The 56203-nt window shown below is 60.0% G+C and carries 54 protein-coding genes, 1 other RNA gene and 1 pseudogene (1 of these 56 cut by a window edge); 21 read left to right on the top strand and 35 right to left on the bottom strand.

The window, feature by feature from the left end; all coding sequences use genetic code 11:
* The 3 genes from NQF87_RS06740 to NQF87_RS06730 all read left to right on the top strand — a co-directional run.
* On the top strand, positions 1-268 hold the final stretch of the coding sequence (locus NQF87_RS06740; protein ID WP_266127662.1) for a hypothetical protein. 950 nt of this gene lie to the left of the window's left edge; the window shows 268 of its 1218 coding nt (coding positions 951-1218); the start codon falls outside the window, past its left edge; the stop codon is at positions 266-268.
* Positions 265-1701, top strand: a complete 1437-nt coding sequence (locus NQF87_RS06735) for an NADH-quinone oxidoreductase subunit D-related protein (RefSeq protein ID WP_266127661.1) — start codon at positions 265-267, stop codon at positions 1699-1701. Before NQF87_RS06740 ends, NQF87_RS06735 begins: the two co-directional genes overlap by 4 nt.
* Positions 1702-1796: 95 nt before the next feature.
* A complete protein-coding gene (locus NQF87_RS06730; protein ID WP_266127660.1) occupies positions 1797-4667 on the top strand; it encodes a TonB-dependent receptor domain-containing protein in 2871 nt (956 codons plus the stop codon).
* Here NQF87_RS06730 and NQF87_RS08850 read toward each other — a convergent pair.
* On the bottom strand, positions 4591-5109 hold the full coding sequence (locus tag NQF87_RS08850) for a diacylglycerol/lipid kinase family protein (RefSeq protein WP_407652023.1): 519 nt from the start codon (positions 5107-5109) through the stop codon (positions 4591-4593). The genes NQF87_RS06730 and NQF87_RS08850 overlap by 77 nt on opposite strands.
* The gene (locus tag NQF87_RS06725) at positions 5009-5572 is read right to left on the bottom strand and encodes a diacylglycerol/lipid kinase family protein (protein WP_266127659.1); all 564 of its coding nucleotides are present in this window, start codon (positions 5570-5572) and stop codon (positions 5009-5011) included. The genes NQF87_RS08850 and NQF87_RS06725 overlap by 101 nt, the downstream gene beginning before the upstream one ends.
* A gap of 48 nt (positions 5573-5620) precedes the next feature.
* On the opposite strand from NQF87_RS06725, the gene NQF87_RS06720 reads away from it, so the two are divergent.
* Positions 5621-6139, top strand: coding sequence for an NADH-quinone oxidoreductase subunit B family protein (locus NQF87_RS06720; protein ID WP_266127658.1), 519 nt, complete (start codon positions 5621-5623; stop codon positions 6137-6139).
* On the opposite strand, the gene NQF87_RS06715 is transcribed toward NQF87_RS06720, so the two are convergent.
* Both NQF87_RS06715 and NQF87_RS06710 read right to left on the bottom strand, forming a co-directional pair.
* Positions 6055-6921 carry a CDP-alcohol phosphatidyltransferase family protein gene (locus tag NQF87_RS06715; RefSeq protein ID WP_266127657.1) on the bottom strand — a complete coding sequence of 289 codons (867 nt, stop codon included), beginning with the start codon at positions 6919-6921 and terminating at the stop codon, positions 6055-6057. The two genes, NQF87_RS06720 and NQF87_RS06715, sit on opposite strands and share 85 nt — an antisense overlap.
* A gap of 11 nt (positions 6922-6932) precedes the next feature.
* Positions 6933-7610: a phosphatidylserine decarboxylase gene (locus NQF87_RS06710; RefSeq protein ID WP_266127656.1), complete on the bottom strand. Its 678-nt coding sequence runs from the start codon at positions 7608-7610 to the stop codon at positions 6933-6935.
* A gap of 152 nt (positions 7611-7762) precedes the next feature.
* Between NQF87_RS06710 and gloB the strand changes: the two genes are divergently transcribed.
* Complete coding sequence (gloB, locus tag NQF87_RS06705; protein WP_266127655.1) at positions 7763-8470, top strand: hydroxyacylglutathione hydrolase; 708 nt, start codon at positions 7763-7765, stop codon at positions 8468-8470.
* 5 nt (positions 8471-8475) lie between these two features.
* Here gloB and nadC read toward each other — a convergent pair whose 3' ends face one another.
* The 11 genes from nadC to NQF87_RS06650 form a co-directional block, all read right to left on the bottom strand.
* Positions 8476-9345, bottom strand: a complete 870-nt coding sequence (gene nadC, locus NQF87_RS06700; RefSeq protein ID WP_266127654.1) for a carboxylating nicotinate-nucleotide diphosphorylase — start codon at positions 9343-9345, stop codon at positions 8476-8478.
* A 32-nt stretch (positions 9346-9377) separates the two neighbouring features.
* Positions 9378-10841 (bottom strand): L-aspartate oxidase, encoded by a 1464-nt coding sequence (locus tag NQF87_RS06695; protein WP_266127653.1) that lies wholly within the window; start codon positions 10839-10841, stop codon positions 9378-9380.
* An 11-nt stretch (positions 10842-10852) separates the two neighbouring features.
* Positions 10853-11839: a quinolinate synthase NadA gene (gene nadA / locus NQF87_RS06690; RefSeq protein ID WP_266127776.1), complete on the bottom strand. Its 987-nt coding sequence runs from the start codon at positions 11837-11839 to the stop codon at positions 10853-10855.
* A 915-nt stretch (positions 11840-12754) separates the two neighbouring features.
* Positions 12755-13240, bottom strand: a complete 486-nt coding sequence (locus NQF87_RS06685; protein WP_266127652.1) for an RNA-dependent RNA polymerase family protein — start codon at positions 13238-13240, stop codon at positions 12755-12757.
* 254 nt (positions 13241-13494) lie between these two features.
* Entirely contained in the window at positions 13495-14319 is an 825-nt protein-coding gene (locus NQF87_RS06680) for an NUDIX hydrolase (RefSeq protein ID WP_266127651.1), read from the bottom strand.
* A 41-nt stretch (positions 14320-14360) separates the two neighbouring features.
* Positions 14361-15548 (bottom strand): hypothetical protein, encoded by a 1188-nt coding sequence (locus tag NQF87_RS06675; protein WP_266127650.1) that lies wholly within the window; start codon positions 15546-15548, stop codon positions 14361-14363.
* 228 nt (positions 15549-15776) lie between these two features.
* On the bottom strand, positions 15777-16532 hold the full coding sequence (locus NQF87_RS06670; RefSeq protein ID WP_266127775.1) for a lysophospholipid acyltransferase family protein: 756 nt from the start codon (positions 16530-16532) through the stop codon (positions 15777-15779).
* Between the two features lie 69 nt (positions 16533-16601).
* Positions 16602-17273 (bottom strand): YdcF family protein, encoded by a 672-nt coding sequence (locus NQF87_RS06665; protein ID WP_266127649.1) that lies wholly within the window; start codon positions 17271-17273, stop codon positions 16602-16604.
* Positions 17270-18148 (bottom strand): hypothetical protein, encoded by an 879-nt coding sequence (locus tag NQF87_RS06660; protein ID WP_266127648.1) that lies wholly within the window; start codon positions 18146-18148, stop codon positions 17270-17272. Before NQF87_RS06660 ends, NQF87_RS06665 begins: the two co-directional genes overlap by 4 nt.
* On the bottom strand, positions 18145-18882 hold the full coding sequence (locus NQF87_RS06655) for an ATP-binding cassette domain-containing protein (protein ID WP_266127647.1): 738 nt from the start codon (positions 18880-18882) through the stop codon (positions 18145-18147). The genes NQF87_RS06660 and NQF87_RS06655 overlap by 4 nt, the downstream gene beginning before the upstream one ends.
* Before the next feature lie 27 nt (positions 18883-18909).
* Complete coding sequence (locus NQF87_RS06650; RefSeq protein WP_266127646.1) at positions 18910-19350, bottom strand: hypothetical protein; 441 nt, start codon at positions 19348-19350, stop codon at positions 18910-18912.
* 126 nt (positions 19351-19476) lie between these two features.
* Between NQF87_RS06650 and NQF87_RS06645 the strand changes: the two genes are divergently transcribed.
* From NQF87_RS06645 to NQF87_RS06635, 3 genes are all read left to right on the top strand, one after another.
* Complete coding sequence (locus tag NQF87_RS06645) at positions 19477-21441, top strand: hybrid sensor histidine kinase/response regulator (RefSeq protein ID WP_266127645.1); 1965 nt, start codon at positions 19477-19479, stop codon at positions 21439-21441.
* On the top strand, positions 21389-22888 hold the full coding sequence (locus tag NQF87_RS06640; RefSeq protein ID WP_266127644.1) for an ATP-binding response regulator: 1500 nt from the start codon (positions 21389-21391) through the stop codon (positions 22886-22888). Before NQF87_RS06645 ends, NQF87_RS06640 begins: the two co-directional genes overlap by 53 nt.
* A 93-nt stretch (positions 22889-22981) precedes the next feature.
* Positions 22982-23425, top strand: coding sequence for a SufE family protein (locus NQF87_RS06635; protein WP_266127643.1), 444 nt, complete (start codon positions 22982-22984; stop codon positions 23423-23425).
* A gap of 104 nt (positions 23426-23529) precedes the next feature.
* Here NQF87_RS06635 and NQF87_RS06630 read toward each other — a convergent pair whose 3' ends face one another.
* Both NQF87_RS06630 and NQF87_RS06625 read right to left on the bottom strand, forming a co-directional pair.
* A complete protein-coding gene (locus NQF87_RS06630; protein WP_266127642.1) occupies positions 23530-23838 on the bottom strand; it encodes a hypothetical protein in 309 nt (102 codons plus the stop codon).
* 225 nt (positions 23839-24063) lie between these two features.
* Complete coding sequence (locus NQF87_RS06625) at positions 24064-26511, bottom strand: membrane-bound PQQ-dependent dehydrogenase, glucose/quinate/shikimate family (RefSeq protein WP_266127641.1); 2448 nt, start codon at positions 26509-26511, stop codon at positions 24064-24066.
* Between the two features lie 374 nt (positions 26512-26885).
* Here NQF87_RS06625 and rpmI point away from each other — a divergent pair, with 374 nt between their 5' ends.
* The 5 genes from rpmI (at position 26886) to lpxB (ending at position 32458) form a co-directional block, all read left to right on the top strand.
* Positions 26886-27089 (top strand): 50S ribosomal protein L35, encoded by a 204-nt coding sequence (rpmI, locus tag NQF87_RS06620; protein WP_043557923.1) that lies wholly within the window; start codon positions 26886-26888, stop codon positions 27087-27089.
* 14 nt (positions 27090-27103) lie between these two features.
* Positions 27104-27457: a 50S ribosomal protein L20 gene (gene rplT / locus NQF87_RS06615; protein WP_043557924.1), complete on the top strand. Its 354-nt coding sequence runs from the start codon at positions 27104-27106 to the stop codon at positions 27455-27457.
* A gap of 203 nt (positions 27458-27660) precedes the next feature.
* The gene (gene pheS / locus NQF87_RS06610; protein ID WP_266127640.1) at positions 27661-28731 is read left to right on the top strand and encodes a phenylalanine--tRNA ligase subunit alpha; all 1071 of its coding nucleotides are present in this window, start codon (positions 27661-27663) and stop codon (positions 28729-28731) included.
* 1 nt (position 28732) lies between these two features.
* Entirely contained in the window at positions 28733-31201 is a 2469-nt protein-coding gene (gene pheT / locus NQF87_RS06605; protein ID WP_266127639.1) for a phenylalanine--tRNA ligase subunit beta, read from the top strand.
* A gap of 36 nt (positions 31202-31237) precedes the next feature.
* Positions 31238-32458 (top strand): lipid-A-disaccharide synthase, encoded by a 1221-nt coding sequence (gene lpxB, locus NQF87_RS06600; RefSeq protein WP_266127638.1) that lies wholly within the window; start codon positions 31238-31240, stop codon positions 32456-32458.
* A 60-nt stretch (positions 32459-32518) separates the two neighbouring features.
* Here lpxB and trpS read toward each other — a convergent pair whose 3' ends face one another.
* From trpS to NQF87_RS06520, 16 genes and pseudogenes are all read right to left on the bottom strand, one after another.
* The gene (trpS, locus tag NQF87_RS06595) at positions 32519-33508 is read right to left on the bottom strand and encodes a tryptophan--tRNA ligase (RefSeq protein ID WP_266127637.1); all 990 of its coding nucleotides are present in this window, start codon (positions 33506-33508) and stop codon (positions 32519-32521) included.
* Positions 33509-33611: 103 nt separating this feature from the next.
* A complete protein-coding gene (locus NQF87_RS06590) occupies positions 33612-34115 on the bottom strand; it encodes an FKBP-type peptidyl-prolyl cis-trans isomerase (protein WP_266127636.1) in 504 nt (167 codons plus the stop codon).
* Between the two features lie 80 nt (positions 34116-34195).
* Complete coding sequence (locus tag NQF87_RS06585; RefSeq protein ID WP_266127635.1) at positions 34196-35428, bottom strand: argininosuccinate synthase; 1233 nt, start codon at positions 35426-35428, stop codon at positions 34196-34198.
* 112 nt (positions 35429-35540) lie between these two features.
* Entirely contained in the window at positions 35541-36752 is a 1212-nt protein-coding gene (gene rlmN / locus NQF87_RS06580; RefSeq protein WP_407652022.1) for a 23S rRNA (adenine(2503)-C(2))-methyltransferase RlmN, read from the bottom strand.
* Between the two features lie 76 nt (positions 36753-36828).
* The gene (locus NQF87_RS06575) at positions 36829-37581 is read right to left on the bottom strand and encodes a TlyA family RNA methyltransferase (protein ID WP_266127633.1); all 753 of its coding nucleotides are present in this window, start codon (positions 37579-37581) and stop codon (positions 36829-36831) included.
* Positions 37581-39539 carry a 1-deoxy-D-xylulose-5-phosphate synthase gene (gene dxs / locus NQF87_RS06570; RefSeq protein ID WP_266127632.1) on the bottom strand — a complete coding sequence of 653 codons (1959 nt, stop codon included), beginning with the start codon at positions 39537-39539 and terminating at the stop codon, positions 37581-37583. The genes NQF87_RS06575 and dxs overlap by 1 nt, the downstream gene beginning before the upstream one ends.
* A gap of 6 nt (positions 39540-39545) precedes the next feature.
* Positions 39546-40454 carry a polyprenyl synthetase family protein gene (locus NQF87_RS06565; protein WP_266127631.1) on the bottom strand — a complete coding sequence of 303 codons (909 nt, stop codon included), beginning with the start codon at positions 40452-40454 and terminating at the stop codon, positions 39546-39548.
* A 161-nt stretch (positions 40455-40615) separates the two neighbouring features.
* Positions 40616-40879, bottom strand: a pseudogene (locus NQF87_RS06560) (exodeoxyribonuclease VII small subunit); the annotation flags it as partial.
* Between the two features lie 286 nt (positions 40880-41165).
* Positions 41166-42560: a glycosyltransferase family 2 protein gene (locus tag NQF87_RS06555; protein WP_266127630.1), complete on the bottom strand. Its 1395-nt coding sequence runs from the start codon at positions 42558-42560 to the stop codon at positions 41166-41168.
* A 3-nt stretch (positions 42561-42563) separates the two neighbouring features.
* Positions 42564-44366 carry a translation elongation factor 4 gene (gene lepA, locus NQF87_RS06550; protein WP_266127629.1) on the bottom strand — a complete coding sequence of 601 codons (1803 nt, stop codon included), beginning with the start codon at positions 44364-44366 and terminating at the stop codon, positions 42564-42566.
* Positions 44367-44447: 81 nt separating this feature from the next.
* Positions 44448-45416 carry a peptidoglycan -binding protein gene (locus NQF87_RS06545; protein ID WP_266127628.1) on the bottom strand — a complete coding sequence of 323 codons (969 nt, stop codon included), beginning with the start codon at positions 45414-45416 and terminating at the stop codon, positions 44448-44450.
* A 2-nt stretch (positions 45417-45418) separates the two neighbouring features.
* Entirely contained in the window at positions 45419-47062 is a 1644-nt protein-coding gene (locus tag NQF87_RS06540) for a MotA/TolQ/ExbB proton channel family protein (protein ID WP_266127627.1), read from the bottom strand.
* Positions 47059-47784 (bottom strand): OmpA family protein, encoded by a 726-nt coding sequence (locus tag NQF87_RS06535; RefSeq protein ID WP_266127626.1) that lies wholly within the window; start codon positions 47782-47784, stop codon positions 47059-47061. The genes NQF87_RS06540 and NQF87_RS06535 overlap by 4 nt, the downstream gene beginning before the upstream one ends.
* Positions 47785-47896: 112 nt before the next feature.
* Entirely contained in the window at positions 47897-48724 is an 828-nt protein-coding gene (locus NQF87_RS06530) for an inositol monophosphatase family protein (RefSeq protein ID WP_266127625.1), read from the bottom strand.
* A 2-nt stretch (positions 48725-48726) separates the two neighbouring features.
* Positions 48727-49293: an elongation factor P gene (efp, locus tag NQF87_RS06525; RefSeq protein ID WP_266127624.1), complete on the bottom strand. Its 567-nt coding sequence runs from the start codon at positions 49291-49293 to the stop codon at positions 48727-48729.
* Between the two features lie 130 nt (positions 49294-49423).
* Positions 49424-50488 carry a lysine-2,3-aminomutase-like protein gene (locus tag NQF87_RS06520; protein WP_266127623.1) on the bottom strand — a complete coding sequence of 355 codons (1065 nt, stop codon included), beginning with the start codon at positions 50486-50488 and terminating at the stop codon, positions 49424-49426.
* 129 nt (positions 50489-50617) lie between these two features.
* Between NQF87_RS06520 and epmA the strand changes: the two genes are divergently transcribed.
* From epmA to NQF87_RS06505, 3 genes are all read left to right on the top strand, one after another.
* Positions 50618-51604: an EF-P lysine aminoacylase EpmA gene (gene epmA, locus NQF87_RS06515; protein WP_266127622.1), complete on the top strand. Its 987-nt coding sequence runs from the start codon at positions 50618-50620 to the stop codon at positions 51602-51604.
* Between the two features lie 54 nt (positions 51605-51658).
* Positions 51659-52054: a hypothetical protein gene (locus tag NQF87_RS06510; RefSeq protein WP_266127621.1), complete on the top strand. Its 396-nt coding sequence runs from the start codon at positions 51659-51661 to the stop codon at positions 52052-52054.
* Positions 52055-52293: 239 nt separating this feature from the next.
* Positions 52294-52755 (top strand): hypothetical protein, encoded by a 462-nt coding sequence (locus NQF87_RS06505; RefSeq protein WP_266127620.1) that lies wholly within the window; start codon positions 52294-52296, stop codon positions 52753-52755.
* A gap of 27 nt (positions 52756-52782) precedes the next feature.
* On the opposite strand, the gene NQF87_RS06500 is transcribed toward NQF87_RS06505, so the two are convergent.
* Positions 52783-53364, bottom strand: coding sequence for a thiamine phosphate synthase (locus tag NQF87_RS06500; protein WP_266127619.1), 582 nt, complete (start codon positions 53362-53364; stop codon positions 52783-52785).
* 40 nt (positions 53365-53404) lie between these two features.
* Positions 53405-53776, bottom strand: coding sequence for a hypothetical protein (locus NQF87_RS06495; RefSeq protein WP_266127618.1), 372 nt, complete (start codon positions 53774-53776; stop codon positions 53405-53407).
* A gap of 122 nt (positions 53777-53898) precedes the next feature.
* Here NQF87_RS06495 and NQF87_RS06490 point away from each other — a divergent pair, with 122 nt between their 5' ends.
* The 5 genes from NQF87_RS06490 to NQF87_RS06470 form a co-directional block, all read left to right on the top strand.
* Positions 53899-54138 (top strand): hypothetical protein, encoded by a 240-nt coding sequence (locus tag NQF87_RS06490; protein WP_266127617.1) that lies wholly within the window; start codon positions 53899-53901, stop codon positions 54136-54138.
* A 5-nt stretch (positions 54139-54143) separates the two neighbouring features.
* Positions 54144-54536 carry a cell division protein ZapA gene (locus tag NQF87_RS06485; protein ID WP_266127616.1) on the top strand — a complete coding sequence of 131 codons (393 nt, stop codon included), beginning with the start codon at positions 54144-54146 and terminating at the stop codon, positions 54534-54536.
* A gap of 101 nt (positions 54537-54637) precedes the next feature.
* Positions 54638-54797, top strand: a non-coding RNA gene (gene ssrS / locus NQF87_RS06480) — 6S RNA.
* A gap of 12 nt (positions 54798-54809) precedes the next feature.
* A complete protein-coding gene (locus NQF87_RS06475) occupies positions 54810-55379 on the top strand; it encodes a 5-formyltetrahydrofolate cyclo-ligase (RefSeq protein WP_266127615.1) in 570 nt (189 codons plus the stop codon).
* A 10-nt stretch (positions 55380-55389) separates the two neighbouring features.
* Positions 55390-56203: TIGR00282 family metallophosphoesterase (locus tag NQF87_RS06470; RefSeq protein ID WP_266127614.1), on the top strand; the 814-nt coding region annotated here is incomplete at its 3' end.

Here is a 56203-nt window from a genome sequence, read left to right as displayed (position 1 = left end):
CATACAGATGGTCCTGCCGGTCATCATGGTGGTGCTGGCCGTTCTGGCCCCTCTGCTTGGCTGGGGTGCGCTGGTCAGTCTGCTGGCCTGCATGGTGCTGGGCTTCTGGCATCTCGGGCTTGAGACCCTGCCGCAGAGTCTTTTGGTTGTCTGGCAGCGGGGGGGACGAGTGATGCGGTCCATCCTGTTCTGTCTCGGTCTGCTGGCCTGTCTGGCCGTGATCCTGCTGGTTTATGCGTCGCCTCTACTGAAAGGACATGCGGCATGATGAACGGACCTGCCCTCTCCGAGGGGGAACGTGTCGGGCTGTTTCATTACCGTGTGACGGCGGAAGGCTGGCAGCGTCTTCTGCAGCAGAATGCCCGGATGATGACGTTGCTGGCTTTCTGGGCAGATGGAGACTGGGCCACGGCCCTGTTCCTGCTGGAAGGAGAACAGCCCCTGCTGCTGAGTACGGCTGTGGAGCAGGGGCATTATCAGGCGGTTTCGCCCTATTTCCCGGCGGCACAGTGGGGGGAGCGCATCGCCCGTGACCTCTGGGGTGTGGAGGCGTGGTCTGCGCTGGATGACAGCCCCGCCGTGGATGATGGCAGCTGGTCGCTCACGGCTCCCCTGTCGGCCACGCCCCTGCCTGTGGGGGATGGTGGGGGACAGCCGCTGCCACGCTGCCGGATTGAAGCATCACGTACGCCTGTACCGGGGCTGCTCGGCATTGATTATGTGCTGTCCGATGGCGTGATGCAGCAGGTCGAGGTGCAGATTGCCGCCGGGCATCGGGGGGTGCTGTCCCGTCTGATCGGGCTGACCCCGCAGGAAGCCATGCCTCTGGTGGCCCGTATTTCCGCCAGCGGGTTCGTGTCCCATCCGCTGGCGTTCGTCCGTGCCCTGGAGCAGGCCGGGAGCCGCCGGATAGACCCACGGGAGCGGGACAGGCGGCTGCTCCTGCTGGAGGCCGAGCGGATAGGGCTGCACCTGTTCGATCTGGCCCAGACGGCCCATCAGGCCGGGGCGGGTCTTCTGGCCAGCCTGTGTGACCATGCACGGGAGTATTTTGCTGATCTCTGCATGGAGCATGGCCTGTCACGCCGCCTGACGGACAGCATCAGGCTGGAGGAGCCGAGTGGGGTCGAGGCCATGATTCCATTTACCCAGGCCGTGTGTCAGGCGATGGCTCCCCGGCTGGAGCAGATCAGGCAGCTTACCCGTCTGTTTGATGGACGGCTGAAAGCCGTGGCACCTGTACCGACGGAAATGGCATGGGACTATGCGCTGGGTGGTGCAGCCGGTCGTGCCAGCGGGCGGTATCTGGACATGCGGTACATGGATGAAGGGGTCCGCCCGCAGGCCATGGGGGGAGCGGGCCGTCATGAGGGCGATGCATGGGCACGCAACCGGCAGCGTCTGGCAGAGATTGAGGAATCCCTGCGGATTTTTGACCGCATGACGACCGATTATGGGCAGGAAAATGAATGGCAGCCTCTGCCCCGCACGGATGAAGGGCTGGGCGTGGCCGAAGGGGCACGGGGGGATGTCTGGTACCATGTCGTGCTGGAAGAAGGGCGGCTGGCCCGCATACAGATACGGGACCCGATGCTGCCGCTTCTGGCCGTGCTGGGGGCCGTGCTGGAAGGGCATGAGCCGGAACAGCTTGGGCTGGTTCTGGCCTCGCTGGGCGTGTCTCCGGCAGGTGTGGCCCTGTAACGGGCTGCTGCGCAAAAAGACTGGCTTGCATCCGAATGTTATATTATAACATCTAAAATAGAATTTAATCTTCGTCATGCGCTGTGTGAGGGGTTGTGCGGCTAATCAGACGGGGCATTGCCCTCATACTGGGTGGGGGGCTGATCTGTCCGGCTCTGACGGTGTCTCCGCTTCGGGCAGAACCGGGGACACAGCAGACGCCAGCGAAGGCAGTTCTGGCCACGCATGACAGGAAACCCCATAAAACATCTGTGGACAGGCGATCCCTTCAGGCAGTTCATGCCAGTTCTCCACCTGTCGAGCAGCTGACGGTTACGGGGTCCTTTCTCCAGGGAGAGCGGAAGAATTCGCCCAATGCCGTGCAGACCATCACGGGGAAGGACATACAGCGCAGTGCCGTGACGTCTCTGGGGGATTATCTGCAACGGATGCCTTCCATCGGGTCATCCGGCTCGCCCAACAGTATGACCAACGGCGGCAAGGGAGCCTCCTGCACGGACCTGCGAAATCTGGGGCAGGGGCGGGTGCTTGTGCTGATTGACGGGCATCGGGCACCGCTCAATGCAGGGTCCGAATGTGTGGACCTCAACACCATTCCGTTGCAGCAGATCGAGAAGGTGGAAATCCTCAAGGATGGTGGGTCCGGCCTCTATGGGGCGGACGCCGTGGCGGGTGTCATCAACATCCATCTGCGGCATGACCTGACGGGAAGCAACATCATCATGCGGGGGACCATCACGCAGGTGGGTGATGCCCGGGGTGGGGAGATTTCCGCCTATCATGGCATGAATTTTGATGACGGGCGGGGCAATGTCACGCTGGCGGGCAGTTACAGCACGACCGGCCCCATCTATAACCGGGACCGGAGCTGGGCAGCCCTGCCACAGAATGACAATCCGGCCACGGGCAGCCCCAGTTACGGCTCATCCATCATTCCATCTGGTGTTCTCATAAACCCGCAGACGGGGCAGAAGATGGTGCCGGATGGGCAGGGAGGCTTCCGCCGCTTCACGAGTGGAGACCTCTATAATTTCGCCCGTTACTCCACGATCATGAACCGTCATGATGACGGGACGGTCTCTCTTGATGCGCATGAACGCTTTTCCCGTTTCGTGACACTCTATGGCACCATGCGTTACAGCCATACGCTTGTGAGCCGTACCCAGTCGCCAGCCCCGATACAGGGGAGTGTCCCGCCTTCCACCTTGCCGTCATCATGGATACTGCCTGCTGCCAGTCCCTATAATCCGTGGGGCATAGATGCTTCCGTCATCAAGAGGGCGGAGGATGTCGGGCCACGGCGGAATAACATCAACACGGATACATGGACCTTCCTGCCGGGGCTGAAGGGGCAGCTGGGGGCTGGCTGGGATTATGATGCCTCCTATACCTATGGGCGGAGCCATCTGTCTTCCCATACGCAGGACATGATCAATTACCGTAACCTGCTGGAAACGACTGGGACGAGGCAGCTTGATGGAAGCAATCCTCGCAGTGCCGTGGCCTATGATCCGGGCATCTGTCAGGCGGCGCAGGGCTGCGTGCTGCAGAATCCCTTTGCGCCCTACAGTCAGCAGGCGAAGGGTTATGTCCGCTTCACCCAGAAGGACCGGGCGACCTATCAGCTGCGGGACACGATGCTGCGCCTGCGGAACCCGCATCTTTTCGCCCTGCCGTGGCGTCATGCCGGGCCGGTCGGGCTGGCGGTTGGGATGGAGCATAGGGGTGAACAGCTGAGCTATCATCCCGATGCCCTCGTGGCGCAAGGTGCCTCCACAGGGGCGGCGGGGGCCTATACAGGGGGTGGCTTTACCGTCTCGGAAGGGTATGGGGAAATCCAGCTTCCCCTGCTGCGGCGTGCCCTGCTGGCACGGGACCTGACGGTTGATCTTCAGGGGCGTGTTTCTTCGTACAGCCATTACGGAACCCCGCTGAACTGGAAGACCGGCCTGCACTGGGCACCGGTTCAGGATGTGGCCTTCCGGGGAACGCTGGGTACGTCGTTCCGGCAGCCGGGCCTGTATGATGTTTATGGTGGTCAGACACTGAGCTATGCGTCCGCGTCTGATCCCTGCGCTCATGTCAGCAGCTATGGCAGCAATGCGGGGGCGGTGCGGGCACGGTGCCAGAAGGAGGGGATCAACCCGGCCAGTTTCACGTCTTCTCTGGTGGGGCAGCTGCCGACCCTCTCCGGTGGCAATCCCCGGCTGGGGCCGGAATATGGGCGTACGGCAACGGTGGGAATGGACATTACGCCCCGAACTCTCAGGTCATTGCAGCTTTCCGTGGATTACTGGCATTACAGCCTGCGGGACATGATTTCGACCCTCAGCACCCAGACGCTTCTGGACGGGTGTTATACAGGGAGTGAGCCTGATTTCTGTAGTGCCATTCTGTCCCGCTCCAGTAGCGGGCAGATCACGGCCATTGAGGCCCTGCCGCAGAATATCGGTGCCCTGAAGACGGATGGTCTGGATTTCAGCCTGCGTTATAGCCTGCCCCTGAGTGATCGGGACCAGCTGAGTTTCTACGAAAATACTCAGTATCTCCTGAGCTACAGGCAGAAGCTGACCCGCAACGGCAACTGGCAGGATTATACGGGCCGTCTGCTTTATCTGAATGGCAGCGGGCGGCCACGGGAGCAGCATTACATCAGCACAACATGGCGGCATGACCATGTCAGCCTGATCTGGATGACCCGTATCATCAGTGGCATGAGGATGAATGACGGTCATCGGGACCTTGACCCGGCCACATCCGGGCGGACCCGTGTTGGCGGAACGATCCTGCATGATGTGACGGTGACGGGAAAGTGGCATCAGTTCCAGCTGATGGGGGGCATCAGCAACCTTTTTAACCGCCGCCCGCCATTCGTGCCGGATGGGACCTTCAATACCGCCTTTTCCCAATATTCAGGCTATATCGCCGGAAGAAGTTTCTTCCTTCAAATGGGGGCGGATTTCTAGGCGGGCAGATGATCTGCAAAGGAGTGGGTGCGCTGGCGATGCGGCATGGTGTCGTGCCACGAAAATCGCCATCACTCTGCACGGGTACAGGCCTGTTGCCAGAGCAGGTAATGGTCTGGCCTTTGATGTAAGAGACGGCAGGATCAGGGCATGGCTTATGGCTGGCGAAGGCTAGGAGCTGCCTGAGCAGGGCCAGAGGATTCAGCCGGTGCAGCATGAGGATGGAAAAAAACGGCTCTTCATGATGGTTGTGCGGGAACAGCCTGAAAGGCCCGCCATAGAGCCGTCCCTTGGAGATGATGGTGAGACGGGCCTGACAGGTCCTGCCATCTACGCAGGTTTCAAAAGTAGGGAAACGGTGGGCAACGGGTAGACGTAGGGCAGTGAGAAGATAGGCCAGCCGCCCGACACGTTTCTTGAGGGCGGAGGAAAGCTGCTGCACTACCCATCCATCCGGCCCAGAGGGTCCGGGACTGCCCGCTGGCGATCAGGGCGGCGTTACGGGCATCATGGAAAGGAATTTCCAGTTCCAGTGCCAGCACGTTGGCGGATCCGACAGGCCAGAGGGCAAGAGGACAGGAGCTGTCCATCATGGCCTGAGCGATCTCGGCAATCGTTCCATCACCGCCTCCGGCAATGATGAGATCCGTCCGTGTCAGATGATCCTGCACGATCCGTGTGGCGTGTCCCCGATGACGGGTTTTCATGACCTGCACGTCCAGTCCTGCCTTTTCCAGATGCCGCACGAACTCTGCAAGTCGCTGATCGGAATAATGTCCCGCAGTCGGATTGACGATGAGCAGGGCCCTGGTATGGAGGCAGGGGGATGGTGAGATCATGAGGTGAGACAGTACTTCACTCTGGGCGGGAACGGGGCGGAGTTCTATAGTGCCGCTTCCGGACATTCTGTCACGGCTTTTATCATGTCCCTGTTTCCGTGAGGATCACCCATCATGCAGCCTGCTCCCCTGACCATGATGCTCGCTCTGCTGGATGTGCAGAAATGGCGGCCCCGCCCCATGAGACGGCATGGTCCGCGCATCCGGTTTTTCACGCTGGAAGCAGGCAGCTGTGAGGGCTGTGCAATGGAGCTGGTTTCCCTGGGCAGCAGTGCCTACCCGCTTGAGGGAAGCGGTTTCCAGCGGGTCCAGCATCCGGAGGATGCGGACTGGCTGCTGGTCACCGGGTCCGTGACACGGTCCAGTGCCAGTGCGCTGGCCAGCGCGTGGGAGGCCATGCCCGCCGGACGGAGCCTCGTGGCCGTGGGGAACTGCGCTTATGATGGCGGGCTGTGGAAGAACAACTATGCCACGCTGGGCGGCATTCACACGCTTACCCGGGTCTACAGTTCCATCCCCGGATGCCCGCCATCGCCTTCAGCCATTCTTCAGGCGTTGGTGGAGCTGGCGGAAGGCGTGTCTTCTTCAACAGGTTCCCAGGCCTCTTCGGCTTCACGGCGCAGCCGCCAGTAGGAGCGGCGGGAAAGCGGAATCATGATGAGGTAGAGCAGCCCGGCTGCTGCCAGAGCACCCCACGGTTCCGCAATGAGAATGGCCGTGTAGGCTCCCGTCCCGACCAGCATGGGCAGGATATACCGGGACGGTACCTTGAAGTTCTTGAAGGACCAGATCGGCAGGGTGGAGACCAGAAGCAGGGCCGTGACGATCAGGCAGCCTGCTGCCAGCCACGGGGAATGGGCGAAATTTTCCAGACCCGTCAAATGGTTGCGCTTGGCTTCCAGCCCGAGAAAGACCGGGAAGAGGGCCAGACCCGCTCCCGCCGGTGCGGGCACGCCGGAGAAGAAGTTGGCGGCATATTCCGGGGCCGTGTCGTCATCCAGTGCGGAATTGAAGCGGGCCAGACGCAACGCCATGCAGACGGTGAAGAAAATGAAGGGAATGAAGGCCAGACGCTGCGTGGCGGGCAATGCCCACAGCATGAGGATGAACGGTGGCACCACGCCGAAGCAGACAAAGTCTGAGAGGCTGTCAAATTCAGCTCCGAAGCGGGACGTACCCTTCAGCAGGCGGGCAATGCGGCCATCCAGCCCATCCATGCAGGCGGCCAGCAGCAGGGCCGCCGCCGCATGGGTGAAGTGACCTGTCATGGAGAACTTGATGGCACTCAGCCCGGCACAGAGGCCAAGCATCGTCAGGATGTTAGGGACAAGCCGGTTGAAGGAAAGCCCGTGGACCCGGCGTCGCCTGCGCCGGTATCTGTGCATGATGGTCGTGCCGGGGGATGGCTTCTGCATGTTGATGACCCTCAGAGCTTCGCCAGAACCGTCTCGCCTCCGATCATCGTCTGCCCTTCCAGAACATCGGGGGTGACACCCGGCGGCAGATAGATATCCGTGCGGGACCCGAAGCGGATGAGACCGAAAAGGTCGCCAGCCTGTACCTGCTCGCCTTCCTTCACGTCACAGAGGATGCGACGGGCCACCAGCCCGGCAATCTGCACGACGGCCACCTGACGGCCATCTTTCAGTGTTACACGCAGTTCGTTGCGTTCATTCTGTTCCGAGGCCTTGTCCAGGCTGGCATTGAGGAACGTGCCTGCATGATAGGCGATCTTTGTGACCGTTCCGCTGACGGGCATGCGGTTCACATGCACATCCAGTACGGAAAGGAAGGTAGAAATGCGCCAGACCGGCTCGCTGCCCATCTCCAGTGCGGCTGGTGGCGGGACCATGGCAATGCCTGTCACACGGCCATCGGCACTGGAGAGAACGAGGTTGTCACCCTGCGGGGACGTCCGCCGCGGGTTGCGGAAGAAGTACAGGCAGAAGCCGGTGAAGGCGAAGCCTGCCGTACCCAGTGCCCGTGTCAGCCGCCACGGCGTGGCCCGCCCCAGCACACCGGCCAGCAGGCCAATGCCAAGGAACGGTGTTGCCGCACGATGCGGCGGAGCAAGGACGAGTTTGAAAGATTTGATCAGTGACATGGGATTACTCATACGTCACCTGCCGGATGGGTCAAGTATTTCGTTTCAGAGGCCCTGAGGTTGCGGCAGTGAGGGAGAGGCCCCATCTTGACGGGATTGATGTCCGTCATCCCGCCATCTTCTGCGGGATTCCCTGTAGAAGGAGATATGTCATGAGCGTGGATATCAGGCCGGTTCCTGCCTTTCAGGACAATTATGTCTGGTTTGTCCGCAGGGAGGGTGGCCCCTGGGTGGTGATCGATCCCGGCGAGGCGGCCCCGGCGGAACAGGTGCTGGGGACCGAGGCTCCTGCGGCCATTCTGCTGACTCACCATCATGGGGACCATGTCGGTGGCGTTGCCACGTTGAAGAAGCGGTATGACGTGCCTGTCTACGGGCCATCCGACGTGGCGGGGGTTGATCATCCGCTGAAGGATGGTGGCGTGGTCTCCCTTGCGGGGCTGACATTCCGTGTCATGGCCACTCCGGGTCATACTCTGGATCATCTCTGCTATGCGCTGGAAGGGGAGACGCCAGCCCTGTTCAGTGGCGATACGCTGTTCAGCGGAGGGAGTGGCCGTCTGTTCGAAGGGAGTGCCGGGCAGCTTTTCACTAGCTTCCGCCAGTTTGATGACCTGTCTGATGAGACCCTGCTGTGCCCCGGCCATGAATACACGCAGGGGAACCTGAAATTCATCGCCTCGCTGGGAGAGAAGACACCAGCCCTTGAGGCCCGCATGGTAGAGGTTGCGAAACTTCGGGCGGCAGGGCGGCCTTCCGTACCCGTTCCGCTGGGTGTGGAGCGGCAGACCAACCCCTTTCTGATGGCCCGGACGCCGGAAGAACTGGCCCGTCTGCGGAAGCAGAAAGACCAGTTCTGAGCTGGTCAGGCCGTGCGGATGTCCAGTCCGATGTCCAGAGCCGTCACGCTGTGAGTCAGCCAGCCGAGAGAGAGGATGTCCACGCCGCTTTCCGCAATGCTGCGGGCGGTGGCGGGCGTGATGCCGCCGGAAGCTTCGGCAATGGCACGGCCTTCAATCATGTTCACGGCTTCCCGCAGCATGGCGGGTGTCATGTTGTCCAGCAGGTAGGCATCCGGCCCATCAGGGCATTGCAGGGCTTCGGCAAGCTGGGCGAGGGAGTCCACTTCCAGCTCGATTTTCATGAGGTGCCCGGCCCGCTGGCGGGCAGCCGCCAGAGCGGCAGGGATGTTGCTGCCAAACAGGGCCAGATGATTGTCCTTGAGCATGATGGCATCATCTAGCCGGTGGCGGTGATTGCTGCCACCACCGGCCCGGACGGCATATTTCTGCAGGGCACGCAGGCCGGGGAGTGTCTTGCGGGTACAGCAGATGCTCACCCCCGCACCTTCCACGGAGTCCACGATCTGGCCCGTTGTGGTGGCGATCCCGCTGAGATGGGACAGAAGATTGAGGGCCACACGTTCCCCACCAAGAACCGCACTGGCAGGGCCTTCCACTTCGGCCAGAATGTCTCCACGGGTGATGCGGTTACCATCCTGCCTGAAGGCCGTAAAGCGTGTGCTGCCATCCAGCAGGGTGAAGGCCAGACGGGCACCGGGCAGTCCGGCCAGCCGTCCCTCCTGCCGGGCGACGAAGGAGGCTTTCAGTGTGGGTCTGCCCTGCATGAGTGCCTGTGTGGTGACATCCCCGCCCGTGCCGAAATCCTCCCGCAGGGCATTGGTGATGACCGGTTCCCAGAGCAGGTCGGGCAGGAAAAGCGTATCAAGGGCCATGATGGTGGTATCCTGATGATGTGTGGCAGGTGTTACAGGGGCAGATCGTTCATCTGCAGGTCAAGATGACGGGGGGACTGCAGGCCGGGTGCGTCTTCCCGCCAGTGTGCTCCCCTCTGTTCCGGGCGGTTCAGGGCGGCCCAGCCGATGAAGGAGGCCGTCAGGGCGCAGAGATTCTGGCGGGCCTGTGGCAGGGCGCGCTCCAGAAAGTTTTCCAGCTCCGTGCGGGTACGGAGAATGCCCAGATGCTGCTGCATCTCTGCCCGGAATGGCCAGTCTGTCGTAAAGGTGGGGCGTTCCGGTGCGGTGGTATTGAGAGGACCGGCTGCATCGCGATGGGCGTTGACATCCTGTCCTGCCCATTGCCCGCCGACCAGGGCTTCCAGCAGGGAATTGCTGGCCAGCCTGTTGGCCCCATGAAGGCCGGTACAGGCGACTTCTCCGCAGGCCCATAGCCCCTTCAGGGTCGTGCGTCCTGTCTGGTCCACTTTCAGGCCACCCATATGGTAATGCATGGCGGGCTGAACGGGCAGCAGCTGGGTGTCCGGATCGAAACCGGCCTTCCGGCAGGCCTGTGTGATGCCGGGAAAGCGTGTGCTGAAAGGCGCATCCGGCAGGGAACGTCCATCCAGAAAGACGGTGCGCCCTTCCCGAAGCTGGGCGGCAATGGCCCGGCTGACGACATCACGGGGGGCCAGTTCTTCCGTAAAGCGGTGGCCATCGTCCAGACGCAGAACGGCTCCGGTTCCCCGCACGGCTTCACTGATGAGAGAAAGACGGTTCGTCTGGTCCGGTGTGACGAGAGCCGTGGGATGGAACTGCGTGAACTCCATGTCCCGCACGGTGGCTCCTGCCCATGCGGCCAGAGCGAGCGTCACGCCCCGATTGGAGAGCGGGCTGGTCGTATGCTGATATAGTCCGCCGCAGCCTCCACTGGCCAGAATGCAGTGCCGTGTGGGGATGAATCCGACAGATGACCATATGCCCTGCAAGACACCATCAGGCGCATGGAAGCCTTCCAGCGTGGCCTGCAGCCAGTGGATATTAGCCTTTCTGCGGGCCTGCTGGAGAATATGCTGAAGAATGACCTGCCCGCTCCGGTCGCCACCGGCAAAGACAATCCGGTTATGACTGTGAGCAGCTTCCAGATGGAGGGCAAGCTGGCCGTTTTCATCACGGGCCAGTGGAACACCGAGCCGCAGGAGGGTTTCAACGGCACTGGGTCCTGCCTCGGTGATGCGCTGCACGATGGCCGGATCGCACAACCCGGCTCCAGCCTGGAGCGTATCCTTGGCATGGTTGGCCGGGCTGTCACCGGGGCCGACGGCAGCGGCCATGCCGCCCTGGGCCAGGGTGCTGGATGTTCCTTCTCCCGTAAAGGAAGGAGCAAGCAGCACACAGGGGCCGTCCATCTCCAGAGCCGCCATCAGCCCGGCCAGTCCAGCCCCGATGATGACAGGCAACCCTGCGTAGCGGGAAAGGGTGTGTCCCTGCATGGGACGATCCTTCACTTGATGGCCAGCATCCGCTCGACAGAGCGGCGGGCCGGTTCCTGAAGGTCAGCCGGGATGGTGACTTCGGTACTCATGGTTTCCAGAGCCTGCCGGATGTTCTTCAGGGTGATGCGCTTCATGTGCGGGCAGAGGTTGCAGGGGCGGATGAAGTCGGTCTGTGGATGCATGGCGGCGAGGTTGTCGCTCATGGAACATTCGGTGATGAGCATGACCTTTTCAGGTTTATGCTGGGCGATATAGTCCATCATGCTGGCTGTGGACCCGGCATGGTCGGCTTCTGCCACGACATCGGGCGAGCATTCCGGATGGGCAATGATATGCAGCGGACCATGCATACGCCGGTACTGACGGATTTCCTGCGGGGTAAACCGCTCATGGACCTCACAGCGGGCAGACCATGTGTGCATCTTGATGCCGGTTTCCCGCTCGATGTTCCGGGCGAGGAATTCATCGGGGATCATGATGACCTCTGGCACACCAAGGCTTTCCACGACACGGCGGGCATTGCCGGATGTGCAGCAGACATCCGTTTCAGCCTTTACGGCAGCGGAGCTGTTCACATAGGTGACGATCGGCACGCCGGGGTGACGTTCCCGCAGGGTGCGGACATTCTCTGCGGTGATGCCTTCAGCCAGAGAGCAGCCTGCCAGAGCATCGGGGATGAGGACGGTTTTGGTGGGGTTCAGCAGCTTGACCGTTTCGGCCATGAAATGGACGCCCGCCATGATGATGACATCCTGCTCCAGATTCTGGGCTTCACGGGCCAGAGCCAGACTGTCCCCCCGGATGTCCGACACACAGTGGAAGATTTCCGGTGTCTGATAGTTATGGGCGAGGATGACAGCGTTATGCTTGCGCTTCAGCTCGAGAATGGCCTCGATGTCATCTGCAAAAAGCCGTTCCCAGTCCTGCCGGGCCATGAGGGAGGCCACGGGGCTGTAAAGTGCAGCGCGGGACGGGGAGGTGGCGATGCCCTGCATCATGGAGAGGTCCTTCATCAAGGTTTATACTCACTATGAGCATAATATAGACCCTACTGAGGGGCGTGCCAAGCGATTATGTTTTATTTTGGGATGTGGTGTGAATAAAAATACGGTGTCCAAGTCTGAATTGATGGAATCGGTTTCGTTGGGAGGAATATTGTCATCATGTTTTGAATACGTTATTTATTTCTTTTCTCCATATCTGATTCAACCATGTCATATGGTGTCTGAACTGTTTTCTTATTTCAGGTTACCTTATTATTTTACCTGCTCTATAAGCCTATTTTAGGAAGTTTTTCTTCTACCGAGATGTGTATAATGGCTCAGTGGTTCACGTTTAAATATTTCCTTTCTCGGGTTATTTTTATTGCGTATTTTTGCATGTACGCTGTGTGGAGTCGCGGATCAGAATTTTTTCTCCATCAAATGTAAATCCAAGATATTGTATGAATGGGTGCGAGGAGTCTTCCTGAGTTCTACCGTGCTGGAATGTGGCTTTTTTCTGTTTTTGATATGGAAAGATGTACGTCTTTCAGAAGTGTTTTCATCTTAAGAAAAATATCTTCCCTTGATACGGACGTGGGGAAAACTGGGACGATATCATCAGAGTATCTTCTGTATGAGCTATTTCTCTTTGAAGTACCTTAATACACCAAGATCAAATGATTTCAGGGAGATGTTGGCGTATAATCTTTGTACGGGTATTCTTTGAGGTATCCTGAAAGTTTCTTTATGATTCTTGATAATCTTATTATGTTTCCCTCGCACATAAGAGATAAACTCTTCTTTTGTGCATATTTTATATTAGATCTCATATGTTTTTGCAATATTACGATTTTTATTATTGTGTTATTATTCTGTTATTTTAAGAAATTCGCCTTTATCGACATAGGAATATTTTGTTGCGTTTATCTATACTGTATAATGGTGCCCACTTAATGTACTTTTATTGGTCAGGATTTTTATTGCGTTCCTTAGAATAATATGGTTAACTTTATTAAAGAAATTTTTTGTATCTAAGGCAAGAAAAGGACATTTTTTCTTTTGACTGATTTCACAAAAAAAAGACCTAGCATGGTGTGCGCTGTTGTCTATTTCCTTTCTGTGGGTTAGAGCGCACTCTGTTAAATATTTCTCATAGTATAGATTTAGATATTCTGCATAGGCTTGGAGATAAAGTGCATCTGAACGGCTGACAAAGCGAATGGAGCGTGTCTTCTTGACCTGTTTCTTTTGTTCAGTAGAAAAATCAAAAAATCGATTTTTCTTTGACGGCAGAGGAAGGTCGAAATGTTTATACTTCCTCACCTCAGGACATAAAGTAATTTTTGAAGAAAATCTCTTATTACCACGATGACTGTCAATGGTACTGTGTGGTGAGTAAGGCCCGGGCACCATGTGTATCCGTTCTGCTAATACCCGAGCTTTTTAGCCCCATTTCGTGGTGGTATAACTGTCACACACGGCATACGATATTGTCTGGTATGTTATTAGTACCGTGATGATAGGTGAGGAAGAACATAGCCCTATTGTGGTCTGGCATCATTACGTTTGGCAACTGTGATCGTCAACACCACTTATCTTGATCATTTGTATAAGAGCATTCATCTTATTGCAAGAGTTTGTGATAATATTAGACTGTCCATGCAGAATTAATACATGATCAGCCATGAGGGTGTTTCCAGCGGCAGGAAGGCGGCACCCAGATAGCAGGAGGCCATGGCCGCTGGTCGAAAACGGTAGAGCCGGGCAGGGCGTCCCGCAGCGGCCCGTTCATAGGTGCCGGTTTCTTCCACGAGCTGCTGATGCAGTACAAGGCGGCGGAAGTTCGGTTTGTGCATGAAACGGCCGGACAGTGTTTCCATTGCCTGCTGTAGCTGTAGAAGAGTAAAGGCCTTCGGAAGCAGATCGAATACGGCCGGACTGTAGCGGATGCGGGCACGCAGGCGAGAGAGAGCCGTGGCCAGAAGGCGGCGGTCATCCTCTTCTGTCGCTTCAGGGGAGGGCGCAGAACGGGGTACGAGGCCGGATTCCCACAAAAGCTCATAGCGTTCCAGCACACGGGTATCATCCCACGGCAGATCATCCAGTCCAAAGGCAGGGGCAATACGGCTCTGGCGTTCGTCATGTCCGGCAGCCCAGTGTTTTATGGCTGCGATGAACTGTGCCAGTTGCCGGGTACCGCTTTCGTTGCGGCGATCTTCCCAGGGGAAGTGGTGGTAAAGCGACCCGTGGCAGGACAGGGGATGGTCAGGGCTGAGGGCCAGATAGGTGATGTGGATATGTGGCGTCTGCCCCTGCACGGGAAAAGAACTGAAAGTATAGAGCTGTTCCATATAGCCGATGGAACAGTGGGTCAGCGTTTCGGCCCAATGGCAGAGGCGTTTCTGTAAAGAATGATGGCTTTCTTCAAAGGTCGGTGTGTCCCGGTCATGACGCAGAAGGGTCACATGCGGGGCATCACTGCCTATGGTCATGAGGACCGTTATGAGGTCTGTCGGGCAAAGGCTCTGGAACGTCATGGCTGATGGGGCGCAAGCCGGCGGAGGCGGTCATAGAGGGTCTGCATATGGTCTGTGGAAAGACCGGGCGGCACGCCGTGATCAAGAGGAATGCTGACCGTCAGGGGGTGGGAGGCAAGGGAGATCATGCGGGGGCTTGCCATCATTTCATTCAGCAGGCCCTGCATGCCGATGGGAACATTGTGCTGGACCCAGCTGCTCTGAAGAAGGTTATGCAACGGCTCCTGCCAGTTGGTCAGGCTGACGGATACGGTGCCGGAGAAAGCGGGCACATACAGCTCACCACCAAGGGAGAGATGGGGGGGAGGTGTTTTCTGCTCTGTTCGTGCCAGGGGACGGATGGTAGCACTGAGTTCATGAATTCTGAGCCGTAAGGGAATATCCGGCCATGCTGACATGGAAGGCCCGTTTCTGCCGTGAGGGTTGGCAGGTACAGGGCCATTGCTGGGGAGCAGGGCGAAGGCACTGTGAAGCTGCTCAATCCGGAAATCCCGCAGCAGGGTGGAGGGATAGATCAGCTCCCTGGCTGTAATGGATGCTGAAAGAAGAGACCTGTTCTGGAGAGCCGGGTCAGGATGTGTCAGGGATTGCGGTGCAAAGCGGACTGTTCCGGCAGGGTGGCGCAATGTCAGGCTGTAGGATAGCTGTGAAGAAGCCACTTCCAGAGTGGAGATATGGAAATGGGCCCAGTACAGGGGCAGGGAGCCGTGGTCATGGCATCTGGCTTCTGGTGGACAGGGGGTGCTTTCCTTGCTGATACGCAGTTTCGCCCTGCTCAGGCGGAGGGTCAGGCTTTCGCCATCATGGACCATGCGGAGGATGGTGCTTTCGGGCAGCTGGAGTGGCAGCTCTGTCCCGGTGGTCAGTGCATGTGCCCAGTCCAGCCAATCCCCTCCCAGAAGGAGGGTCGGCGTTGCCCCGACAATATCAGCACCATTGAGATGGGTATGGAAGGAAACCCCGTAAAGCCGCCTCCACGCCCCAAGGGGCCAGCCTCTGGCACGGGTCTTCTGTATGGTCAGGGTTGGGGTTGGGCCATCCGATGGAAGGGACTGGACAGCCAGATGGGCCAGCTGGCTGGAGAGCACGGCCTGTGTCCGGAGGTACAGCCCCCAGCTTCCTGCCAGCAGAATGAAGCACAGGGAGGTAATGATCAGGACAGGATGGCGACGGGACAGGCTCATGCTCCAGCCTCCTTTACGGAAGAACAGGAGAAGGGATGAGCTGTTATTCTGTCCCCAGAGTATTCTTTGCCTGTTATGGAGTAATCACTTCCTCCTGACAGCTCATGATGGAAAAGATGATGCAGCACGAATCCTGTGAATGTCGTTATGTTACAGGCAGTTATACCAAGAACTGCATGGACATGTTTTCATGTTCTGCCCATGCGGTTACTTTGCGAAGGGCAGGAATTACGATCTGGTTTCTTTCACGTCCACAGAGTTTTCCACAGCTTCATGGGGTAGGTCATGGTCTGTGCAGAGGGTCTCCCATGCTTTACTGATGGCCGGTATGAGTTCACGCCCCTTCATGTTGGCAGCGAGTGGCTCCCCGATGACCACTTTCAGCGTGCCGGGATATTTCCGCCAGGGAGAGTGAGGCCAGAACAGGCCGGAATTCGTCACGACGGGGAGGATGGGGCAGGTGGCCTGCCGTGCCAGAGCGATGACGCCATTCTGGAGAGGAACATTCTGGCCGGGTTTCGTGCGTGTCCCCTGTGGGAAAATGATGATCTGCCGTCCGGCTCCCTGTGCCCTGGCAACGGCCTCCATCATACCGCGCAGGGCCTGGGAGCCGCCGGAGCGGTCGACCGGAATCATGCCGCTGAGGACCAGCATGGGACCGACGAGGGGAATGGCCGTCAGTTCTTTCTTGATGACATAGGCGGGCAGGGACACGGTGTTCATCCAGATGAAACCGTCAAAGAAGGACTGATGCTGGGAGGCGATCAGGGCCGGGCCGTCAGGCAGGTTCTCCTGCCCGCTGATGACGATACGGATGCCACAGAGCGTCTCCAGCCCCCACAGGACGGCCCGGGACCAGAGCTTGGCATAGGCAAGGGCTGCGTCCCGCCTGTTGAGCAGGCGGATGGGAAAGGCAAAAACCCCCATCACGAGGGTCAGTATCAGAAGATACAGATTGAACAGGCTGCCACGGATAAGACTCATCATAATAGCTTCTGCATGGCGCAGAAGCAGCCCATAGGGCAAGGGAAATGTGAGGTCAGCCGTTGAAAATCAGGCAGGAGTGGCGAGGGAGGGGGATGAGGAGGCGGGCCGGAACCCTTCCTGTGCATGATCCTGCTGGTGCAGGAGCATGAGACGGATGAAGGCCCCGACCAGTTTGCCATACTGGCTGAACATCAGCAGCATGGTGCGTGGGTGCAGTGGCGTGTTCATGGCGGAAGGCTGTACCCAGTAAGGGGTGAAACGGAGCTGGGGAGCAATGTCATGAAATTCCAGCAGGGAGCGGCGCATGTGGTACCCGGCTGTTACCAGCACGAGATGGTGCAGATGTTTCTGTTCTGCCCACTGGGCAGTTTCCCATGCATTGCCAATGGTGGTGGCTGCCCGGTATCCGAGGCTGATCTGTCGGGTCAGTTCAGGTGGGAGCGGGGCTGATTTCGTGGCTGCAAGAATATGGGACAGCCCCGTATGGGGTGATACGCCGGAGATCAGGAGGAGCCGGTCCGGCTGCTGCCGGAGCAGCGCAATTCCGGCTTCTATGCGGTGTTCCCCTCCGGTCAGGGCGACGATGCCATCGCAGTCGGCAGGGATGCTGTGCAGGTCTGGTGAGGGGCGGAGCGCATCGGCGCAGAAATAGATGAAACTTCCCAGCAGGACCCAGACGGCAATGGTCAGGACGGCAGAGAAGAGCGACCAGATATTCATACCCGGTCCTTTCATCATGACCTGTGTTCCTGCCTGAAGAGGACCAGATGAACCATACCCCAGCCAGCCAGAGCCATCAGGAAGGGGAGCAGGAAAAGTATCCCCCATAATGACAGGGGCAGGAAGGTCTGGGCATGGAAGGCGGACGCAAACCCTGCGAAAGGGGGCAGGCGCAACAGGGGGCGCAGGGCAGAGGTGATGAGGGCCAGCGTAGGGACCAGAAGGCCGATACCGGCAAGGCTGCCGGGGAAGATCATGAGGGCCATCCGCAGGGCCAGAACATGATGCAGGGATGAGGTTTTTCCACCCAGAGTGGGAAGAAGGGCCAGCTGGCTGGCATTGGCCAGAGCGACGGTACGGGCACCCAGATAGAGCAGAGCCGGTACGATCAGGGCGGCACCCAGTCCGGCAGCAAGGGCGATGTTTCCGGCGGCGTGACGCAGGCCCGTCATCAGTGGCGTCAGTTTCGTCAGCTGGGGTGGTGGTGGAATGACCCTGGCCTCTGGTGAGTGCTGATGCACGAAACTGGTCAGAGCCGTCATGTCTCCATGATAGTGCAGGGTGATGAGTGCCGGAAGCGGCCCCTCCCACGGTGTGGACCATGTGGCAAGGCTGCGTTCGACATCACGGTCGGGCAGGCGGGTGGCCTGTGTCCCGGGGAAGGCCGTCATCAGGGTCTGGGGCAGGGTGTTGATCTGTTCGGCATGTCTGCCGTCGGCAGGGGGCAGGGCGATCACGACATGGTCGTTCAGCTCGCTTTCCCACTGCTGGATGGCCCTGTCCACGCCGTGGGGAAGAGCCAGAGCCAGCCCGATCAGCCATGTGATGAGGCAAAGCCCCAGCAGGGATGGCCAGGGTGAAGGCCAGCCTGCCGCACGGGACAGACGTGTCATGGAAGCAGTCCTTTGTCATCGGGGGAAAGAAACAGCGGGACCGTGAGACTGTCCCTGGAGGCCGTGCTGTCTGGCGGTGATGGACTGGCCTGCGGCAGGGAGAGGGACCGCCCGGGCAGAAGCGGGTTTCCCGTGGGGGACTGGGTGGCCAGAAGGGCCGTGGCCCCGTTTTTCGTCAGGCCCCGTATGGTCGTCAGCAGGCGGTCCTGCAGGGCGGGGCAGAGAGTCAGGGCAGGTTCATCCACCAGAATGATGGCGGGCTGGGTGATCAGTGCCCGGGCGCAGGCGACCCGAAGGCGCGTGGTGTAGCTCAGCGCGTCCAGCAGTGCCCCGGCGTAACCTTCCAGCTGGAACCAGCGGATGATGGAGTCCGTTTCCCGCTGTATGTCGGCCTGGCGGACATGGTTCAGCTCCAGTGGCAGGGCGATGTTGTCGGCGACGTTCAGCCGGTCCATGAAGCGGGGCGTGGCTTCGATGTAACTGATGCGCTGCTGGAGAGTCCTGTGTGTTCCGGAGCTGAGACGGGGGCCTGCCTCATGGTTCATGATGGACAGGGTGCCGCCCGTGACCGGACGGCGCAGGGCGACGGTTTCCAGCAGGGCCGTCTTGCCGGATTCAGCCGGTCCCGTCACCCAGAGAACCTCCCCCCGTTCGACGCGAAGGGTGAGAGGCTGCACGCCCTGCGGCATGAGGGTCGTGCTGACGGGCAGGGGCAGCGTCTTCAGGATGATCATGCAGGTTTCCGCAGGGTCCGGGTATGTTCAGAGTCTGCGGGTCAGCCATGCCGCTGCGGTGGAGGAGGCCGCCGCAAGGGCCATGAGCAGCAGTCCGTCCGTGATGAGGCCATGCGGGGTGAGCTGGTGGCCAGCAATGACCAGCTGGTCCGGAATGGTGTGGGAAATGTGGTTGACGATGTCATGTGTCTGCTGATCTTCGGTCAGGGAGCCGAGATTGGCGGTGGCCAGACTGATGAGGTGCGGCAGCAGTGCCCAGCCTGCACCGAGGATGAGCAGTATGGGAGCGAAAAGCTCCGTCAGCTGGATGAGGAAGCTGAACAGGAAATGGGCCAGCGCCCAGATCAGGTTGAGCAGGACACGGCCGGCGAGGATGCCGCCCTGCTGGTGTGAATGGGACCGGGTGCCTGAAAGGAGACGTTCCCCCCGTGCAGAGGAAGAGTGGGCGGAAGAGGGTGATGTATCCATGAATCTTTCAGACCTTCCTGTAAGACAGTCGTGCTGGCAATGGCGTAAAAGAGAGATGGAAAGGTGGGACCGGAAGCCTCCCTGTCCTGTCTCCCTCCCTCTGCACCTAGCTTCAAGAGAGGCGTAATGCAAATCTTACCCACGCTGGACGAAAAAGACGTTCATATTCTCCTTCTGGACCCCGCAGGGCCGGACCACAGCCAGGTGTGCCGGCTCCTGTCCAGCGAGGGAATGGATGTCGTGTGCCGCCAGAGTGCCGAAACCATGCTGGAAGTTCTGGAGGCCCATTGCCGGGAGCGGCGGGTGGACATGGTCATCTGCTGCACGCTCCAGAGAGGCATGAGTGCCGGACAGTTTGTCCGGCGGGCCAAGGCGACCCCCGCCATGCAGGATGTGCCCGTGCTGATGCTCACGGAGGATACCTCTCCCAGGGTGGAGCTGGACTGTTTTGAATGTGGCGCAGATGCCTACCTCTCCAGTTCGGCCCATTCGGACCTGCTGCTGATGCGGATACGCACCATGCTGCATCTTGCCGAGGAAAAGCGTCTCCTCCATCCGCAATGGCATGCGAGGCGGGCACGCGTCGTCATTGTCCGTGCCCCGGAAGATGAAGCTCTGCTGGATTTCTGGAATGATCCTCATATCAATAGCTATGACAGGGCCTCCGAGGGAGCGGAGGATGCGGGGCTGGGAGAGCTGCTCTGGCGGGATGGGCATACCGTGACATCGGTCACGCGTTCCAGCGACCTGCTGAATGGAAGCTGGCTGACAGGGACGGACGGGCCGGACTGCATCGTATTGGAGGACATACGGGACAATGAGGCAGACCTTGCCTTCTGCCGTCTGCTGGATCAGCGTCGTCATGCCCTGAGGGCACAAGGGGGAATCCCTTTCCGCATTCTTGGCATCATCCAGGCGGAGCGTTTCCGGGGTGAGTCCTGTGTGGCCTTTCTGGAAACCGGGCTGGAAGACCTCGTGCCCAGTGACATGACCCCCATGGTGCTTGCCCTGCGCATCCGGGCCATGGTCCGGCGGCGGCGTGAGAATGAAGCCTTCCGGCAGCGGGAGATGGAGCGGCAGCAGTCCGCTCTGGCCCTGGAGGCCGCACAGGCGCAGGCATCACTGGCTGATGCCCTGGCCCGGGCCAATCGTGAACTGGCCCAGATGAATGAGGAGCTTGTGCAGACACAGGCCAGACTGGTCCAGACAGCCAAGATGGCATCGCTGGGGGAGCTGGTGGCCGGTATCGCCCATGAGATCAACAACCCTCTGGCGTTTACGCTCGGTCATGCGGACACGGTTGAGCGGTGCCTGCGCTGGGTGGAGACAACCGGTCAGGGAGAGGAAGGTCAGGCCCGCATCGAGCGGGCCATGACCCGTCTGGCGGCGATGAAGACAGGGCTGGGCCGGATCAGGGACCTTGTCGTGCGTCTACGCCGTTTTTCCCGTCTGGAAGAAGGGCACTGGTGTGAGGTGGATGCTGGCGAGGCCATAGAGATGGGACTGGCCCTGGTCAGCCACCGGCTGAGCCGGGACATTACGGTGGAATGCCAGCTTGAGGCTCCCCGGCAGCTTGTCTGTCAGGAGACGCTGTTCCATCAGGCGGTCATGAACCTCATTGCCAATGCGGCTGATGCCCTGAATGATGCTCGGCAGGACGGGCAGCTGCAGCGCAAGGGGCTGATACGAATTGCGACCCGCCTTTATGATGATGTTTACGAAATTACGGTAAGCGACAACGGTCCGGGCATAAATGAGGCAATCCGCCCCTGGATTTTTGATCCCTTTTTCACCACCAAGGCACAGGGAGAGGGAACCGGGCTGGGGCTTTCAATCGTCCATGGCATCGTGCAGGCTCATGGCGGGACGATTGACATCACGGATGCGTGTGGAGCCGGGAAAAGCTGGCCTGAGGAAAAGCAGGCCGGTGCCGGGCGTGGTGCACATTTTGTGATTCGCCTTCCCGTATACAGGGCGGCAGAAGGATGGGCCGTGCGGGAGCCAAAGCGGCGCAGGGCACAGGAGGAAATGAAACAGCATGAACGAGCCTTACAGTACCAGGGCCCAACCTTGCGTTCTTCTGGTGGATGATGAAGAGGAGATTCTTGTCGCTCTTGGTGATCTGCTGGAGGAAAGCTGCACATTGCTGACGGCGTCGGACCCATGCAGTGCCCTTGCCCTGCTGGAGGCCCACCCGGAAATTTCCGTCATCATTTCCGACCAGCGGATGCCGGGGATGACCGGGGATCAGTTCCTCAGCCGTGCCAGTGCCCGGTCTGATGCCCGTGCTATTCTGATGACGGGTTATGCTGACCTGGAGGCTGTCGTGGCGGCTCTCAATCATGGCAGGATCGTTGCCTATGTGCACAAGCCGTGGGATGCGGACCATGTATTCAGCCTTGTGCATGAGGCGCACAGGACATGGCAGGCACAGCGTGCCCTGAAGGTGGAGCAGGCTCTCCTGCATGGTCTCATGGAAAGCCTGCCATTCGGGCTGGTCTTCTCTGATGCGCAGGGACGGTGCATACGGAGCAACCGGGCCTGTCAGGGGGAATGTGAAAGCGAGCATTATGCGTCCAGTCTGAAGCCGGTGATTTCCCGGCTGCGGGAACAGGTCTGGCATGAGGGACAGGCTGAAGAGCTGTTGGAAATTACGGATGAGACCGGGCAGAGTTCATGGCATGAGATTGTCCGTATGGCCCTGAAATGGCCGGAAGATGTGCCCCTGTCGGAAGCGTGGCAGGTCAGCGTGGATCGTGACGTGACCCGGCGTGTCCTGCTGGAGACACGGCTCAATCGCGGGGAGCGGCTGGAGGCCTTCGGGCGTCTGGCAGGGGGCGTGGCGCATGATTTCAACAATCTGCTCACAATTCTGGGGAGCTGCCTGGAGGCCCTGTCCGGGCAGATGCAGGGTGATGAGAGGGCCCGGACCATTCAGGAGAAGTGGCTGGGGCGGGCGATGGAGACTGTGGAGCGGGGCGAGGGGCTGACCCGTCGCCTGCTCCAGTTTGGCCGTGCGGGGCAGAGTGGCCGGACGGTACAGCCTCTTGACATTGCCCCTTTCCTGGAAGAACGGGCCAGCCTGTTCCGGCAGAGTTTCTATGGGGCGGTCCCGGCTGTCCGTTTCGTGCTGGAGCTGGAAGATGACGGGCCGCTCCCAGTCCTGACCTGTCCGGAACAGCTGGAGATGGCTCTGCTCAATCTGTGTGTGAATGCCCGTGACGCCATGCCGGATGGTGGCACGGTCACGATGGCGGCCCGCCGGATCGCCTATACTCTGCCGGAAGCCCCGCAGGACTGCGTGCAGGGTCAGGCCCTTGCCCTTGAGGTTCGGGATGAAGGTGAGGGCATGAGTGAAGAGGTCCAGAAGCATATTTTTGAGCCATTCTTCACGACCAAGCAGCCGGGAAAAGGGACCGGTCTGGGGCTGGCCGGAATTTACAGTTTTGTCCTGGCTCATCACGGGGATGTGGTGGTGGAGAGTACCCCCGGTCAGGGAACGGTCATGCGGCTCCTGCTGCCCCTGCTGAAAGGCTGAGATAGCGAGATTCTGGATAAGAGCGGTTCCCATTTCCCCTGGTCCGGTTATGATGGCCATGCCTTGATAGATAACGGAAGAGAAGGTGAAGGCATGGCCGAGACGACATCCTGTTTTGTGCAGCCGCAGGAAGATGACGCAGCACAGGCTATTGAGGCCGTTGGTGATGAGCTGGCCCTGTTTGATGACTGGATGGAGCGTTATCAGTACATCATCGAGCTGGGCCGGAAGCTTCCGGCGATTCCGCAGGACTGGCAGAATGATGCGCACCGTGTTCCGGGCTGCCAGAGCCAGGTCTGGCTGGAGGCTGAGGAACGGGAGGGGCGTCTGTTTTTTGCCGGAGCATCGGATGCTGCCATCGTGCAGGGGCTGGTGGCCCTGCTCCTGAGGGTCTATTCCGGTCGGACACGGGACGAGATCATGGCGACCGACCCGGTGTTTCTTCATGATCTCGGGCTGGTGAAGGCCCTTTCAGCCAATCGGGGCAATGGCGTGGAAGCCATGGCACAGGCCATCCGGCAGCGTGCCTCTTCCTGACCTGCATGACTGAAAAAGCCCTTCCGGCCTGAAACCGGAAGGGCTTTTTTCTACAGCTCCTGCTCCACCCCGGGTGAAGGGAGATGGAGCATGGATGGCTGTTCTCAGTGGGTTGCTGCGGCAGCCGGGGCAGAAGCGGCTGGTGCTGTCGGCATGTCGGACTTCATCGGGTTGGTGCTGTCCTTCACGGCATCGGCAGCCTTGCTGGCGGGCTGGGCATCCTGGGTGCTGCATTTGGCAAATTTGCCGCTCTTGTCACGGCAGGGCTTTGCCTTGGGCTTTTCGCACTTTGCAAACTGGCCTTTCTCATTGCGGCAGTGGTGAGCCTTGCCATGAGACGGTGCGGCAAAGGCCATCTGACTGGTCAGGGCACCGGCGATGAGAGCGAACGTAGCCATGCGACGGAACATCATAGAATTTTTCCTTCTGTGAAATGTGGGCAAACAGCCTGTCGATTATTCTATACGGAAGCCCCACGGGGGAATAGTGAAGTCTGCGTCATTTTTCAATAATCAGACCTGTCTATTACCCTATCTTAGGATTCCATCTTAATAAGAAGAAAATACGGGCATGAAAAAAGGGGAGGCCCTGTTCGGGCACTCCCCCTTTTTACTTCGTGATAAACCTTTTTCAGATCATCACTTTTTCCCGTCCTTCTCAGGCAGGGCATAGGCAATCAGATAATCACCCATCCTGCTCAGGAAGGAACCGTGTCCACCAGCATAGGTCACGATGTACTGGCGACCATTGATGCTGTAGGTCATGGGAGCGGACTGTGCCCCGGCGGGGAGGCGGTCTTTCCAGATGACCTTGCCGGTCGTCATGTCATAGGCACGGATGTAGTAATCCTGCGTGGATGTCAGGAAGGCTACGTTGCCAGCCGTGGCCAGCGGGCCACCAAGGCTCGGCACGCCGATCTTGATGGGAGGCAGCTCGATCGGCAGGACAGAGCCATGCAGGGAGTCCCGCAGGGTTCCGTTACGATGCTGCCAGATGACCTTGTTGGTCCGCAGGTCGATCCCGGCAACAGCACCCCACGGCGGCGTGCGGCATGGCAGGAAGAGACCGATCTTGGCCAGAAGCGGATCCAGGAAGGGATGGAGGTTGATGGCGTAGGGAATGCCGTAGTTCGGCTGAAGCCCTGTTTCGCCACCGCTGCCGCCCTTGCTGTTTGCATCCGGCCAGCGCGGGTTGCCTGGTCCACGGGGAACCAGCGTGGAAACGAAGGGAATGGAAATGGGGTTGGTGAAGGCAACTTGACGCCGTGGATCAACGGCCAGACCGCCCCATTCAAACATGCCCAGATCGCCCGGGAAGACCAGCGTGCCCTGTGTGGAAGGCGGCGTATACGGCCCTTCATAGCGCAGGCTGTGGAAATACACGCTGCAGACCATCTGGTCGAGGATCGTTGCCCCCCAGATGTCACGGTCGGACAGCGGGTCTTTCGGGCGCAGGCTCAGGTCAGAATGTGGCTGGGTCGGGCTGGTATGGTCGCCTGTGGCAGCACCACCCGGAGCCGGGATTTCCGGAGCCGGAACGATCGGCTTGCCCGTGCGGCGGTCCAGAACGAAGATGTCACCACTCTTTGTCGGGATATAGATGGCTGGAACGAGGCTGCCATCCTTCTGGGTGATGTCCACAAGGTTGGGCTGTGCGGAAGCATCCATGTCCCACAGGTCGTGGTGGACGGTCTGGTAGAACCAGACGAGCTTGCCCGTGTCGGCATTCAGGGCGATGACACCCGGCGGATAACGCTCGGCATCCTTGTCACGATACCCACCCCACTGGTCAGGCGTACCGACACCCATCGGGATGTACACCATGTTCAGGTTCTTGTCGTAGGACGAGACGGACCAGGAGTTCGGAGAGTTGGGGTGGAAATGCGGATGCTCTTCGCTCGGCATTTCGTTTGGATCGGGATTGGCGGCGTCAAAGACCCAGACAAGCTTGCCCGTGTAGACGTCATAGGCCCGTGTCGCCCCGGAAGGCTGATGGACGGACCCGTTGTCCTTCACCGCACTGTTGACGATGATCAGCTTGTCCGTGATGACCGGCGGTGAGGTCGGTGCATATTCCCCAGCCGTCGTATAGGGCTGGTGGGAGAAGCGCAGGTCCACCTGTCCGTTGTCGCCGAAGCCCTGACAGGCCTTGCCCGTCTGTGCGTCGATTTCGACCATGCGGCCATCATTGACCATGGCGATGATACGCTTGGCGCAGTCCGTCGAGGTGACAGGCTGGCCGCTGCTGTCAACGGCATTGGCGGGCATCGTATGGGCACTGACGCCACGGCATGTCAGGTGCTGGAAGCCCGGATTGACGTTCAGCTTGGGATCGAACACCCATTTCGTTTTCCCGGTCACGGCATCAACGGCGAAGACCTTCTGATGCAGGGAGCAGAAATAGAGGGTGTTGTCGAACTCGAGCGGTGTGGCCTCGTTGGTGGCCTCGCCGGGGTCACGGGACTTGTCCAGCAGGTCGCCCGTGCGCATGACCCACGCCACCTTCAGCTGGCTGACGTTCCGGTCATTGATCTGTGTCAGGGGAGACCAGTGGTTGCCATCCTGTGTGCGGGCGTAGGAGGTCCAGTCACTGTCCGGCACGTTGTCCGGATTTGCCGGGCGGGCGTTGACCTGCTCAGTCGGCAGGGAGCCGCTGATGTCATACGGGTCCATGAAGGCGGACACCACCAGTGCCAGCGCACTGAGGACGACACCGATGCCGAGAGGAATGGTGGCCAGCTGGTTGGCAGCCAGTGCACGACGGATGAAGGGCAGCAGCAGCACGATGCCGATGATGATGACAACATCCAGCCGGGGCACGAGGCTCCAGAGGTTAAGTCCTACGACACAGAGAGCCCAGATGAGCGTGCCGAGCAGCACGACTGCATAGATGGCAATGCCGATCGGCTTCCGCTTGTGGACGAAGAACGCGCTGAGCAGTATGCCCAGCCCGCTGATGAGATAATAGAGGGGACCGCCTTCGCTGATGGCATAGATACCACCAGCAGCCAGCAGCAGGCCGACAATTGCCATGAGGATGGCAACCAGCGAAACCCAGATTCCCCCCGTACGGGAAATGGAGGACATGGATAAGCCTCAGTGTTGTTAAACTCGATCACTCGTTCAAGTGCGACCCCGGCAGGGCTGTCCTGCCACGGATGATGATCTACTGTCTTTAAGCACAGGGAAGGGGCTGCCGGTCAAGCATCTGCGCTCAATAAATTCGGACCGGGTGAGTGCTCCTGCTATCATATTCACGGCAATGTGATGGTATTGCCGGTGGCCGGGTCATGTGGAAAAACATGCGTGCCTGACGTGCTTTTTGCTTGAGGCACGGCAGTGTTGCCCCTATAAGCCCCCTAGGTTGTGCACGCGCCCGGGCCGTATTGATGTGGCATGCCCGGCCGTGCGGTCTCCATTTTCTTCGGGGAATGGGGACTTCAGAACTGAAGGAGATGAAAATGCCCAAGTTGAAGACGAAGTCTTCGGTCAAGAAGCGGTTCAAGATCACCGCGACTGGCAAGGTGACCTGTGGTCCCGGCAACAAACGCCATGGCCTGATTAACCGCCCGCAGAAGATGAAGCGCAGCAACCGTGGTCCGCAGACAATGACGGACATGGATGCCCGTACCGTCAAGCAGTGGGCACCCTACGGGCTGTCATAAGGAGTTAAGAAACCATGGCACGTGTCAAACGGGGTACGACCACCCACGCCCGTCACAAGAAGGTCCTTGATCTCGCCAAAGGCTATCGCGGGCGTTCTTCCACAAACTACCGTATCGCTCTGGAGCGCGTCGAGAAGGCACTGCGTTATGCCTATCGTGACCGCCGCAACAAGAAGCGTGATTTCCGCTCCCTGTGGATCCAGCGCATCAGTGCTGCCGTGCGTGAGCATGGCCTGACCTACAGCCGTTTCATCAACGGTCTGAACAAGGCCGGGATCGAGATTGACCGCAAGGTTCTGGCTGCCATTGCCTATGATGATGCTGCAGCTTTTGCTGAGATCGTGCGCAAGGCTCAGGCAGCCCTGTAAGACGATCCCCCATGCCCTTTCTGCTCCGGTTCGTGCGGACCGTGAGGGGACGGGACTGATGAGTGGCGGGCTGTTCTGGCAACGGAGCAGCCCGCTTTTCTTTCAGGCTGCTTCAGAAACTGTTCACCATCCGGAGCTTCAGGGAGAGACCGGAGGCGGGAAGAGTTTCTGAAACAGGCTCATGAGATGATGGAAGACAGGCTATGGCCAATGACCTTGAAACTCTGAAGGATGAGACACTGGCAGCTCTGAAGCAGGCCAGCACTCACGGTGAATGGGATGCTGTCCGGGTCGGGACGCTGGGACGATCCGGCAGACTGACGGGTTTGCTCCGGCAGCTCGGTTTGTTCTCCCACGAGGAGCGGAAGGAGCGTGGACAGGCTCTCAACCGCCTGCGGGATGAGCTGACGGCCCTGATCGAGCAGCGTGGCAGGGAGATCGAGGAGCTGGCTCTCCAGAAGCGTCTGGCCGAGGAGACGGTGGACATCACCCAACCTCCCGCTTCCGTATCCGCTGGTCTCATTCATCCCGTCAGCCGGACGATTGAAGAGATCACGACCATTTTCGGGGCGATGGATTTCCATGTGGCGGAAGGGCCGGATATTGAAAGTCAGTGGCACAATTTCTCCGCCCTGAACACGCCGGAACATCACCCGGCCCGGACCGAGCAGGACACGTTCTATCTCCCGGCCGTCGGCGACAGTGAAGAACTCCGGGTGCTGCGGACGCAGACATCCGGTGTGCAGGTCCGCACCATGCTGGGTGAGACGCCGCCCATCCGCATCATTGCACCGGGCCGCACCTATCGTGCCGACCATGATGCTACCCATTCCCCCATGTTCCATCAGTGTGAGGGGCTGGTCATCGAGAAGGGCATCACGCTGGGTCATCTGAAGGGCTGCCTGACGGAGTTTCTGCGGGCATTCTTCAACCAGCCTGATCTGCCGGTCCGGTTCCGGGCCTCCTACTTTCCCTTCACCGAGCCATCCATGGAAATCGACATTGGCTGGTCACGGGAGACTGGCGTGATCGGTGCCGGGGCGGACTGGCTGGAAGTTCTGGGGGCTGGCATGGTCCATGCCCGTGTGCTGGGCAATTGCGGGCTGGACCCGGCAGAGTGGCAGGGCTTTGCCTTCGGCATGGGGATCGAGCGTCTGGCCATGTTGAAGAACGGCATCACGGACCTGCGCTCCTTCTATGAGAGTGACCTGCGCTGGCTGCGTCATTATGGTTTTTCATCACTGTCCCCGGCAACGCTGACGGAGGGTTTCTGACATGAAGTTTTCACTCTCATGGCTGCGGGATCATCTCGATTTCACGGCCTCTCTGGAAGAGATCTGCGCGACGCTCAACCGCATCGGCCTTGAGGTTGAAGGCGTTGATGATCCGACGGAACGTCTGGCCGGATTCCGTACGGCAAAGATTCTGGAGGCCACCCGTCATCCGGATGCCGACCGCCTCCAGCTCTGCCGTGTCTCTGCTGGTCAGGGCTTCGAGGAAGTTCAGGTCGTCTGTGGTGCGCCGAATGCCCGCACGGGATTGCACGTCATTTTCGCCCCACCGGGGACGTATATTCCCGGCAGTGACATGACGATCAAGCCGGGGAAAATCCGGGGCCAGACCAGTAACGGGATGCTCTGCTCCCTGCGGGAACTCGGGATCGGTGAAGAATCCAACGGCATTGCCGAGCTGCCTGATGGTACGCCACTGGGTGAAGATTATGTCCGTCATGCCAGGCTGGATGATCCGGTCATCGAGATTGCCATTACCCCCAATCGTGGCGATGCGCTGAGCGTCCGGGGGGTTGCCCGTGATCTCGCTGCGGCCGGTCTGGGCACGCTGAAGCCGTGGCTGACGGAAACGCTGGAAGGGCAGGGTGAAAGCCCGATCCGCTGGGAGCTGGATCATCCGGCCTGTTCCTACGCTACCGGGCGTCTGATCCGTGGCGTGAAGAATGGCCCCAGCCCGGCATGGCTGAAGCGGCGTCTGGAGAGCGTGGGGCTGCGGTCCCAGTCGGCCCTGGTGGACGTGACCAATTATCTGATGATGAACATTGGCCGCCCTCTGCATGTATTCGATGCCACCCGTCTGACGGGTGACAGGCTGTCCCTGACATCCGGCAAGGGGGAGCATTTCCGTGCTCTGGATGGGCAGGAGCTTGTTCTGGGTCCGGATGATCTCGTCATTGCGGATGAAGCCGGTGTGCAATCTCTGGCGGGCATCATTGGTGGCGAGGCCAGCGCCGTCACGGTGGAAACGGTCGACGTGTTCGTGGAGTCCGCCCTGTTCGACCCCGTGCGCATTGCCCTGACGGGCCGTCGCCTTGGTGTGCAGACGGATGCCCGTTACCGCTTCGAGCGTGGGGTGGACCCGGCTCTTGTCCGTTCCGGCTTGGAGGCAGCCACGGCTCTGATCGTGGAGCTGTGCGGCGGTACACCGAGTGAGGTGACTGAAGCCGGTGCAGAACCGGCATGGCAGAGAACGGCCAGCCTGCGTTTCGAGCGTCTTTCCACGCTGGGCGGTCTCGAGATTGAGGCGGACAGGGCCGTGGAGATTCTGGAGGCTCTGGGGTTCGAGGTGCAGGACCGCACGGCAGAGAAGGCGATTTTCGCCGTGCCGTCATGGCGTCATGATGTGGCAGCAGGGCATGGTCTGGCACAGGCCGAAACACTGGATGCCGCCATCGCCGGGAAGGCCGCCGCCAGTGTGGATGCCATGGAGGCCGAGGCCGATCTGGTCGAGGAAGTCCTGCGTATCCGTGGTCTGGATGAAGTTCCGGCTCTCTCTCTGCCTCGGACCCATATGGTGCCGTCTCCAGCCGTGACGTCTCAGCAGGGCAGAGCGGCTCTGCTGCGCCGCCTGTGTGCGGGACGTGGCCTGATGGAGACGGTTGGCTTCTCCTTCGTGTCCGATCAGGATGTGGCCCTGTTTGAAGAGGGGCGGGAGCAGGACCGTCTGCTGAATCCGATCGCAACGGACCTGAACCAGCTCCGTTCGACGCCCGTCATCAATCTGCTGCGGGCATTGGGGCGTAATCTGGCTCATGGACAGGGCTTTGCGGGGGATGCGTCCTTCTTCGAGCTTGGCCCCTGTTTCGGGCAGCAGGGTAATCGTGTGGTGCTGGCTGGCGTGCGTGGGGGCGTGAGTGCCCGTGCTCCCGGTCAGCCCGCCGAGGAACCGTCATGGATGGATGCCAAGGCGGACCTGATGGCGGCTCTGGCTGCTCTTGGCGTGGCTGAAGCATCCCTGAGCAGTACGCCGGATGCACCGGGTTATTACCATCCGGGCCGTTCCGGTGTCGTGCGGCAGGGGCCAAAGCTCATGCTGGGCAGTTTCGGGGAGCTGCATCCCCGTGTAGCCCGCCATTTTGGCCTGAGTGGTACGGTGGCCGTCTTTGAGGTGACGCTGGACAAGGTGCCGCTGCCCAAGGTGAAGCGGAAAGCGGCTCCGGCCCTGTCGGCCCTTCAGCCCGTGCGGCGTGATTTCGCCTTCCTTGCGGACGGGAACGTTCAGATTCAGGATGTTCTGAAAGCCGTGCGGATGGCAGATCGTAAGCTGATTATGGATGTGCGTCTTTTCGACATTTTTGAAGGCGGGTCCGTCCCGGCCGGGCATCGGTCTCTTGGTGTGGAGGTGACCCTCCAGCCACAGAAGGACAGCCTGACGGATGCACAGCTTGACGCCCTGATGGCAGCAGTGGAAGCTGCCGTGCAGAAAGCCACGGGGGCCACGCTCCGTCGCTGATCCCCTGAAAACAGCGAGACGAAGGGAACGGATGTCATGGTGGATGTGGGTGCTCCTGTCGAAGGTGAGGTTCCCCTTCACCATCATGGCCGGGTGATCTGGATTCTCGCAGGGGAACCGAGTGGGGACAGCATTGGTGCCCGCCTGATGCAGGCCCTGCACCGTATTGACCCGACACTGGTTTTTGCCGGTGTCGGGGGCGGACGGATGGAAGCAAGGGGGCTGCGGAGTCTCTTCCCGATGGAGGAGCTGACGGTCATGGGCTTCATGGAAGTCCTGCCCCGGCTGCGCCTGCTGTCCCAGCGGCTGCTGGAGGCGCAGCAGGATATTGAACTCCGTCGCCCGGATATCGTCATCACGATTGACAGCCCGGGATTTTCCTTCCGTCTTCTGAAGCGCATCCGCAGGCTGAATGTCCGGCGGCTGCATTATGTGGCTCCGCAGGTCTGGGCATGGCGGGAGAACAGGGTCAGACAGTATCGTGGCCTGTGGGACAGTCTGCTCTGTCTCTTTCCTTTTGAACCGGCATGGTTTGCGGAGCGGGGAATACAGGCCAGCTTTGTGGGGCATCCCATCTTGCAGTCCGGCGTGGCGCATGGGGATGCGGAGCGTTTTCACAAGCGGCATGACCTCAGACCGGGCAGCCCCATCCTGATCCTCATGCCGGGGAGCCGGTCATCGGAAGTTCCGAAACTGCTGCCGGTGTTCGAGAAAACGCTCAGGATTCTTCATGAGCGTTTCCCGGACCTTCAGCCTGTCATTCCGGCCACGTCCGGCATGGCACCGCTGGTCAGGAAAATGGTGCGGCACTGGGCCGTTCATCCGTCAATCCTGACGGATACGGAAGACAAGCACGATGCCATCCGGGCTGCTGACTGTGCGCTGACCAAATCAGGGACGTCCATTCTGGAGCTGGCCATCGGGCGGGTCCCGATGGCGGTGACTTACAAGGTCAACCCTCTGTCCGCTCTGCTGGGGCGTCTGTTCCTGCGCCTGCCCTATGTGTCCATGATCAACATTCTGGCAGGGCGGGAGGTCGTGCCGGAGCTTATCCAGCATGACTGCACTCCCCAGAAACTGGCTGACGAGATCACGGCCCTTCTGACGGACGAAGCAAAGCGCAGGGCACAGCAGGAGGCGTTCGGGAACATTCTGGCGATGCTGGAGGCTCCGGATGGAGACCTGCCTGCCGTGGCAGCGGCAAAGCAGGTGCTGGAGCTTATGGAAACACCACTTTCTGAAATACGGGCCTCATGAAAAAAGGCCTGCCCCTCATGAAGAGGGCAGGCCTTTTTCCGTGCAGAGGAGATTGCTGCCTTAACGCAGGAACCCGACCAGCTTTTCCGCTTCACTGACGATGGGTTCGGAGACCGCACGGGCACGTTCAGCCCCCTGACGGAGAACCTGCATGAGATGGGCCTTGTCATCCATCAGGCGGCGGGTTTCATCGGCGACGGGGGCCAGAGTCTCGACCAGCAGGTCAGCCAGTGCCTGCTTGAAGGTGCCGAAGCCCTGTCCGGAGAACTGGGTCAGCACGTCAGCCAGTGTCCTGCCGGACATGGCGGCATAGATGGTCAGCAGGTTGCGGGCTTCCGGGCGGCCTTCCAGTCCGGCTTCCTCACTGGGGAGAGGCTCGGCATCCGTGCGGGCCTTGCGGATTTTCTGGGTAATCGCATCCGCCGTGTCATTCAGGATGATGCGGCTCTGGTCGGATGGGTCGGATTTGGACATCTTCTTGCTGCCATCACGCAGACTCATCACACGGGCGGCATGAGGCGGGATGAGCGGCTCGATCAGCGGGAAGAACTCGACACCCATGTCATGATTGAATTTCTGGGCGATGTCATTGGCCAGCTCGAGATGTTGTCGCTGGTCATCCCCGACAGGAACCCGTGTGGCATGGAAGGCCAGAATGTCGGCAGCCATCAGGTTGGGATAGACATAGAGACCGGCTGAATGGTTTTCCCGGTTCTTGCCTGCCTTGTCCTTGAACTGCGTCATGCGGTTCAGCCAGCCAAGGCGGGACACGCAGTTGAAAATCCAGCCGAGGCGGGCATGGGCACTGACGGCAGACTGGTTGTATAGGCGGGTCGGGTCAATACCGGAGGCCAGGAGACAGGCTGTGGAGGCGAGCGTCTGTTCACGCAGGGCCTCTGGAGACCACGGCATGGTCAGGGAGTGCATGTCCACGAGGCAGAACAGGCAGTCATGGTCTTTCTGCAGGGTGACCCAGTTGCGGATCGCTCCGAGATAGTTGCCAAGATGAGGAATACCGGTTGGCTGAATGCCTGAAAAAACACGCTGCATGAACATGGTCCTGGCAGAAGGAGAAGACAAAAACCGCCCCGCTCAGAGATGAGGGGACGGCGGTGTGCCCTGCGGGCAGGGCAGATGAAAAAGCGGGATGGCCTTATTGCAGGGAGTTGTCATCCTCAACACCCAGAAGCTGGATCTTGAAGATCAGCGGGCTGTTGGGGGGAATGATTCCCATGGACCGCTTGCCATAGCCCAGCTTGGGGGGGACGTAGAGTTCCCATGTATCGCCGACGCGCATCATGGGCAGTCCTTCCATCCAGCCTTCGATGACGCCATCCAGAGGCATTTCCATATAGGCGGCACCGGTGTGCATTTCCGAGGCGTCAAAAATGCCGCCATCGGGCAGACGACCCTCGTAAATGACCATCATGGTGCCCCCTTTCTGCGGATGGGGAGCATCCTTGGGGCCGGATTTCAGCACCTTGTAGGCGAGACCATCAGGCAGTTTCTGCACGCCCGGCTGTTTATAGACCTGGTCCATGAACTGCTGGGGTGTCAGGTCCGGTTTGGGGCCGCCGGAACAGGCAGTCAGACCAAGCAGACCAGCCAGCACACAGGCTGGCAGATAGCGGAAGAGGGAACGCGGACGGTGGGACATGGAGACGCCTCTTTGCAAGCTGGGGAGAAGAGACAGCCCTGCCGGACCAGCATGATCCGGCAGGGGGAAAGGACACAGGGTCAGGGCGTACCGCCACGGCGTCCTTTATTGGCACCCAGTCGCAGACGGAGCGCATTGAGGCGGATGAAGCCCTGGGCATCCACCTGATTATAGGCACCTTCGTCATCCTCGAAGGTCACGACACGGGCGTCATACAGGCTGTCGGGGCTTTCACGGCCCACGCAGATGACATTGCCCTTGTAGAGCTTCAGGCGGACACGGCCATTGACGGAGTTCTGGCTGCTGTCGATCAGGGCCTGGAGCATGTGGCGTTCCGGGGAGAACCACAGGCCGTTATAGATCAGCTCGGCATAGCGGGGCATGATGCTGTCCTTGAGATGGGCAGCTTCACGGTCCAGTGTGATGGATTCCATGGAACGATGAGCCTGAAGCAGGATGGTTCCGCCAGGCGTTTCGTAAATCCCGCGGGACTTCATGCCGACAAAGCGGTTCTCCACGATGTCGAGACGGCCAATGCCGTTGGCCTTGCCCAGCTCGTTGAGGCGGGCGAGCAGGCTGGCCGGAGACAGGGCCTCACCATTGATGGCCACCGGGTCGCCATGCTTGAAATCGATGGTGATTTCGGTGGCCTTGTCCGGTGCGGCTTCCGGGGAGATGGTGCGCTGGAAGACGATCTCATCCGGCGGCAGGGAGGGGTCTTCCAGAATTTTCCCTTCGGAGGAAGAATGCAGCAGGTTGGCATCCACGGAGAAGGGGGCCTCGCCCCGCTTGTCCTTGGTGACGGGAATCTGGTTCTTCTCGGCAAAGTCCAGCAGCCTGGTGCGGGAGGTCAGGTCCCATTCACGCCACGGCGCAATGACCTTCACATCTGGCTTCAGGGCATAATAGGCCAGCTCGAAGCGGACCTGATCGTTGCCCTTGCCTGTTGCACCATGCGCCACGGCATCGGCCCCGACAGCCTCGGCAATCTCGATCTGACGCTTGGAGATCAGCGGGCGGGCGATGGAGGTGCCCAGCAGGTACTGACCTTCATAGACCGTGTTGGCCCGGAACATCGGGAAGACGTAATCCTTGACGAAGGTCTCCCGCAGGTCTTCGACAAAGATTTCCTTCACGCCGAGGGATTCAGCCTTGCGGCGTGCGGGTTCCAGCTCTTCTCCCTGGCCGAGATCAGCCGTGAAGGTGACAACCTCGCAGCCGTAATGCTCCTGAAGCCAGCGGAGAATGACGGACGTATCCAGCCCACCGGAATAGGCCAGAACGACTTTCTTGATGCCTGAGGCTTTGCTCATGGTCGCTATATATCCTCTGCTGAAAGACAGACCCAGATGTCGTCAAAGTTATTATGGTCTTGTAACATCTGTCAGACCATTGGGCCAGAGGCCCACCCCCGCAGGGGAAGGCTCATGCGCCGGTATTGCGGGATTCGGCCTGCCGTTTCCGTTCGCTCTGTGTCTTGAGCTGCCCGCAGGCGGCAAGAATGTCCTTGCCACGGGGCATACGGATGGGGGCGGCGTATCCGGCATCCATGACGATCTGGGCGAAACTGGCCAGACGCTCCCGTGTGGAGGGGCGGAAGTCCGATCCCGGCCAGGGATTGAAGGGAATGAGATTGACCTTGGCAGGCAGGCCACGGATCAGCCGCACCAGCTCCCTGGCTTCGGCGTCACTGTCATTCACGTCCCGGATCATGATGTATTCAAAGGTGATGCGGCGGGAGTTGGAGGCGGCCGGATAGCGGTGGCAGGCGGCCATCAGCTCTTCAATCGGGTATTTCCGGTTCAGGGGCACCAGCTGGTCCCGCAGGTCATTGCGGACGGCATGGAGGGAAATGGCCAGATTGATTCCCAGTTCATCACCGCAGCGGTCCATCATGGGCACGACGCCTGAGGTGGACAGCGTGATGCGGCGTCGGGAGAGGGCGATGCCTTCGCCATCCATGATGATCTTCATGGCCTTGGCGACATTCTCGTAATTATAGAGCGGTTCCCCCATGCCCATCAGCACGATGGTGGAGAGCAGGCGGGGCGTGTCTCCCTTGGGGCTGGGCCATTCACCATAGCTGTCCCGTGCGGCCATGAACTGCCCGACAATTTCGGCAGCACCCAGATTGCGGACAAGTTTCTGCGTACCCGTATGGCAGAAGGTGCAGGACAGGGTGCAGCCCACCTGGGAGGAAATGCAGACAGCCCCCCGGTCTTCCCGCCGGTCCGGGATATAGACGGTTTCCGCCTCCTGCCCGTCACGGAAGCGGAATAGGAATTTGCGGGTATCATCCCTGGAGGTCTGCTGCGTTGTCAGGCTGGGGCGGCCAACGATGAAATGCTTTTCCAGCTTGGCCTGTAATGGTTTGGCAATGGTGGACATGAGGGAAAAGTCCGTCACGCCCTGATGGTATATCCAGTGCCAGAGCTGCTTGGCCCGGAAGGGCTTCTCGCCGATCTCGGTCAGGACCTCGGCCAGCTCTTCCCGGGAGAGACCGACCAGTTCACGCCGCCCGTCTTCCGTGACGGGTGTGGGGGGTGCAAAAAGGGCGGATTTGGCTTCGATGCGTCTGCGTTCGCTCTCATTGAGGGCATTCACGGCATCGGAGGAAACAGGGGAAGAAGAAGGCATCGGATGTGTCATGGGGCGGCTATAGCACGGGAACCCGTTTACGGGTCAGAAAAGTGATGGGGTGAGGCAGAATGACCTAGAGTGCGCCTTTGCGGGCAGCAATGAGGAATTCCTTATTGCCTTCCGGCCCCGTGATCGGGCTGGGAACAAGGCCGAGAATGGTCCAGCCGGGGAGAGCGGCAAACCAGTCCGTTATGTCCTGACAGACACGGTCATGCACCGCCGGGTCACGTACGACCCCCTTGGGGCCAATATCAGCCCGGCCCGCCTCGAACTGGGGCTTGATGAGGGCCACGGCCCACGCGCCCTCTTTTGCCATGCCAAGGGCTGGAGCCAGAACGGTTTTCAGGCTGATGAAGCTGGCATCACAGACGACAATATCCGGGGCTTCTGGCACATGCTCTGCACTCAGATGGCGGGCATTTGTTTTTTCCAGCACCACGACACGCTCATCGGAGCGGATTTTCCATGCCAGCTGGCCATGCCCGACATCCACGGCATAGACTTTTGCCGCCCCGTTCTGGAGCAGAACGTCGGTAAAGCCTCCTGTCGAGGCTCCGACATCCACGGCGATTTTCCCTTCTGCGGAGAGCGGGAAATGCTCCAGCGCATGAGCCAGTTTCAGCCCGCCACGGGAGACCCAGGGGTGATCCTGCCCCTTCAGGGTCAGGGGCATGTCTTCAGCAAGCTGGTCCCCTGCTTTTTTGACGGGCTTGTCACCATGCGGGCCAGCATAGACCAGCCCGGCCATGATGAGGGCCTGCGCCCGGCTGCGTGTTTCGACCAGCCCCCTTTCCACAAGGAGCTGGTCCGCACGGCGTTTGGCCATCAGGCCCCGGCCTTCCCATCAAGGGTTCTGCGGGCCAGATCGGCAATGTGATGGGCTGTCAGGCCTGCTTCCTCGTACTGGGCAGCGGGCGTGTTGTGGTCGATCCACGTATCGGGCAGAGCCATCGGGCGGAAGCGGACCTGATCCAGCAGGCCGGTTGCGGCCAGATGCTGTACGACCTGCGTGCTGAAGCCACCCGGTGCGCCATCCTCAATGGTGATGAAGGCTCTGTGTTGGCGGGCAAGCTGTTCGATCAGGGCACCATCAACCGGCTTGGCAAAGCGGGCATCAGCCACGGTGACGGCAATACCTTCTTTTTCCAGCGTTTCGGCAGCCTTCAGGGCTTCATGCAGGCGGGGGCCAAGGGCGAGGATGGCCACGCCTTCGCCTTCGGAAGCACGCACGATGCGGCCTTTGCCGATTTCCAGAATTTCACCCTGTTCAGGAAGCTTCAGACCAAACCCGGCCCCACGGGGATAGCGCAGGGCAATCGGTCCGCTGTCGTGCGTCCAGGCCGTGGCGGTCATATGGAGCAGTTCCAGTTCGTCCGACGGAGCCATGACGGTCATGTTCGGCAGGCAGCAGAGATAGTTGAGGTCGAAAGACCCGGCATGGGTGGCCCCGTCAGCTCCGACCAGACCGGCACGGTCCACGGCAAAGCGGACAGGCAGATTCTGGAGGGCCACGTCATGCATGACCTGATCATAGGCTCGCTGGAGGAACGTGGAATAGATGGCGCAGAATGGGCGCATTCCCTCGCTGGCGATGCCGGCAGCAAAGGTCACGGCATGCTGCTCGGCAATGCCGACATCAAAGTAACGGTCAGGGTGCTGCTGGGCCATTTTGTCCAGCCCCGTGCCAGACGGCATGGCGGCCGTGATGGCAACCACCCTGTCATCCTGATTGGCCCGGTGGAGAAGCTCACGGGAGAAAACGTCCGTATAGGTGGGTGGGCCGGCAGGAGCCTTCTGCTGCTTGCCGGTTTCCACGTCGAAGCGGGCGACGGCATGATATTTGTCGCCAGCTGCTTCGGCAGGTTTGTAGCCCCGGCCTTTTTCGGTGATGACGTGCAGCAGGACAGGCCCCTTGTCCTCGGCATCACGCAGGTTGCGCAGGATGGGGACAAGCTGGTTCATGTCGTGCCCGTCCACCGGGCCGATATAATAGAAGCCGAGTTCCTCGAAGAGCGTGCCACCGGTGATCATGCCACGGGCATATTCCTCGGCCCGTTTGGCCGTACGCTCGATGCGGGAAGGAAGCCGCTTGGCCAGCTTGCCCGCCATGTCCCGCAGGGTCAGGAAGCGGCGGGAGGACATCAGACGGCCCAGATAGTTGGACATGGCCCCGACAGGCGGTGCAATGGACATCTCATTGTCATTCAAGATGACGATGAGACGTTCGGCTCCCTTGCCGCCCATGGCACCGGCATTGTTCATGGCTTCATAGGCCATGCCGGCGGAGATGGACCCGTCCCCGATGACGGAGATGACGTTCCGTTCCCGGTAGGAGGGATTCTCTTCCGCATAAAGGTGGTGGGCGACGGCCATGCCCAGTCCGGCGGAAATGGACGTGGATGAGTGGGCGGCCCCGAAGGGGTCGTAGGGGCTTTCGGCGCGGCGCGTGAAGCCGGAGAGGCCCCCCGGCTGGCGCAGCGTGCGGATATGTTCACGACGGCCGGTCAGAATCTTGTGGGGGTAGGCCTGATGGCCCACGTCCCAGATGACCCGGTCATCCGGCGTATTGAACACCGCATGGAGGGCCACTGTCAGCTCGACAACACCGAGGGAGGCACCGAGATGCCCGCCTGTCGTGGAAACGGCATTGATGGTTTCCGAGCGCAGTTCTTCTGCGAGGGTGGTCAGCTGTTCGATGGACAGGTTTTTCATGTCCGCCGGTACGCTTACCCGATCCAGAAGAGGATAACGGCCCAGAGTAGGGATGGAGGAAGACGTGCTCATGGACAATCAGTTCCTGCGTTCAACGAAATAATCAGCGAGGGCACGGAGCGTATCCGCACGGGGACCGAAGGAAGAAAGGGACTGGCGGGCCTGCTCGCTCAGGCGCAGTGCCTCCCTGCGGGCACCGTCGATGCCCAGAAGGGAGACATAGTTGGACTTGCAGGCATCTTCATCCTTGCCTGCCGTCTTGCCCAGTTCTTCAGTGCTGGCCGTGGTGTCCAGAATGTCATCGGCGACCTGGAAGGCCGTACCGAGATCGGCACCATAGCGGACGATGGCCTCACGGCGGGGGTCATCAGCCTTGAGACCGGCCAGAATGGCTCCAGCCTCTGCGGCGTAGCGGATCAGGGCACCGGTCTTCATGGCGTGCAGCCGTCGGACTTTCTCCAGCGGGAGGGCCTTGCCTTCACCACGGATGTCAATGACCTGCCCGCCGACCATGCCGGCACTGCCGGAGGCTCGGGCCAGTGCCAGTGCCAGCTCGGCCCGGATGGCCGGGTCCTTGCTGGTGGCGTCTTCCAGTAGGACTTCAAAGGCACTGGTCTGGAGGGCATCACCAGCGAGAATGGCGAAAGCCTCGTTGAATTTTTTGTGCGTGGAGGGCTGCCCCCGGCGGAGGTCATCATCATCCATGGCTGGCAGGTCATCATGGACGAGGGAATAGGCATGGAGAAATTCGACGGATGCCGCAACACGGAGGGCAGCCTCACGGGAGGCATCAAACAGGGCGGCGATCTCCAGCACGAGGAAGCCACGCAGACGTTTGCCACCATTCAGGGCGGCATAGCGCATGGCTTCAATCAGCAGGGATTCATCCCCGGGAACCATGGGCAGGAGCGCATCAATGCTGGATTCAATATCACGACAGGCCTGATGGAGGGCCTCCTTGAGGGAGAGGGCAGGGCTGTCGGTCATGGAAGGGTCTCCTTGGTGTGGGGCGAGGGGCATCAGTACGCACTGTTTCATCAGAATGGGATTTCATCATCCAGACCCGGAGGGGGGGAACGGCCCGTATCCTGCGGTTTCTGTGCGCTTCTGGTGGGGGATCTGCGGCGGGGGGCGGGAGACGCCTTCTCCGTGGCACCCAGCTCCTCTTCGGAAAGGGAGCCATCGGCATTCTGGACAATGGCCTTCACCCGCATCTCGGCCTCGTCAAGACGTTCTTCACAGTGACGGCGTAGGGCATCCCCCCGCTCATAGGCGGAGATGGCATCTTCCAGCTTCATCTGGCCGCTTTCCAACCCGCGTACGATCTGTTCAAGCTCGGCCAGGGCACTTTCAAAGGAAAGCTGATGGAGTGGTGTCGTCTGTGTCGTACGGGATGTCGTAGGGTCGGGCATGAACTATCCAGCCGGGGTTCAGATCATGAAACTTACAGGGCATTACAGGGATACTGAGATTTTTTCCAGCCCTCATCCTGTCCATTCGGAAAGATCACGGAGCACCGTGAGGCTTTCCGGACTGCCGGCAACGTCCTTTTAAAGGTTTCTGCTGCAGCTCCTCAGGATGTATTTATCGCACGTTTTCTTTAAGGCTTGCCACACGGGATTACATAACAGAGAAAAATGATGGCAAGGTTAACGTTGATAGATATGGCCTTCCACAGACTACCGGATGGTTATCTTTCTAGCGTTTCCATTCATGGAAAAGCCGATACAGGAGGGGCGTGAACAGCGTCCGTGCTTCTCCGGCAGGAAGCTGGGCATAGAGTGCCCCGATGATGGATGGCGAGAACCAGCGGCTGTGCCGTATGGCTTCATGCAGTCCGGCAGCCGTGAGGCCATAGGCCGTGAAGTGGCGGAGGGCGTCTTCCACGGTATCCTGCTTGAAAGAAGGCGTATCCTGCGTCGGGGTGAGGCTCAGAGGTTCGTGATCCGGGAGAGGCTGTCCCGTTGGCTGGAGGATGAGTCGGACAGTCCCTTTCTCGCCTTTTTCAAGCCGTACTGGCAGGCAATCCAGCAGGGCGGAGAAATAGGTGGATGACGGGACGCTGGCGGGCAGATAGGGGCGGCCCGCAGGCTGCTCTGCATGAAGCCATGCAACAGTTTCCATCTCCGGGGGCGGAGCATCCAGCATGGTGAGGCGGAGAGGAATGAGGTCATTCCGGGCCTTCATCGCTTCGGTGGGGTGGAAGCCGATCGCGCTGCTCTGTCTGTCGAGTGCCAGTTGTCCGTCATGGCGATGCAGATGGAACTGCCTGAAGCGGCAGGGCGTTTCCAGCAGGGGTTGTCTGGCCTTCGGGGCAGGGGCCTGGCCGTTCTGTATGGCGTAGCAGGCCCCCATGATCAGGCCCTGGAGGATATGGGCACTGATGTCCAGAGTCCGGGACAGGAGGGCCTGCCCTTTGGCGAAATGCTGGTCGTTGCGGTCGTAATAGCGGCGGGCCTGTGGTGTCCGGCTGCTGGCGGCAGCGTCATGCAGGATGCGGCCGTGGCTCCAGTCCGGCGGGGTCTGGATGTTGGCGAAGGGATCAGGCAGGCCTTGTCGGGCTGAAGGACGGAAGAAGACTCTGGTGACCCGGCTGTCGGGAAAGGTTTCGGAAGCGTGGCTCAGGAACAGGGACCGCGGGTGAGCTATCTGGTCGTCGAAGCGTTGATGCTTCCGCTTGCCCAGCCCCATGAGGCACCAGTTGACGGGAACATGCGTTGTCCGCTGGAAGGCTTCCGGCCCCATGCGGGCTGCCACGTCACTGAAAAAAGTCTCCACGGACTGGTAGCTGGGTGCAAAATACTCATCAACCGCCAGCTGGATGATCCAGTCAAAATGCTGCCCCTCCTGCCGGAGCATCTGCAGCTGGGCATCATGATGGCGTTGCAGGCGGTCCGTTTCCTGCTGGTTGGTGGCCAGCAGGCGGATGTCATAATTGCGGGCTGCCTGTGTCAGAACGTCTTGGCTGCCATCGGTGGAGTGATCGTCACAGATGAGAAGGGCCGAGAATCCTGCTGCCACATGGTGGGCTATCCACCAGCCAAGCCTGTTGGCCTCATTATGGACGCAGAGAAGGGCAGCAGTCAGAACCATGGGTCAGTCCATTTTCAGGGCGGCAAGGAAGGCACTCTGGGGGATTTCAACCTTGCCGAACTGCCTCATGCGTTTCTTGCCCTCCTTCTGTTTTTCGAGGAGCTTGCGCTTGCGGGAAATGTCACCGCCGTAACATTTTGCCGTCACATCCTTGGAAAGTGCCCCCAGCGTCTCACGGGCGATCACCTTGGAGCCAATGGAGGCCTGAATGGCGATCTTGAAGAGCTGGCGGGGGATGAGGTCTTTCAGCTTGGCGCAGATGGCCCGGCCCCGTGTCTCGGCCACGGTGCGGTGGGCGATGAAGGCCAGTGCATCCACCGGCTCGTGATTCACGAGGATGGAGATGCGGACCAGATCACTCTCCTCATAACCATCCATCTGGTACTCGAAGGAGGCGTAGCCCCGTGTGAGGGACTTCAGGCGGTCATAGAAATCGAACACGACCTCATTGAGTGGCAGGCGATAGACGACCATGGCCCGGTCGCCAACATAGGTCAGGTCGATCTGCACGCCACGGCGTTCGGTACAGAGGGTGAGGACGGACCCCAGATATTCATCCCGCACGAGGATGGAGGCCTTGATCCACGGCTCTTCGATATAGTCGATCTTGCTGATTTCCGGCATGTCGGCTGGGTTGTGCAGCTCTTCCACATCGCCGTTGTTCATGTGCATCTTGTACACGACGGAAGGAGCAGTGGCGATGAGGTCCAGATTGAACTCACGGGAGAGCCGTTCCTGAATGATTTCCAGATGCAGCAGCCCGAGGAACCCGCAGCGGAAGCCGAAGCCGAGGGCCGCAGAGGTTTCCGCCTCGAAATGGAAGGAGGCGTCATTCAGCCGCAGCTTGCCCAGACTGGTCCGCAGCTTGTCGAAATCATCCGCATCGACCGGGAAGAGACCACACCAGACGACCGGCACGGACGGCTTGAAGCCGGGGAGGGCCTTCTCCGCCGGGCGGTTGTCCAGCGTGATGGTGTCACCGACATTACAGTCCGCTACGGTCTTGATGGCGGCATTGATGTACCCCATTTCACCTGGACCGAGGGAATCAACCGACTTCATCTTGGGCAGGAACACACCAACCTGATCGACATGATAGGTTGCCCCGGTCTGCATCATGCGGATCTTGTCACCCCGTTTCAGGCGGCCTTCCTTGATGCGGACCAGAATGATGACGCCGAGATAGCTGTCGTACCAGCTGTCCACCAGCAGCCCCTGCAAAGGGGCTTCAGCATCGCCTTTGGGGGCGGGCAGACGCTGGACGAGAGCTTCCAGAACCCCTTCAATGTTCAGGCCCGTCTTGGCACTGATCTCCACGGCATCATCAGCCGGGATGCCGACAACTTCCTCGATCTGGGCACGGACCCGCTCCGGCTCGGCGGCCGGGAGGTCGATCTTGTTGAGAACGGGGACAATCTCATGGTTGGCATCAATCGCCTGATAGACGTTTGCCAGTGTCTGCGCTTCGACCCCCTGCGAGGCATCGACCACCAGAAGTGACCCTTCACAGGCTGCCAGGGAGCGGCTGACTTCATAGGCAAAGTCCACATGGCCGGGTGTGTCCATGAGGTTGAGCGTGTAGACGTTGCCATCCTTGGCGGGATAGGTCAGCCGGACGGTCTGCGCCTTGATGGTGATTCCGCGTTCCTGCTCCAGCTCCATGGAATCAAGAACCTGCCCTTTCATTTCACGGGCGGTCAGGGCACCGCAGGCTTCGATCAGCCGGTCAGCCAGAGTCGATTTGCCGTGGTCAATATGGGCGATGATGGAGAAATTACGGATGAGGTGAAGCGGTGTGTCGGTCATGACGCCCTAATTAGGTGATTCTGGAGGTTCTGTCAGCAGGGTGGGCGGTGGAGGCTGATGCTCTCCACCGCCGGGGCAGGGTTAACGGTCTGTCAGGCGGAACTCGATTCGCCTGTTGCGGGCCAGAGCCTCGGGACTCGTGCCGGTATCAAGCGGCTGGTAGCCGGAGAAGGCCGTTGCCGCAATGTGATGCGGGTCCACTCCGTTGGCGATCAGGGTCTTGACGACCGTGATGGCACGGGCGGACGATAGCTCCCAGTTGCTCGGGAATGTCGAGCGGATGGGCTGACGGTCTGCATGACCATCGACCCGCAGAATCCACGGGACATCAGACGGAATGGTGGCGGCTACTTCACGGAATGTACGGGCTAGCGTGAGAATCTGTTTCTGGCCCGTAGGCGTGAGGGTTGCGCTGCCACTGGGGAAGAGAATTTCGGACTGGAAAACGAACCGGTCCCCGACAACGGCAATGCCCGACTGGCCCTTCAGGATGTCCCGCAGCCTGCCGAAGAACTCGGACCGGTAACGCTGGAGCTGGTTGACCTTGTCTGCCAGGGCAAAATTGAGTTTCTGCCCCAGCTCGGCGATGCGGGCATCCTTGTCCACCTCATTCTTCTTTTCCAGGTCCAGTGCGGCGGAAACGGCCTGGAGCTGACGGGTCAGTTCCGTGATTTGGGAGGAGAGGTCAGCAATGCTGCCGAGCTGTGCCCCTTCAATCTCCTTCGCATGGCTCTGGGCTTCGTCCAGCTGGTGCTGCCTGTCATCCAGCTGGGCTTTGAGCGTGGCCACCAGGGCATGCTCTTCCTGCTCGGCACTGCTCAGCGTTTTTACCTTGGCTTCGCTGAGGGACAGCATCTCACTGAGGTGGCTGAGCTCCTGTTTCAGATTTTCCAGCGCATGTTCCCTCTGCGTGATGGTGGCGGACAGGAATTCCTGCCCCAGCACGAAAACCAGCAGCACGAAGGTGACCACCATCAGCAGGGAGGAGAGGGCATCCACATAACCCGGCCATGCGTTGATCGAGCCGGAACGGTGACGGCGGCGGGCCATGATCAGCCCTCCTTATGCGGGGCGGAATGTGCTGGCTGCTCGCCTCTGGCCAGCATGACAATGTCCTGACGCAGGCCAAGCAGCTGCCGGTCCATGTCCTGAAGGAGCTGGGTGACGGCGGGGTCCTCGAAGTGACGCTGGCTGACGCTTCTGCTCAGGGAGTGCATGGCCTTCACCGTGGCCTGGCTGCCTTCCTCAAGCTGCTGGAGAACAGTCTGGAGGTAGGAGAGGTCCGGTGCCGGTGCTGTTTCCCGGTGGCTGCGGAGGTGGTCACCGATTTCTGTCAGCCGGTTGATGATCGTGGCACGCTGCGTCTCATGGATGGCATCATCCTCCCGCCTGTTGCGGAGATTTTCGCTGATCTCCGTCAGCCGGTCGATGACGGCGGCCTGTTCCTCGATGATGCTTTCATCCGTGCGGAGATGTTCACCAATCTCCGTCAGCTTCCTGATGATGGCGGCCTGGCCCTTGCGCAGCTCTTCATCTTGGGCAGGGGAGGCGGCTTCACGATGATGAAGGAGGGACTCGCTGATTCGTGTCAGCTTGTCGATGAGGGACCCCTGACCTTCACGGGGAGCGGTGACGGGCAGATGTGGTTCTGTCGCATGATTCTGATGGAGAATGTCGCTGATCTCCGTCAGCTTGCCGAGAATGGCTGTCTGCCCCCTGTGCAGGAGTGTATCGCCCTGATGGGCGGCTGCCCCGCCAAGCTTATGGATGTTCTCATTCAGGGCACGCAGGCCGAGGATGACCTTGGCGTTGTTTTCCTCGCTGGTTTCCATGATGTGGCGCAGCATCGTGATGTTCTGCTGGAGCAGGGCGACATTTTCGGTCGTCAGCCGCATGAAATCCTGCACCCGTGGCAGCCATGCGCCCATTGCTGCGGCACTTTCTTCCTGGGAGCGGGCAGAGCTGCCGGCCTGCTGCTCGGCGTCGCCACCGGGAGCATCGAGGAAGGTCTGGTCGGCCAGCCACTCCTCAATTTCATTGGCAAAACGGTTCTGTGCCTGTCCGGCCGTCAGGTCGATGAAGCCGAGGATGAGCGACCCGGCCAGACCGAACATGGAGGCCGAAAAGGCCGTGGACATGCCCCCGAGCGGCCTGACCAGTCCACCCTTGATATGCTCGAACATGGCGGACAGGTCGGACCCGCCAGACGGCATGGCACTTATGACATCCGCAACGGACCGTACCGTCAGGATCAGCCCGTAGAACGTTCCCAGAAGACCGAGAAAGACAAGGAGCTGCGTGATGTAACGGGAGATTTCCCGTCCTTCATCCATGCGGGCTTCAAGGCTTTCCAGCATGGCCCGTGTGGTCTGGGTGGAGAAGGCGGGCCGGGCGGGTTGTTCACGCCGGGCACGGAGCACACGGGCCATGGGGGAGAGAAGGCGTGGCGGCTCCGGCACTTTCAGCCCGGCCCGTGGCTGCTGCAGGATGTTGACCCAGCGGACCTCCGGGAAGAGGCGGACAGTCAGATGGATGTTCCAGAGAATGCCCAGCAGGAGAATGGCGATGATGACACCATCCAGCCCCGGATTGACCATGAAGGCATGAACCAGCACATCCCGCAGGGAGAAGGCCAGTCCCAGAATGATCAGGAGAAAGACAATGATACGGACGAGATAACGGGTCGGGCGTGTCATGGTGCCGCGTTTCCTTGTTCAGAATCGTCTGAAGGGGCCGGGTTGGCTTCAGGGAGGATGTCCAGCCGGTCCGCCGGTGCGGTGTCGGTGCTGTCCGGACGGCCCTGGGCAATGGGATAGATGCGTGTCGTGGCAATACCTGCCTGTATCAGCAGGCTGCGTACGGCCAGGGCACGGGAGAGAGCCAGACGGCGGGGCATGGAGATGTCATTGCCCGGAACGGCGGCATAGCTGCGGAGAACGAAGCGGGTCTCCGTCTGGGGTGCCATCTCCTCGGCATAATGGCGGATGGCCTCGATGGTGGCAGCGTTCATGGTCGTCCTGTTCGTGTCGAAGAGGATACGCAGGGCATCGGGCTGTAGCGGTTCGGTCTGGCTGTTGCTGTCTTTTTCAGGCTGGACGACCGCTGCCGGGACAGGCGGATGCAGTACGACCGGGAAATCCGGGGGTGTTATGACGGCTGGCTTCGGAGCCTCGGCGGGAATGCTGGGAACCCGTGTATAGCCCGGTGGTGTGGGGGGAGGCGGAGGTGTGGTGTCATGATGAACCGGAGCTGCCGCATGGCTGCGCTGGACGGGCTGGCTGGCTGGCTCTTCAGGTGAGGCATCAGGCAGGGCATCCATATTGGTGGAAACCTGCGCCCGTGCGACGACCGGTGCGGCAAGCCCTGCCAGAAGAGGTGCCACAAGCAGGGAAGAGAGGAAGGCGGGACGGTTCTTCATGTCTGCATCCTATGCGGAGGAGCTGCATCCTGCAATCGTCATGGTGGGGCCGTGATGGACACCATGACGGACGGGGAGGCAGCTCCCGGCTCCTGTCGGAATGGCGGAGGTGTCAGTCCTGTGTGAGGGCGTTATGCACGAGCTCCCGCAGGGGCGCATGAAAGTGCTGGTTGCCAGCGACCACATGGACATCATCATCAAGGGCACCGAGGTCGTTGCCCTCAACATCCGTGGCATGACCACCGGCCTCCCGGACGATCAGCAGGCCGGCGGCGCAGTCCCACGGCTTCAGCCCCAGCTCCCAGTAGCCTTCATAGCGGCCGGCGGCCAGCCAGGCGAGGTCCAGTGCAGCGGCACCGCAGCGGCGGATGCCGGCAACCTTGGGCATCAGGCTGCTCAGCACCCGGCCGAAGGGCAGACGATACTGGGCCGGAACCTTGGCAAAGGGAATCCCCGTGGCGAACATGGCTTCTGACAGCTTGCGCCGTGCAGAAACACGGATGCGCCTGTCATTGAGGAAGGCCCCGACGCCTTTTTCCGCCCAGAACATTTCATGGGAGGCCGGGTTATAGACGAGGGCAGCCACCAGCTCGACATCCCCATTCGGGTGGCGACGCTGGAGGGCGATGGAAATGGCCCAGTGCGGAATGCCGTGGAGGAAGTTGGAGGTTCCGTCCAGCGGGTCGACAATCCAGCGCCATGTCCAGTTGTCACCACCGGAGGCCCCGCTTTCTTCCATCAGGAAGGCATAGCCGGGGCGGGCACGGGCCAGCTCTTCACGGATGGTCTTCTCGGCCCGCATGTCGGCCTGGGAGACAAAGTCCCCCGGTCCCTTGATGCTGACCTGAAGCTGCTCGACCTCGGCAAAGTCACGCAGGAGGGACCGCGCCGCTTTCTGTGCGGTATTCTGCATGACGGCCATATGGGGAGAAAGACGCATGATCAGTCCTTGGCACGCTCGACGTAAGTGGCGTCATCTGTGCGCACGACGATGCGTTCACCGGCCTCGATGAAGGGAGGAACCATGACCTTCACGCCATTGGAGAGAACGGCAGGCTTGTAGGAGGAGCTGGCCGTCTGGCCCTTGACGACCGGATCGGCTTCGGCAATTTCCAGCGTGACCTGCGGCGGCAGGGTGACGGCAACCGGGTCGCCCTCAACCAGCTTGACGCTGATCGTCATGTTGTCCTGAAGGAAGGGGAGCTGATCACCAAGGATGTCCTTCGGCAGCATGGTCTGTTCGAATGTCTCCGGGTCCATGAGGACGATGTTGTCGCCATCCATGTAGGAATAGATGTAGTCATTGTCTTCAGTGATGAGACGCTCGACGGTATCAGCCGTACGCCACCGCTCGTTGCTCTTGTTGCCGCTGGAAAGGTCACGCATCTCCACCTGGATGAACGCACCGCCCTTGCCGGGGGTCAGAATCTGCTGCTTGAGAACGGTCCAGCGGCGGCCGTTATGTTCGATGACCTGCCCGGCCCGGATGAGGTTGGCTTGCTGTTTCATGTCAGCTCCTGATGTACATGCAAAAGATCGGGTATTGCTCAAGGCTTCCGGCCATCAGGGCGGAAGCGATGAAGCTCTGGGAGACTTCTAGCCGTGTCGATGGGGCGGGCGCAAGCTCCCTCTGTATGCTCTAGGTAAAAGGATAGTGCTTTCCATCCGGTCCCCGTGCCTGAGAGGGGGCAGAGGTTTCATGAGAGGGCGAGTTGACGAGATAATCCGGCCCGAGAGGCACCTTGCCCTTTCCGCCGGGAATGTCCACGACATAGGTCGGCCAGACCAGACCGGAGACCCGGCCCCGCAGGCTTTCCAGCAGCGCACGGCCTTCTTCCACCGGAACATGAAAATGCGCCGTGCCGGGGGCGGAATCGAGATGGTGGAGGTAATAGGGCTTGATGCGGGCGGCGATCAGCGCACGCAGCAGGGCCTCCAGCGATTCAGTCGTGTCATTCACGCCCCGGAGGAGGACGGATTGGGAAAGGACAGGAATGCCCCGGCCAAGCATCTGCCGGACAGCCAGACGGGCCTGTTCCGTCAATTCCCGGGCATGGTTGATGTGGGCGACCATCCAGAGGGCACGGTCAGTCTCCAGCGCATCCAGAAGGTCTGGTGTCAGGCGTTCCGGGGCGGCAACTGGCACACGGCTGTGGATGCGGATGATGTCGATATGGTCGATGGAAGACAGACGTTGGATGATGTGCTTCATCCGGCGGGGGGAGAGCATCAGCGGGTCTCCACCCGTCAGGATGATTTCCCGTATCTGTGGATGTGTCTCGATCCAGTGAAAGGCGGTTTTCAGTGCCTCTTCCCCCAGCAGGCTGCCATCCGGGCCGACATGTTCCCGCCGGAAACAGAAGCGGCAGTAGAGCGGGCAGATCAGCAGGGGCTTGAGCAGTGCCCTGTCTTCATAGCGATGCACGATGCCGGGAACGGGGGAAAGGGCGTCATCACCGATCGGGTCTTCATTTTCATGTGGCATGGTCCGCAGCTCCCGTGCATCGGGAATGACCTGCCGTCCGATCGGGTCATCCGGGCTGGTGATGAGCTTCTGGAAAGCCGGGGGAATGGCGGTGGCATAGCGGTCAGCCACGGCCTCCAGTGCAGGAACCTGTTCCGGCGTGATGAGGTCTGCCTCAAGAAGTGACCGTGTGCTGCGGAGGGTCTTGTATGATGGGGAAGATGAGGCAGGGTCTTGCATGAGGCTGCTCTAGCGAAAGGAGACGGTTTTCCGCAAGGAAACTCTGCTATGGTGCCGCCATGAGGGCCTGCCTCATGAAGAGGCATGACTGTTCGGGACAGAGGGAGGGTGATGATGGAACGGTCCAGCATGGTGCAGACAACAGCCCGGATACGGGACCGTCTGCCATTCCTGCGGCGGCGTGCCCGGATGGTGCAGGCCGTGCGGGCTTTCTTCGAAGGGCGGGGCTATCTGGAAGTCGAGACGCCCTATGCTGTCCCTGTTCCGGGGGAAGAGGTGCATCTGCGCTGTTTCAGAACGGTTCTGGAGCATCCTGACGGAACATCAGAGCCCCGTTATCTCCATACCAGTCCCGAATTCGCCATGAAGCGTCTTGTGGCAGCAACCGGGCAGCCTCTGTTCCAGCTGGCCCGTGTCTGGCGGAACGGGGAACGGAGTGCGACCCATATGTCGGAATTCACCATGCTGGAATGGTACCGGCCCGGTGCGTCCCTGTCGTCCCTTATGGATGAAACGGAACATTTGCTGCGCTCCATCCTGCCGCCTCGTCTGTCCTATGGGGAGGATGTGCTGGACCTGATGCAGCCTTTCGAGCGTCTGACGATGCAGGAGGTTTTTTCCCGTCATGTCGGGGTGGACCTGCTGGCCAGCACCGGGGATGCAGCCCGTCTGGCGGGTGATGCCGGTGTTGAGCTGCGGGATAGAGAGAGCTGGGAAGACCTTTTCTTCCGTCTTCTGCTGGAAAAGATCGAGCCGCATATCGGGCGGGAGCGGCCCACGTTCCTGACGCACTGGCCTGTCGAGCAGGCGGCTCTGGCAAAGCGTGATCCGGCTGACCCACGGGTGGCTCTGCGTTTCGAACTTTATGCCGCCGGGCTGGAACTGGCCAATGCCTTTGAGGAGCTGACAGACCCGCAGGAGCAGCGTCAGCGTTTTGAAGCAGACCGCGCACGGCGGGTCCAGATCACGCCGGAACAGGACTGGCCGCTGGATGAAGCCTTTCTGGAGGCTCTGCCTGACATGCCGTCGACTTCCGGTATTGCACTGGGCTTTGACAGGGTCGTGATGCTGGCGACGGGTGCCCCTCGTCTTGAAGAGATTCTTTGGTTAAGCTGACGCAGAACAGTCCTGATGAAGATGTGCGGGCTTGATGATGCCGGGAGGAAGGGTATGAGACGTTACGCCGATGGTCCGGCCATGTGGGTGAAAGGGATGGTGCTGGGTACCGTCATGGTGCTGGCGGGGTGTTCCACACCGGCACTTCAGCAGCCAAAGGTGCTGAACAGCATGGTCGGGCAGTCCACCGTGGACGTGCTGCGCCGTTTTGGTGTGCCTGCTCGTACATATGACGTGCAAGGGCATAACTTCCTTTCTTATATCGAGACGGAAACTCAATATTCTCCCGGCTATTCTAGTTGGGACTGGGGTTGGGGAAGCGGTTATGGTTATGGTGGCTGGGGCGGGCCTAACGTTCCGCCGAGCTATTATAGCTCTACCTGTCGGACGACATTTGAAGTGGTGGGCGACAGGGTTGTGGGATGGAAAATGTACGGGGGTGGATGTTGAGTTTGATAGATTGGTTTCGTGGGGGGCGGTCCCTGCTTATGGTTAGTGTTGCCTGCGTGGCCCTATCTGCTCTGGTTGGGTGCCGGGATAGTGTGCTGACCAGACAGGATCCCACGGGCGTGCGTGGGTCCACTCGTGGGGAAATTTTGCCAGAGGCAAAGAGTATTCATGACAGATATAGACCGGAGCCGGTCGGTGATCCGCCTAATCCATGGGTGCGGTATCATGTGCCTCCAGTAATGTCCTATGAAGATAGGCCGCTGAGTGATAACATTCTTGGTGCGATTGAGCTGGCCGATTTTGAGGCCGCCATTATACGGGCCGGTTATTGGCCGTATCTGACAGGCAGCAGGGAATATACCGTGCTGGCCGTGCCGAATGAGCCTTTCGAGGCTTACAAGCATCAGGCCGTGCCAGACCTCATGAGACCGGCCCGTCGGACCTTCCTGAAGGGCTTTGTGGGGCAGATGATCCTTGTGGGGCACTGGGACCTGCCGACAATCCAGCGCAAGACGGCCAGGAAAGGCAGCATACAGGTGCCGACCCTTGCTGGGCCGGGCTATGACGTGATCCTGAAGCCGACGGTGTTCGGCAACATAGAGGTCATTGGCAGGGACGGGTCAGTGACGCTGGTTGGAAATGGCTATCCGCAGTCCAACGGCGTCCTGTACGTGACAGATTCGATTCTTCCGTATCAGTGACTGTGAGGTCAGACTGGGGTCGCCCGGTCAGGACAGGGCGGCACTCACAGTGGCAAAGCGGGACAGGGCCTCGCCGGCTGGCGGTGTCAGCGTGATGGCGAGGAAGTCGGCTCCGGCCTGTATGGCGGCCAGAGCTTCATCTGCCGTGCGTACGTCTTCAGCTACGGAAGGGAGTTCCGCAAAGAGGCTCCACTGTGTCAGGGATGAAGGGCCGGAAGCGGGGAGGCAGATATAGTCGGCTCCCTGTTCCCCGGCTGACATGGCATCATCCAGTGTCTGGCAGGTGCAGCCGATCTGGAGGTCTCTGGGGCAGTCCTTACGGCTGGCGAACGTTTTGACATCGGCCGGACGGGTGAGGTGAACGCCGTCAATCCTGTTCAGGGGAACATCTTTCAGGAGGCCGAGACCAGCGGGGGCGAGAATCAGTGCCACGTCATGCCCCCAGGCCATCTGGCGGAGTGTCTCCAGCTGGTCCTGCTTTAGCGAGCTGTCAAAACAGAGCCGCAGGGCGGTGACAGCCTCATGGGCCAGCAGGGCAGGCAGCTGCTCCTGAAGCTCGGCAAGAGCGTGGAGGGAAGGAATGACGGGGTAGAGATCGCAGTGGTTCATGATCTTCAGGTGTGACAGATTGCGGCCTCATTGACCAGTATTACATGATTTTCAGTGCGAGACGGTCTTCACAGGGAGGCCGCTGGGAGAAGAGGCGGTCTTTCATGTCGGCTGGCAGGCCCGCCCGGAAGTCCCGGCATATGACGCCTGTAATGCCCCTGTGGAGAGCCTCCAGAGCCAGGGAGGCACTGGCCCCGCAGTCCAGCACGGAGGGGCAGGATAGTCCCTTCGTCACGTGAAGCCACCAGTCGATCCCCAGGCTGGCCCCGGCATGGGGGGGGGAGACGGCTGTGAAGGGCTGTCCGGCAAAATGCCGCTGGGCCTGCAGAAGGGTCTGTCGGGTGGAAATGGTGACAAAAGGGTGGGGGAAGGGCGGGAAAAAGATGCTTGACGTCTCGTGAGGATAGGTCATTTTGGTTTCATGTAGAGGGTGGCTATGCGCCTGATGTGGGGATGTGCGGTGGATGCTGCCATGGACGGGAGTACACATCATAGGTCATGAGAGCAGGGATGTCAGTGCAGGAGGAAAGCTAAATGAGTGCCGTGCAGAAAAATCCGGACCTTGAGAGATTGGAGATTACTCTGGTTCAGCTTGGTTTTGCCCTGGAACAGCAGGAGATTCAGGTTGAGTCCGAGCGGATTCGGCAGCGGGACATGAAACAGTCCCTGTTGGCACGGATTGATGCGCTGGAAGTCCGGCTGCGTGAACTGCTCGACATGCGTGCGGACAGGGCCGAGGCCATGGCACCCCCTGAAGGGCAGGAGGATAAATAAGAGTTATGGCGCAGGTAACGCTTCCGGTCGGAGGACTCAATTATACGGTTGGCTGCCAGGATGGTGAAGAAGATCATCTGAGAGAGCTGGCCGCCTCCATTTCGAAACGCTTTGATGAAGTACGCCGGACACTGGGACCGCGGGGCGATGGTGAAGCTCTGTTCATGGTGGCGCTGCTTATGGCTGATGAGCTTTTTGAGGCTCATAAAAAGTATATAACTGAGGAAGAGCGTGTCTTGGTGGAGCGTAGTTGTCAGATCGAGGCATCCTACAGGCAGATCGTTGGTAGGCTTGCTGATGCCGCCGATGTAGCAAGTAGCCTGCTCCAGCGTGTGGAGGAAGGGCTTAAATCTTCAGAAGAGCGGGAGAACAGGGGAAAGAAAGCAGCCAGGGGCTGATCATCGCCTATATGCAGCGGCTATGGCTGTCATCAGGATGATCAGCAAGAAAGCGGTGCTCCGGTGCTTGTGTCCAGTCGGGCAGAGGTGCAATATAAGTCCCGGAGCTGCCTGGTGCGTCAGGCACGATCAACCTCTGGGCCGATAAGCACTTCCAAGGGAACTGGCTCTGTCGTGGCTGTGGTCACGTTATTACCGGTGCCCACCTGCCCTAGCAGGTCCGGGAGGGCTGATGAGACCAACGGCCAAGGCGGCTTCACCAGTACGGATTTTATGGCTCAGCGTGTTCCCTCATCCGATCAGGACAAGAAGGCCATCCGGCAGGATGTTCTGGCGTCCCGTCGGCCTGTCCTGCCGCGGCAGAACCGTCAGCTTGTTGCCAATCTTCTCGGCGTGATCCATCAGCGTCGCCCTTCGGTCGTGGCGGCGACCTGGCCTCTGCCGGGAGAGGTCGATCTGCGTCCATTCTGCAGGCAGCTGGCAAGGGCGGGTTATCAGATCGTTCTGCCAGAGACGACACCCAGAGGGCAGCCTCTCGTTTTCCGGGAATGGCGGGATGGTGCCCCGATGAAGAAGGGGCGGATCGGCACATGTCATTCGGCCGGGGCGCGGAAGGCACCGGATGTCATTCTGGTCCCTCTGGTGGCGTTTGACCGGAAGGGGGGGCGGCTTGGTTATGGGGGCGGCTATTATGATCGCACCCTGCCGCTTTACCCGCAGGCTGAGTTGATAGGATATGGTCTGGCAGCGCAGGAAAGGGATGCCCTGCCGATGGATGAGCATGACCAGCGATTGCCCGTCATCGTGACGGAACGTGAGATCATCCATGTGGAAGATGAATGAGGGATAGATTTTGAGGCTGTTATTTCTGGGAGATATTGTTGGCCGCTCGGGGCGGGACGCTGTTTTGGCAGGTCTGAAGGGCTGGCGTGAGCAGCTGTCATTGGACATGGTCGTGGCGAATGCGGAGAATGCGTCTCATGGTTTCGGCCTGTCCCCCCAGATCGCACGGGACCTGCTGGATGGTGGCGTGGATGCCATCACATTGGGCAACCACGCATGGGACCGGAAAGACCTGATCGGTCAGCTGGACCAGCTTCCGGCTGTTGTCCGTCCTGCCAACTATCCTGAAGGAACGCCGGGGCATGGGAGTTGTGTCGTCACATTGCCCTGTGGGCGGAAGGTTCTGGTCATCAATGTGATGGGGCGGGTCTTCATGGATGCGCTGGATGATCCGTTCAGGGCAGTGGATACCATTCTGGCAAAACATCGTCTGGGTGGGACCATCCATGCGGCCGTGCTGGACGTTCATGCCGAGACGACCAGTGAGAAGATGGGGTTCGGTCATCTCTATGATGGTCGGGTGTCGCTTGTTGTGGGCACGCATACCCATGTGCCGACGGCCGATCACCGTATCCTGAAAGGGGGGACGGCCTATCAGACGGATGCGGGCATGTGCGGTGACTATGACAGTGTGATCGGCATGGAAAAGGAAAACGCCATCCGCAAGATGCTCAAGAAGGTGCCGACAGACCGTTTCCAGCCTGCGGGAGGGAAAGCGACTGTTTCCGGCCTGATGGTGGAGACGGATGATGCGACGGGTCTGGCCATCAGGGTCTGTCCGTTCCGTCAGGGGGGAGATTTGTTGTCCTCCATGCCAAACTTCT

This window comes from Bombella dulcis, from assembly GCF_026385505.1.
Lineage (GTDB): Bacteria > Pseudomonadota > Alphaproteobacteria > Acetobacterales > Acetobacteraceae > Bombella > Bombella dulcis.
This window is presented reverse-complemented; position numbering and strand designations above follow the sequence as displayed.

Excerpts from the sequence above, each read along its gene's own strand:
- NQF87_RS06665 (WP_266127649.1), bottom strand. The coding sequence starts at position 17,273 with ATGATGAAAGGACCGGGTATGAATATCTGGTCGCTCTTCTCTGCCGTC.
- epmA (WP_266127622.1), top strand. The coding sequence starts at position 50,618 with ATGGTGCAGACAACAGCCCGGATACGGGACCGTCTGCCATTCCTGCGG.
- lepA (WP_266127629.1), bottom strand. The coding sequence starts at position 44,366 with ATGACCGACACACCGCTTCACCTCATCCGTAATTTCTCCATCATCGCC.
- trpS (WP_266127637.1), bottom strand. The coding sequence starts at position 33,508 with ATGCAGCGTGTTTTTTCAGGCATTCAGCCAACCGGTATTCCTCATCTT.
- NQF87_RS06495 (WP_266127618.1), bottom strand. The coding sequence starts at position 53,776 with ATGACCTATCCTCACGAGACGTCAAGCATCTTTTTCCCGCCCTTCCCC.
- NQF87_RS06540 (WP_266127627.1), bottom strand. The coding sequence starts at position 47,062 with ATGACACGCCCGACCCGTTATCTCGTCCGTATCATTGTCTTTCTCCTG.
- NQF87_RS06625 (WP_266127641.1), bottom strand. The coding sequence starts at position 26,511 with ATGTCCTCCATTTCCCGTACGGGGGGAATCTGGGTTTCGCTGGTTGCC.
- NQF87_RS06710 (WP_266127656.1), bottom strand. The coding sequence starts at position 7,610 with ATGTCACTGATCAAATCTTTCAAACTCGTCCTTGCTCCGCCGCATCGT.
- pheS (WP_266127640.1), top strand. The coding sequence starts at position 27,661 with ATGGCCAATGACCTTGAAACTCTGAAGGATGAGACACTGGCAGCTCTG.
- NQF87_RS06555 (WP_266127630.1), bottom strand. The coding sequence starts at position 42,560 with ATGGTTCTGACTGCTGCCCTTCTCTGCGTCCATAATGAGGCCAACAGG.
- NQF87_RS06490 (WP_266127617.1), top strand. The coding sequence starts at position 53,899 with ATGAGTGCCGTGCAGAAAAATCCGGACCTTGAGAGATTGGAGATTACT.
- NQF87_RS06500 (WP_266127619.1), bottom strand. The coding sequence starts at position 53,364 with ATGAACCACTGCGATCTCTACCCCGTCATTCCTTCCCTCCACGCTCTT.
- NQF87_RS06680 (WP_266127651.1), bottom strand. The coding sequence starts at position 14,319 with ATGACCATAGGCAGTGATGCCCCGCATGTGACCCTTCTGCGTCATGAC.
- NQF87_RS06475 (WP_266127615.1), top strand. The coding sequence starts at position 54,810 with ATGGCTCAGCGTGTTCCCTCATCCGATCAGGACAAGAAGGCCATCCGG.
- nadA (WP_266127776.1), bottom strand. The coding sequence starts at position 11,839 with ATGCAGGGCATCGCCACCTCCCCGTCCCGCGCTGCACTTTACAGCCCC.
- NQF87_RS06545 (WP_266127628.1), bottom strand. The coding sequence starts at position 45,416 with ATGGCCCGCCGCCGTCACCGTTCCGGCTCGATCAACGCATGGCCGGGT.
- pheT (WP_266127639.1), top strand. The coding sequence starts at position 28,733 with ATGAAGTTTTCACTCTCATGGCTGCGGGATCATCTCGATTTCACGGCC.
- efp (WP_266127624.1), bottom strand. The coding sequence starts at position 49,293 with ATGAAACAGCAAGCCAACCTCATCCGGGCCGGGCAGGTCATCGAACAT.
- lpxB (WP_266127638.1), top strand. The coding sequence starts at position 31,238 with ATGGTGGATGTGGGTGCTCCTGTCGAAGGTGAGGTTCCCCTTCACCAT.
- NQF87_RS06635 (WP_266127643.1), top strand. The coding sequence starts at position 22,982 with ATGGCCGAGACGACATCCTGTTTTGTGCAGCCGCAGGAAGATGACGCA.
- NQF87_RS06565 (WP_266127631.1), bottom strand. The coding sequence starts at position 40,454 with ATGACCGACAGCCCTGCCCTCTCCCTCAAGGAGGCCCTCCATCAGGCC.
- rlmN (WP_407652022.1), bottom strand. The coding sequence starts at position 36,752 with ATGCCTTCTTCTTCCCCTGTTTCCTCCGATGCCGTGAATGCCCTCAAT.
- NQF87_RS06670 (WP_266127775.1), bottom strand. The coding sequence starts at position 16,532 with ATGAGTCTTATCCGTGGCAGCCTGTTCAATCTGTATCTTCTGATACTG.
- NQF87_RS06720 (WP_266127658.1), top strand. The coding sequence starts at position 5,621 with ATGCAGCCTGCTCCCCTGACCATGATGCTCGCTCTGCTGGATGTGCAG.
- NQF87_RS06655 (WP_266127647.1), bottom strand. The coding sequence starts at position 18,882 with ATGATCATCCTGAAGACGCTGCCCCTGCCCGTCAGCACGACCCTCATG.
- NQF87_RS06535 (WP_266127626.1), bottom strand. The coding sequence starts at position 47,784 with ATGAAGAACCGTCCCGCCTTCCTCTCTTCCCTGCTTGTGGCACCTCTT.
- NQF87_RS06735 (WP_266127661.1), top strand. The coding sequence starts at position 265 with ATGATGAACGGACCTGCCCTCTCCGAGGGGGAACGTGTCGGGCTGTTT.
- NQF87_RS06505 (WP_266127620.1), top strand. The coding sequence starts at position 52,294 with ATGTCCTATGAAGATAGGCCGCTGAGTGATAACATTCTTGGTGCGATT.
- NQF87_RS06485 (WP_266127616.1), top strand. The coding sequence starts at position 54,144 with ATGGCGCAGGTAACGCTTCCGGTCGGAGGACTCAATTATACGGTTGGC.
- NQF87_RS06650 (WP_266127646.1), bottom strand. The coding sequence starts at position 19,350 with ATGGATACATCACCCTCTTCCGCCCACTCTTCCTCTGCACGGGGGGAA.
- NQF87_RS06715 (WP_266127657.1), bottom strand. The coding sequence starts at position 6,921 with ATGCAGAAGCCATCCCCCGGCACGACCATCATGCACAGATACCGGCGC.
- dxs (WP_266127632.1), bottom strand. The coding sequence starts at position 39,539 with ATGAGCACGTCTTCCTCCATCCCTACTCTGGGCCGTTATCCTCTTCTG.
- rplT (WP_043557924.1), top strand. The coding sequence starts at position 27,104 with ATGGCACGTGTCAAACGGGGTACGACCACCCACGCCCGTCACAAGAAG.
- nadC (WP_266127654.1), bottom strand. The coding sequence starts at position 9,345 with ATGGCCCTTGATACGCTTTTCCTGCCCGACCTGCTCTGGGAACCGGTC.
- NQF87_RS06590 (WP_266127636.1), bottom strand. The coding sequence starts at position 34,115 with ATGTCCCACCGTCCGCGTTCCCTCTTCCGCTATCTGCCAGCCTGTGTG.
- NQF87_RS06685 (WP_266127652.1), bottom strand. The coding sequence starts at position 13,240 with ATGGTGCCCGGGCCTTACTCACCACACAGTACCATTGACAGTCATCGT.
- NQF87_RS06640 (WP_266127644.1), top strand. The coding sequence starts at position 21,389 with ATGAACGAGCCTTACAGTACCAGGGCCCAACCTTGCGTTCTTCTGGTG.
- NQF87_RS06645 (WP_266127645.1), top strand. The coding sequence starts at position 19,477 with ATGCAAATCTTACCCACGCTGGACGAAAAAGACGTTCATATTCTCCTT.
- NQF87_RS06575 (WP_266127633.1), bottom strand. The coding sequence starts at position 37,581 with ATGGCCAAACGCCGTGCGGACCAGCTCCTTGTGGAAAGGGGGCTGGTC.
- gloB (WP_266127655.1), top strand. The coding sequence starts at position 7,763 with ATGAGCGTGGATATCAGGCCGGTTCCTGCCTTTCAGGACAATTATGTC.
- NQF87_RS06630 (WP_266127642.1), bottom strand. The coding sequence starts at position 23,838 with ATGATGTTCCGTCGCATGGCTACGTTCGCTCTCATCGCCGGTGCCCTG.
- NQF87_RS06725 (WP_266127659.1), bottom strand. The coding sequence starts at position 5,572 with ATGTCCGGAAGCGGCACTATAGAACTCCGCCCCGTTCCCGCCCAGAGT.
- NQF87_RS06520 (WP_266127623.1), bottom strand. The coding sequence starts at position 50,488 with ATGCAAGACCCTGCCTCATCTTCCCCATCATACAAGACCCTCCGCAGC.
- NQF87_RS06695 (WP_266127653.1), bottom strand. The coding sequence starts at position 10,841 with ATGCAGGGACACACCCTTTCCCGCTACGCAGGGTTGCCTGTCATCATC.
- NQF87_RS06530 (WP_266127625.1), bottom strand. The coding sequence starts at position 48,724 with ATGCGTCTTTCTCCCCATATGGCCGTCATGCAGAATACCGCACAGAAA.
- NQF87_RS06675 (WP_266127650.1), bottom strand. The coding sequence starts at position 15,548 with ATGAGCCTGTCCCGTCGCCATCCTGTCCTGATCATTACCTCCCTGTGC.
- NQF87_RS06660 (WP_266127648.1), bottom strand. The coding sequence starts at position 18,148 with ATGACACGTCTGTCCCGTGCGGCAGGCTGGCCTTCACCCTGGCCATCC.
- NQF87_RS06585 (WP_266127635.1), bottom strand. The coding sequence starts at position 35,428 with ATGAGCAAAGCCTCAGGCATCAAGAAAGTCGTTCTGGCCTATTCCGGT.
- rpmI (WP_043557923.1), top strand. The coding sequence starts at position 26,886 with ATGCCCAAGTTGAAGACGAAGTCTTCGGTCAAGAAGCGGTTCAAGATC.
- NQF87_RS06510 (WP_266127621.1), top strand. The coding sequence starts at position 51,659 with ATGAGACGTTACGCCGATGGTCCGGCCATGTGGGTGAAAGGGATGGTG.